General features: G+C 68.5%; 50 protein-coding genes, 3 rRNA genes and 1 pseudogene (1 of these 54 cut by a window edge). 31 read left to right on the top strand and 23 right to left on the bottom strand.

Annotated features, from left to right (window positions below):
- The 5 genes from WBK31_RS00270 to WBK31_RS00250 form a co-directional block, all read left to right on the top strand.
- Positions 1–800: the 3' portion of a hypothetical protein gene (locus WBK31_RS00270; RefSeq protein WP_364059384.1), read on the top strand. Its footprint begins 361 nt before the window's first position; only the last 800 of its 1,161 coding nucleotides appear in the window; the start codon falls outside the window, past its left edge; it ends in the stop codon at positions 798–800.
- Positions 801–1,552: 752 nt separating this feature from the next.
- The gene (locus WBK31_RS00265; RefSeq protein ID WP_364059387.1) at positions 1,553–3,085 is read left to right on the top strand and encodes a hypothetical protein; all 1,533 of its coding nucleotides are present in this window, start codon (positions 1,553–1,555) and stop codon (positions 3,083–3,085) included.
- Between the two features lie 483 nt (positions 3,086–3,568).
- A complete protein-coding gene (locus tag WBK31_RS00260; RefSeq protein ID WP_406674147.1) occupies positions 3,569–4,867 on the top strand; it encodes a trypsin-like serine peptidase in 1,299 nt (432 codons plus the stop codon).
- Positions 4,868–4,914: 47 nt separating this feature from the next.
- A complete protein-coding gene (locus tag WBK31_RS00255; RefSeq protein ID WP_406674146.1) occupies positions 4,915–5,121 on the top strand; it encodes a hypothetical protein in 207 nt (68 codons plus the stop codon).
- Between the two features lie 175 nt (positions 5,122–5,296).
- Positions 5,297–6,781 (top strand): hypothetical protein, encoded by a 1,485-nt coding sequence (locus WBK31_RS00250; protein WP_364059393.1) that lies wholly within the window; start codon positions 5,297–5,299, stop codon positions 6,779–6,781.
- A gap of 60 nt (positions 6,782–6,841) precedes the next feature.
- On the opposite strand, the gene WBK31_RS00245 is transcribed toward WBK31_RS00250, so the two are convergent.
- Positions 6,842–8,200, bottom strand: a complete 1,359-nt coding sequence (locus tag WBK31_RS00245) for a hypothetical protein (RefSeq protein WP_364059396.1) — start codon at positions 8,198–8,200, stop codon at positions 6,842–6,844.
- Between the two features lie 261 nt (positions 8,201–8,461).
- Complete coding sequence (locus tag WBK31_RS00240) at positions 8,462–9,652, bottom strand: NADP-dependent malic enzyme (protein WP_364059399.1); 1,191 nt, start codon at positions 9,650–9,652, stop codon at positions 8,462–8,464.
- Between the two features lie 363 nt (positions 9,653–10,015).
- Between WBK31_RS00240 and WBK31_RS00235 the strand changes: the two genes are divergently transcribed.
- The 4 genes from WBK31_RS00235 (at position 10,016) to WBK31_RS00220 (ending at position 12,972) form a co-directional block, all read left to right on the top strand.
- Positions 10,016–10,873, top strand: coding sequence for an ABC transporter substrate-binding protein (locus tag WBK31_RS00235; RefSeq protein WP_364059402.1), 858 nt, complete (start codon positions 10,016–10,018; stop codon positions 10,871–10,873).
- Between the two features lie 3 nt (positions 10,874–10,876).
- Positions 10,877–11,704 (top strand): amino acid ABC transporter permease, encoded by an 828-nt coding sequence (locus WBK31_RS00230; RefSeq protein WP_364059405.1) that lies wholly within the window; start codon positions 10,877–10,879, stop codon positions 11,702–11,704.
- Positions 11,701–12,444 (top strand): amino acid ABC transporter ATP-binding protein, encoded by a 744-nt coding sequence (locus tag WBK31_RS00225; protein WP_364059407.1) that lies wholly within the window; start codon positions 11,701–11,703, stop codon positions 12,442–12,444. The genes WBK31_RS00230 and WBK31_RS00225 overlap by 4 nt, the downstream gene beginning before the upstream one ends.
- A 69-nt stretch (positions 12,445–12,513) precedes the next feature.
- Positions 12,514–12,972: a CGNR zinc finger domain-containing protein gene (locus WBK31_RS00220; RefSeq protein ID WP_406674145.1), complete on the top strand. Its 459-nt coding sequence runs from the start codon at positions 12,514–12,516 to the stop codon at positions 12,970–12,972.
- Here WBK31_RS00220 and WBK31_RS00215 read toward each other — a convergent pair.
- Positions 12,909–13,307, bottom strand: coding sequence for a S24 family peptidase (locus tag WBK31_RS00215; protein ID WP_378785103.1), 399 nt, complete (start codon positions 13,305–13,307; stop codon positions 12,909–12,911). The two genes, WBK31_RS00220 and WBK31_RS00215, sit on opposite strands and share 64 nt — an antisense overlap.
- A 17-nt stretch (positions 13,308–13,324) precedes the next feature.
- Here WBK31_RS00215 and sodN point away from each other — a divergent pair, with 17 nt between their 5' ends.
- The 5 genes from sodN to WBK31_RS00190 all read left to right on the top strand — a co-directional run bounded on the left by sodN (position 13,325) and on the right by WBK31_RS00190 (position 17,128).
- On the top strand, positions 13,325–13,726 hold the full coding sequence (gene sodN / locus WBK31_RS00210) for a superoxide dismutase, Ni (protein ID WP_364059416.1): 402 nt from the start codon (positions 13,325–13,327) through the stop codon (positions 13,724–13,726).
- A 128-nt stretch (positions 13,727–13,854) separates the two neighbouring features.
- On the top strand, positions 13,855–14,292 hold the full coding sequence (locus WBK31_RS00205) for an anti-sigma factor (RefSeq protein ID WP_364059419.1): 438 nt from the start codon (positions 13,855–13,857) through the stop codon (positions 14,290–14,292).
- A gap of 17 nt (positions 14,293–14,309) precedes the next feature.
- The gene (locus tag WBK31_RS00200) at positions 14,310–15,089 is read left to right on the top strand and encodes an RNA polymerase sigma factor SigF (protein WP_364059422.1); all 780 of its coding nucleotides are present in this window, start codon (positions 14,310–14,312) and stop codon (positions 15,087–15,089) included.
- Positions 15,090–15,636: 547 nt separating this feature from the next.
- Complete coding sequence (locus tag WBK31_RS00195; RefSeq protein ID WP_364059428.1) at positions 15,637–16,599, top strand: diacylglycerol kinase family protein; 963 nt, start codon at positions 15,637–15,639, stop codon at positions 16,597–16,599.
- 274 nt (positions 16,600–16,873) lie between these two features.
- The gene (locus WBK31_RS00190; RefSeq protein WP_364059431.1) at positions 16,874–17,128 is read left to right on the top strand and encodes a WhiB family transcriptional regulator; all 255 of its coding nucleotides are present in this window, start codon (positions 16,874–16,876) and stop codon (positions 17,126–17,128) included.
- A gap of 34 nt (positions 17,129–17,162) precedes the next feature.
- Here WBK31_RS00190 and WBK31_RS00185 read toward each other — a convergent pair whose 3' ends face one another.
- Positions 17,163–18,632 carry a histidine kinase N-terminal domain-containing protein gene (locus WBK31_RS00185; RefSeq protein ID WP_364059434.1) on the bottom strand — a complete coding sequence of 490 codons (1,470 nt, stop codon included), beginning with the start codon at positions 18,630–18,632 and terminating at the stop codon, positions 17,163–17,165.
- A 536-nt stretch (positions 18,633–19,168) separates the two neighbouring features.
- Here WBK31_RS00185 and WBK31_RS00180 point away from each other — a divergent pair.
- The 6 genes from WBK31_RS00180 (at position 19,169) to WBK31_RS00155 (ending at position 25,107) form a co-directional block, all read left to right on the top strand.
- A complete protein-coding gene (locus WBK31_RS00180) occupies positions 19,169–19,888 on the top strand; it encodes a GntR family transcriptional regulator (protein WP_364059437.1) in 720 nt (239 codons plus the stop codon).
- Positions 19,889–19,954: 66 nt separating this feature from the next.
- Positions 19,955–20,614, top strand: a complete 660-nt coding sequence (gene bioD / locus WBK31_RS00175) for an ATP-dependent dethiobiotin synthetase BioD (protein WP_378785107.1) — start codon at positions 19,955–19,957, stop codon at positions 20,612–20,614.
- 155 nt (positions 20,615–20,769) lie between these two features.
- Positions 20,770–21,930, top strand: a complete 1,161-nt coding sequence (locus tag WBK31_RS00170; RefSeq protein ID WP_364059443.1) for a histidine kinase — start codon at positions 20,770–20,772, stop codon at positions 21,928–21,930.
- On the top strand, positions 21,921–22,577 hold the full coding sequence (locus WBK31_RS00165; RefSeq protein ID WP_364059446.1) for a response regulator transcription factor: 657 nt from the start codon (positions 21,921–21,923) through the stop codon (positions 22,575–22,577). The genes WBK31_RS00170 and WBK31_RS00165 overlap by 10 nt, the downstream gene beginning before the upstream one ends.
- Positions 22,574–23,377, top strand: a complete 804-nt coding sequence (locus tag WBK31_RS00160; RefSeq protein WP_364059449.1) for a DUF4097 family beta strand repeat-containing protein — start codon at positions 22,574–22,576, stop codon at positions 23,375–23,377. The genes WBK31_RS00165 and WBK31_RS00160 overlap by 4 nt, the downstream gene beginning before the upstream one ends.
- Positions 23,378–23,460: 83 nt before the next feature.
- The gene (locus WBK31_RS00155) at positions 23,461–25,107 is read left to right on the top strand and encodes an acetolactate synthase (protein ID WP_406674144.1); all 1,647 of its coding nucleotides are present in this window, start codon (positions 23,461–23,463) and stop codon (positions 25,105–25,107) included.
- Between the two features lie 4 nt (positions 25,108–25,111).
- Here the strand turns inward: WBK31_RS00155 and WBK31_RS00150 are convergent, their stop codons facing one another.
- Together WBK31_RS00150 and WBK31_RS00145 are read right to left on the bottom strand one after the other, a co-directional pair.
- Entirely contained in the window at positions 25,112–25,717 is a 606-nt protein-coding gene (locus WBK31_RS00150) for a PASTA domain-containing protein (protein WP_378785110.1), read from the bottom strand.
- Positions 25,684–26,775, bottom strand: a complete 1,092-nt coding sequence (locus tag WBK31_RS00145; RefSeq protein WP_378785111.1) for a protein kinase domain-containing protein — start codon at positions 26,773–26,775, stop codon at positions 25,684–25,686. The genes WBK31_RS00150 and WBK31_RS00145 overlap by 34 nt, the downstream gene beginning before the upstream one ends.
- Before the next feature lie 243 nt (positions 26,776–27,018).
- Between WBK31_RS00145 and WBK31_RS00140 the strand changes: the two genes are divergently transcribed.
- Positions 27,019–27,402, top strand: a complete 384-nt coding sequence (locus WBK31_RS00140) for a thioesterase, FlK family (protein WP_364059458.1) — start codon at positions 27,019–27,021, stop codon at positions 27,400–27,402.
- Here the strand turns inward: WBK31_RS00140 and WBK31_RS00135 are convergent.
- From WBK31_RS00135 to WBK31_RS00105, 7 genes are all read right to left on the bottom strand, one after another.
- Entirely contained in the window at positions 27,392–27,604 is a 213-nt protein-coding gene (locus WBK31_RS00135) for a biotin/lipoyl-binding carrier protein (protein ID WP_364059461.1), read from the bottom strand. The genes WBK31_RS00140 and WBK31_RS00135 overlap by 11 nt on opposite strands.
- Positions 27,605–27,645: 41 nt before the next feature.
- On the bottom strand, positions 27,646–29,001 hold the full coding sequence (locus WBK31_RS00130) for an acetyl/propionyl/methylcrotonyl-CoA carboxylase subunit alpha (protein WP_378785112.1): 1,356 nt from the start codon (positions 28,999–29,001) through the stop codon (positions 27,646–27,648).
- A 132-nt stretch (positions 29,002–29,133) separates the two neighbouring features.
- Entirely contained in the window at positions 29,134–30,426 is a 1,293-nt protein-coding gene (locus WBK31_RS00125) for an HD-GYP domain-containing protein (protein WP_406674143.1), read from the bottom strand.
- Positions 30,423–31,778: an HD-GYP domain-containing protein gene (locus WBK31_RS00120; protein WP_364059470.1), complete on the bottom strand. Its 1,356-nt coding sequence runs from the start codon at positions 31,776–31,778 to the stop codon at positions 30,423–30,425. Before WBK31_RS00120 ends, WBK31_RS00125 begins: the two co-directional genes overlap by 4 nt.
- A gap of 224 nt (positions 31,779–32,002) precedes the next feature.
- Entirely contained in the window at positions 32,003–32,944 is a 942-nt protein-coding gene (locus WBK31_RS00115; protein WP_364059473.1) for an NAD-dependent epimerase/dehydratase family protein, read from the bottom strand.
- Between the two features lie 10 nt (positions 32,945–32,954).
- Entirely contained in the window at positions 32,955–33,221 is a 267-nt protein-coding gene (gene rsrA, locus WBK31_RS00110) for a mycothiol system anti-sigma-R factor (protein WP_364059476.1), read from the bottom strand.
- Positions 33,218–33,823: a sigma-70 family RNA polymerase sigma factor gene (locus tag WBK31_RS00105; protein WP_364059479.1), complete on the bottom strand. Its 606-nt coding sequence runs from the start codon at positions 33,821–33,823 to the stop codon at positions 33,218–33,220. Before WBK31_RS00105 ends, rsrA begins: the two co-directional genes overlap by 4 nt.
- A gap of 233 nt (positions 33,824–34,056) precedes the next feature.
- On the opposite strand from WBK31_RS00105, the gene WBK31_RS00100 reads away from it, so the two are divergent.
- On the top strand, positions 34,057–34,797 hold the full coding sequence (locus WBK31_RS00100; protein WP_364059483.1) for a methyltransferase domain-containing protein: 741 nt from the start codon (positions 34,057–34,059) through the stop codon (positions 34,795–34,797).
- Positions 34,798–34,842: 45 nt separating this feature from the next.
- Here WBK31_RS00100 and WBK31_RS00095 read toward each other — a convergent pair whose 3' ends face one another.
- Together WBK31_RS00095 and WBK31_RS00090 are read right to left on the bottom strand one after the other, a co-directional pair.
- A complete protein-coding gene (locus tag WBK31_RS00095) occupies positions 34,843–35,175 on the bottom strand; it encodes a TraR/DksA C4-type zinc finger protein (protein ID WP_364059486.1) in 333 nt (110 codons plus the stop codon).
- Between the two features lie 155 nt (positions 35,176–35,330).
- Positions 35,331–36,074, bottom strand: coding sequence for an SOS response-associated peptidase (locus WBK31_RS00090; RefSeq protein WP_406674142.1), 744 nt, complete (start codon positions 36,072–36,074; stop codon positions 35,331–35,333).
- Between the two features lie 396 nt (positions 36,075–36,470).
- Here WBK31_RS00090 and aroA point away from each other — a divergent pair, with 396 nt between their 5' ends.
- Both aroA and rsgA read left to right on the top strand, forming a co-directional pair.
- Positions 36,471–37,745, top strand: coding sequence for a 3-phosphoshikimate 1-carboxyvinyltransferase (gene aroA, locus WBK31_RS00085; protein ID WP_364059492.1), 1,275 nt, complete (start codon positions 36,471–36,473; stop codon positions 37,743–37,745).
- Between the two features lie 1,060 nt (positions 37,746–38,805).
- Positions 38,806–39,899, top strand: a pseudogene (gene rsgA, locus WBK31_RS00080) (ribosome small subunit-dependent GTPase A).
- Positions 39,900–40,330: 431 nt separating this feature from the next.
- Here rsgA and WBK31_RS00075 read toward each other — a convergent pair.
- Complete coding sequence (locus WBK31_RS00075) at positions 40,331–40,777, bottom strand: DUF4442 domain-containing protein (protein WP_364059495.1); 447 nt, start codon at positions 40,775–40,777, stop codon at positions 40,331–40,333.
- A 98-nt stretch (positions 40,778–40,875) separates the two neighbouring features.
- On the opposite strand from WBK31_RS00075, the gene hisN reads away from it, so the two are divergent.
- Complete coding sequence (gene hisN, locus WBK31_RS00070; protein WP_364059498.1) at positions 40,876–41,673, top strand: histidinol-phosphatase; 798 nt, start codon at positions 40,876–40,878, stop codon at positions 41,671–41,673.
- Here the strand turns inward: hisN and WBK31_RS00065 are convergent.
- On the bottom strand, positions 41,670–43,370 hold the full coding sequence (locus WBK31_RS00065) for a right-handed parallel beta-helix repeat-containing protein (RefSeq protein WP_406674141.1): 1,701 nt from the start codon (positions 43,368–43,370) through the stop codon (positions 41,670–41,672). The genes hisN and WBK31_RS00065 overlap by 4 nt on opposite strands.
- 60 nt (positions 43,371–43,430) lie before the next feature.
- Between WBK31_RS00065 and WBK31_RS00060 the strand changes: the two genes are divergently transcribed.
- The gene (locus WBK31_RS00060; RefSeq protein WP_378785123.1) at positions 43,431–44,327 is read left to right on the top strand and encodes a TetR/AcrR family transcriptional regulator; all 897 of its coding nucleotides are present in this window, start codon (positions 43,431–43,433) and stop codon (positions 44,325–44,327) included.
- Between the two features lie 16 nt (positions 44,328–44,343).
- On the opposite strand, the gene WBK31_RS00055 is transcribed toward WBK31_RS00060, so the two are convergent.
- Together WBK31_RS00055 and WBK31_RS00050 are read right to left on the bottom strand one after the other, a co-directional pair.
- Positions 44,344–45,129, bottom strand: coding sequence for a fructosamine kinase family protein (locus tag WBK31_RS00055; RefSeq protein WP_364059507.1), 786 nt, complete (start codon positions 45,127–45,129; stop codon positions 44,344–44,346).
- Positions 45,116–45,589, bottom strand: coding sequence for a low molecular weight protein-tyrosine-phosphatase (locus WBK31_RS00050; protein ID WP_364059510.1), 474 nt, complete (start codon positions 45,587–45,589; stop codon positions 45,116–45,118). The genes WBK31_RS00055 and WBK31_RS00050 overlap by 14 nt, the downstream gene beginning before the upstream one ends.
- A gap of 201 nt (positions 45,590–45,790) precedes the next feature.
- Here WBK31_RS00050 and pstS point away from each other — a divergent pair, with 201 nt between their 5' ends.
- Genes pstS through WBK31_RS00025 form a run of 5 tightly spaced genes read left to right on the top strand, consistent with a single transcriptional unit; the run spans position 45,791 to position 50,274 of the window.
- On the top strand, positions 45,791–46,894 hold the full coding sequence (gene pstS, locus WBK31_RS00045) for a phosphate ABC transporter substrate-binding protein PstS (protein ID WP_378785125.1): 1,104 nt from the start codon (positions 45,791–45,793) through the stop codon (positions 46,892–46,894).
- A gap of 7 nt (positions 46,895–46,901) precedes the next feature.
- Positions 46,902–47,882, top strand: coding sequence for a phosphate ABC transporter permease subunit PstC (pstC, locus tag WBK31_RS00040; protein WP_364059516.1), 981 nt, complete (start codon positions 46,902–46,904; stop codon positions 47,880–47,882).
- Positions 47,879–48,754, top strand: a complete 876-nt coding sequence (gene pstA, locus WBK31_RS00035; protein WP_364059519.1) for a phosphate ABC transporter permease PstA — start codon at positions 47,879–47,881, stop codon at positions 48,752–48,754. The genes pstC and pstA overlap by 4 nt, the downstream gene beginning before the upstream one ends.
- Positions 48,755–48,769: 15 nt before the next feature.
- Positions 48,770–49,549 (top strand): phosphate ABC transporter ATP-binding protein PstB, encoded by a 780-nt coding sequence (pstB, locus tag WBK31_RS00030; RefSeq protein WP_364059522.1) that lies wholly within the window; start codon positions 48,770–48,772, stop codon positions 49,547–49,549.
- Entirely contained in the window at positions 49,549–50,274 is a 726-nt protein-coding gene (locus tag WBK31_RS00025; RefSeq protein ID WP_364059524.1) for a response regulator transcription factor, read from the top strand. The genes pstB and WBK31_RS00025 overlap by 1 nt, the downstream gene beginning before the upstream one ends.
- Here the strand turns inward: WBK31_RS00025 and WBK31_RS00020 are convergent.
- The 4 genes from WBK31_RS00020 to WBK31_RS00005 form a co-directional block, all read right to left on the bottom strand.
- Complete coding sequence (locus tag WBK31_RS00020; protein WP_406674140.1) at positions 50,243–51,013, bottom strand: serine hydrolase; 771 nt, start codon at positions 51,011–51,013, stop codon at positions 50,243–50,245. The two genes, WBK31_RS00025 and WBK31_RS00020, sit on opposite strands and share 32 nt — an antisense overlap.
- Before the next feature lie 1,032 nt (positions 51,014–52,045).
- A 5S ribosomal RNA gene (gene rrf / locus WBK31_RS00015) occupies positions 52,046–52,162 on the bottom strand.
- A gap of 64 nt (positions 52,163–52,226) precedes the next feature.
- A 23S ribosomal RNA gene (locus WBK31_RS00010) occupies positions 52,227–55,333 on the bottom strand.
- A gap of 315 nt (positions 55,334–55,648) precedes the next feature.
- Positions 55,649–57,172, bottom strand: a 16S ribosomal RNA gene (locus tag WBK31_RS00005).
- The 16S, 23S and 5S rRNA genes sit together here, the layout of an rRNA operon.
- Positions 57,173–57,316: the final 144 nt, after the last annotated feature.

Raw genomic sequence — 57,316 nt, 5'->3', positions numbered from 1 at the left:
AGTACCGCTGGTGCTCGGCCACCTCGATCCAGTCGAACTACCGCAACCTGGTCGCCACGGCCGGCCACTGCGTGTACGACACCGACAGCAACAGGGACACGCTGGACAAGTGGGTCTTCGTCCCGGGCTACTACCAGGGCAAGGCTCCCTGGGGCATCTACGTGGGCAAGCAGGCCTTCACCCACTACGACTTCGACGTCTACGAGGACTACGACCGCGACTTCGCGTTCGTCACCGTCTACAACGGCATCACGCTCCAGCGGGTCAAGCCGGTGAACCGGCGCGAATACCAGCGCTTCACCGGCCCCAAGCGCGCCTGGGGCGGCCGCTACCACCTCCTGCTGGTCAAGGACGCGGGCCGGCTCGGCGACAACGTCGGCGGCCAGGGCTTCGCCTGGAACCAGCCCACCGGCAAGCCGGTGCGCGCGTTCGGCTACCCGGCCGCGCCGCACCCCGACGGTGACAAGCCGTACAGCGGCGTGACGCCGAAGCACTGCTACGGCAAGCCCACCGGCAAGCGGGTCGGCGCCTCCTGGCTCAAGATCGAGGAGCACGTGGGCCTGAAGTGCGCGGTGACCCCCGGCTTCGACGGCGGCCCGTGGCTGCTGAACTACAGCAACAGCAAGCGCACCGGTTACGTCAACGGCGTCACCAGCACGTTCGCCGACCAGGACGGCAACGACCGGATCGACTACATCACCTCGCCGTACTTCGACGGCGAGACGGCGGCGGTCTACAACGCGGCCAAGAACGTCTGGTCCGGCAAGATCGTCGGCCGGAACGGCGAGCTGTACAAGTAAGCCCTACCAGGGGAAGGCGAGGGTCTCGGGTCACCGAGACCCTCGCCTTGTTTTCTGGGGCGGTTCAGCCCGGACACGTGGTCTCTGAGGCTATTAAGTACTGAAGCTCAGCCTCTGCGAGAGTTCCACCCGCAAGTCCGATTTCCCTGGTGGATCGGCCATAAAGCCGCGGTTTTGCGGCGGTTCACCCCGGAACGAACCCCGCCATACCCCTCTAGAAGCGCCTCACACGCGCCTGGGAGCCCGCGGAGGCCCGCGCACGGCTCCAAGCCTTCACAGGGGTCATGGGACGGCCAGAGCGGCCCTGAGGGCCCGTTCGCGATCTTCGCTCTCCAGCGGCGCAGAGGGCCTCGCATGCACGAAACCCCCGGTGCGAGCGGGGTTCCTGAAGAGTCAAGAGGCGGGAGCTGAAGATCACCTGGGAGGCGAGGGGGAGGTTAGACGGGCGGAGGCTCCAATCTGGTTCCTGTGATCTAAGTCACATTCATCTGGTAACCCGTCGTATCGACATACTAACCGTACTTCCACCTCAAGAGCATCATCTCCCACATACCCTGCGACAACGTGATCCACTAGTCACGCCGCGCGAAGATCTCTGACCGATAACGGAAAGGTAACGGAGGTAAGGGTGGGTGCCGGATCTTGCGAAGCGGGTTTCACCTGCGGAGATCACCACGCTATGGTCCTTGCCATCCCTTTACTGACGCATGGGACGCAAGTTGCGACCCACGACAGAGCAAGGAGCAGTTCCCTTGAAGCGCATCCTCATCCCCGCCGGTGGCGCCGTTCTGGCCACCGGTCTGCTGGCCGCCGGCCTCGCCGGTACGGCCTCCGCCGCGTCTGACGTTGCCAAGGACAACCTGGCGACCTCTGCTGCGAACGCGAACGCCATCGCTCAGTTCTGGGCCGAGAACAACGGTGCTGCCCTCAAGGCCGCCACCGAGTCCAACGTCTGGGACAAGACGGACGTCGCCAAGCTGCAGAGCAAGGGCGGCGCCACCACGGACACCAAGCCGGGCTCGACCGCGCCGATCGGCGAGGAGAAGAAGACCGCCGCTAAGGTGCAGAACGTCAACATGCCGAAGACCATCGGTAAGGTGTTCTTCGTCAACAGCAAGGGCGAGAAGAAGTGGTGCTCCGCCACTTCGATCCAGTCGAAGTACCGCAACCTGGTCGCCACGGCCGGTCACTGCGTGTACGACACTGGCGCCAACCGCGACGTGATGGACAAGTGGGTCTTCGTCCCCGGCTACTACCAGGGCAAGGCTCCTTGGGGCATCTACGTCGGTAAGACGGCCTTCACCCACTACGACTTCGACGTCTACGAGGACTACGACCGCGACTACGCGTTCGTCACCGTCTACAACGGCGTCAAGGTCGACGGCAGCGAGAAGAGCACCAACGTCTCCAAGGCCGAGTGGGACAAGTACACGGGCCTGAAGGGCGCCAAGGACGTCGAGATCAGCAAGGAAGAGTTCCTTAAGGGCAAGCTCGACCCGACCTCGACCGAGTCCTTCTGGGTCAAGCGGGGCTCCGCCCCCGAGGCGACCGGCCCCGACTACCCGGGCGCCGAGGTCGGCAAGGTCGAGGTGTCCGAGGCCCAGTACAAGCGCGCCGGCATCGGCAAGGGCAACGGTCGCAAGTTCGGTGAGCCCGTCACCGAGGTCGTGACCGCCAACGAGGCCGCCGCCTACAAGGCCAAGCAGCGCCGCAGCCCGAGCCGCTACCCGGCCAAGGTCGAGCGGGACCGCCGTGGCAACTGGACCATCACGCACTTCTACGTGCAGCAGTGGTACAAGCCCGGCACCGACACGAAGTACTTCAAGACCGTCTTCTACATCATCGACCACAAGTCGCTCGACGCCGGGCGTCTCGGTGACAACGTCGGCGGTCAGGGCTTCGCGTGGAACCAGCCGACCGGCAAGGACGTGCGCGTGTTCGGCTACCCGGCCGCTGCGCACCCCGACGGCAACAAGAACTACACCGGCATTACTCCGAAGTGGTGCTACGGCAAGACCACCAAGAAGCTGGTCGGTTCTGCTGCCAAGAAGATCGAGGAGCACGTCGCCCTCAAGTGCGCCATGACCGAGGGCGCCGACGGTGGCCCGTGGCTGTACAACTACAGCAACAACAAGCGTCTCGGCTACGTGAACGGTGTCACCAGCACCTTCAACGACCAGGACGGCAACGGCCGCGTGGACTACATCTCGTCGCCGTACTTCGACGGCGAGACCAACACGGTCTACAAGGCCGCCGCGAACAGCTGGTCCGGCAAGGTTGTCTGACGTAACGCTTAGCGACCGGTTCTGACCGATCGTTCAACGTTACAAGCGAAGGGCCCGGCATCCCGCCGGGCCCTTTTGCTGTTCCCGGACCGCGCTCTCCGCTCGACCCCCGAACGAACCCCGCCCGGTTTCGCCTGATTTTGTGGGTTCCTTGGACGTACGGGAGCCCGATACGGTGCCACCAAACCTGTGTGATCTGCATCACACTTGACATTTCGCCCCGATTCGGGGCGTCCCATCACCCTCCGGACGTCACACTGACACCTTCTTTATGTTGATCAGCCAAGACGGGCCGGCGATCACCACCGGTTAACTCCGCGCGTTTACGCCTTTTAAACATCACAGATCGATTACGCCCGGCATGTCGCGCTTTTTCATCTCAAAGCTTCTACCGGAGCTCAAGATCGAGACTGTATGTTCCTCGCATCCCTTTACTGACGCATGGGACGCAAAAGGCGTCCCACGACAGCGCAAGGAGTTACTGTGAAGCGCATCCTCCTCCCGGCTGGTGGTGCCGTACTGGCCACCGGCCTCCTCGCCGCCGGCCTGTCCACTACCGCGCAGGCCGACTCGAAGGTCGCCAACGCCGACCTGGCGAAGAACGTCGCCGCGGCCCAGGAGATCGTCGAGTTCTGGACCAAGTCGAACAACGCGGCCCTGAAGAAGGCCGTGGCCTTCAGCCCCGACTCGCTCGAGGTCAAGAAGACCGTCTCCGGTGGCGGCTATACGGCCGACACAAAGCCGGGCATGACCGCGCCGATCGGCGGCGAGAAGAAGGCGTCCGTCAAGGTTCAGAACGTCAACCTGCCGAAGACCATCGGTAAGGTCTTCTTCGAGGGCCACGACGGCAAGCTCTACTGGTGCTCCGGCACCTCGATCCAGTCGAAGTACCGCAACCTGGTCGCCACGGCCGGGCACTGCGTCTACGACGTGGTTTCGAACAAGGAAGTCGTCTCCCGCTGGGTGTTCGTCCCCGGTTACTACCAGGGCAAGACCCCGTGGGGTCTGTACGTGGGCAAGCAGGCCTTCACCCACTACGACTTCGAGGTCTACGAGGACTTCGACCGCGACTACGCCTTCGTCACGGTGTACGACGCCCTCAAGGGCTCCGTCAAGGAGCCGAAGAAGGTGTACTGGGACGAGTTCAAGAAGTACCGCGGCGAGAAGTTCGTCAAGGAAGTCCCTGTTTCCCGGGAAGAGGCTCGCAAGCGTCTGGACCCGCACAACAAGGACGTGTACTACCTCAAGGGCGCTGTGCCCGACGAGAAGGTCGGCCCCGACTACCCGGGTGCCGAGCTGACCAAGCGCGAGGTCACGGCCCAGGAGTACTTCCGTGCCAAGACCGGCCAGGGCCAGGGTCGCAAGTACGGCGAGCCGGAGGTCGAGCAGGTCACGTACAACGAGGCCATCGAGTACCTCAAGGGCCAGGGCTGGGACCCGAAGAACAACAAGCCGGCCGTTCCCAACGAGAAGTTCCCGGGCACGGTCAAGCTCGACCAGCGCGGCAACTCCACCATCACCCACTACTTCGTGCAGCACTGGGTGAAGAAGGGCACTGAGCGGGGCTGGGTCCGCAAGGACTTCTACATCGTCGTCAGTGGCCTGAAGAGCGGTGGCCGCCTCGGCGACAACGTCGGCGGTCAGGGCTTCGCGTGGAACCAGCCGGCGGCAAGAACGTCCGGACCTTCGGTTACCCGCAGGGCCTGCACCCGGACGGCAACAAGCCGTACACCGGCGTCACGCCGAAGTGGTGCTACGGCAAGACCTCGCACAAGAAGCTGATCATCGAATCCCGCAAGGTCGAGGAGCAGCTGTCCTTCAAGTGCGCCGTGACGGCGGGCTACGACGGTGGTCCGTGGCTGTACAACTACAGCAACGCCAAGCGTCTCGGCTACGTCAACGGTGTCACCAGCCTCTTCGTCGACCTCGACAAGAACGACCGCTACGACACGATCACCTCGCCTTACTTCGACGGTGAGACCAACGTGGTCTACCAGGCCGCCGCGAACTCGTGGTCCGGCAAGCTCGTTCCGTAAGACGCGGCTTCGTGATCAGCGAACGTTCCTGATCGGAGACGGCGCACCCCGAAGGGCTCGGCAGCTAGCCGGGCCTTTCGGCCTTTCGTGAGGAATTTGTGAGCAATTCGCATACCAGAGTGACCTGTGAGTCGATAGGGTCTTTACGCCCTTTTTGACAACAGTGGAGCCTCCGTTGAAGCGCCTGCTCATCCCCCTAGTTAGCGCCGGCCTCAGCGCCGCAGTTCTGGCAGCACCCGCCACCGCCCAGCCGCACTGGGCTTCCGATCCCCTGACGCCGAAACCAGCCGACGCGTACGGAGCCGCCTACTTCTGGCTCGACGCCAACGGGGCCGCCCTCCGCAAGGCGACGCAGTACACCTTGGACACCAAGGCTGCGCCCAAGCTCGTCTCCACCGGAAGCAAGTCCGCGCCGAGCGGCAAGCCCGGCATGACCGGCCCCACCACCAACACCAAGGCCACCACCAGCAAGAACGTCAACCTGCCCAAGACCATCGGCAAGGTCTTCTTCCTTGACGAGAAGGGCCGGTACCGCTGGTGCTCCGCCACCGCGATCCAGTCCAGGAACCGCAACCTGGTCGCGACCGCCGGTCACTGCGTGTTCGAGCACGGCAAGGACGACGTCTTCGACAAGTGGGTGTTCGTCCCCGGCTACTACCAGGGCAAGGCCCCCTGGGGCGTGTACGTCGGCGCGTACGCCTACACCGCCTACGACCTCGACACCTACGACGACTACGACGGCGACTTCGCGTTCGTCGCGGTCCACAACGGCTTCGCCCTCGCCCCCGAGCGCGAGGTCTCCCGCAAGGAGTTCGACGCCTGGCTGGGCGACAAGTGGGTGAAGGCCCGCGAGATCAGCCCGCAGGAGTACATCAAGTGCAAGCTCAACTTCGGCGAGTGCTGGACGCAGGGTCACGGGGCGCCGAGCCTCGTCGGTCCTGACCACCCGGACGCCGTGGTCGAGCGGGTCGAGGTCTCCAAGGCCGTCTACGACCGCGCCCGCGTCGGCAAGGGCCAGGGTTACAAGTTCGGCACGCCCGTGACCGAGCAGGTCACCGCCCGCGAGTACGCCGCCTACAAGGGCCCCGGCACCAAGGGCAAGGACAAGCTCGGCAACTACACCATCACCCACTACTACACGCAGAAGTGGGTCAAGCCCGACAGCGGCCGCAAGTACTACCGCGCGCAGTGGATCGTCGGCATCGCCAAGGACCTCGGCGCGCTCGGCGACGTGGTCGGCGGCCAGGGTGTGGCCTGGAACCAGCCGCTCGGCCAGCAGGTGACGGCCTTCGGCTACCCGAGCGCCCCGCACCCGGACGGCGACAAGCCGTTCACCGGCGTGACGCCGAAGTGGTGCGCCGGCAAGACCTACACCAAGAGCGTGCAGGTCAACACCTTCAAGGTCGAGACGCACCAGATGCTGAAGTGCACGATGACCGGCGGCGCCGACGGCGGCCCCTGGCTCCTCAAGTACAACAACAGCAAGCGCACCGGCTACGTCAACGGCGTGACCAGCGTGTTCGCCGACAACGACGGCAACGGCCGGATCGACCACATCAGCTCGGCCATCTTCGACGGCGAGGTCGCCGACGTCTACAACAAGGCCCAGTACAAGGACACCGGGGCCATCGTGACCCCCAAGGGCGAGCTGCTGCAGTAAGCACCGCCCGCTGACGGCCAGCACCCCGGCGACGCGTCAGGGTGCTGGCCGTTCGCGCGCTCAGACGGCCGTCAGCTCGCGGGTGCGCTCCCGCAGCGCCAGCACCGGCCGCTCGTTCTTGTACGGTTCGAGCCGCCGCCGCAGGTCGGCCGCGTACGACCGGGACCTCGCCGACTGCAGCTCCCCCGCCAGCGCCAGCGCCTCGGCCGCGGCCGAGCACGCCTCCTCGAGCTCACCGCACTGCAGCAGGCCCGCCGCGAGCAGGGACAGATTGAACATCCGCCCCCGCACGTAGCGGCCGTCCATGTCGAGGGAGCGCCGCGCCTGGCGTACGACGCGCTCGCCCTCACCGAGGTCACGGAAGCAGTGGGCGAACTTGGCGGACAGGTATGCCTCGTCGAAGTAGCCGAGCCAGGTGGGCTCGTCATCGGGCTTTCTGGCCTCGAAGGCGCGTTCGGCCTCGTTGAGCGAGGCGCCGCAGGCGCGGGCGTCGCCCAGGCCGGCGTGCGCGTGCGCCTCGAGGACGTGGGCGGATGCGAGGAGCGTCTGCACGCCGGCCTTGCGGGCCGCGAGCTGGGAGGCCCTGGCCAGGTCGAGCGCGTGTGCCGGCTGGCCCATGTAGATGGCCTGGTGGGCCATCCCGGCCAGGATTTCGCCGCCCAGGGTCTGGTCGTCGGCGCCCCTGGCCAGGCGCAGGGCCTGGATGAGGTAGCGCTGGGCGAGACCGTGCTGCTCCATGTCGTAGGCCATCCATCCGGCCAGCCTGGTCAGCTCCGCCGCGGCGGAGGCGAGGCGGCGGCCGGTGGCCTCGTCGTAGGCGCCGTCCTTCAGCAAAGGCGAGACGGCGGTGTCGAGATATTTGATGACGGACGAGCGGACCCTGCCGCTGCCGAATCGGTTGTCGAGCTCACTGAACGATCGAGTGACCTCGTGGATGGCGGCGATGTCGGCGCGGCCTACCCGCCGCGTCCCTGTGCCGCTCAAGCGTCCTTCTTGTGGAGACGTCAGCCAGCGTACGGCTCCGACGGAGCCGGCTCCTATCGCGAACGTCGAGTCGATCAGGAACCTCCGTCTCTCCACATCGGCCCGCCACAGTGCCGTCACGGTCGCGACCCCCTCCTGCCACGTGTGCGTGAACTGCTGTCCGAGATCGAGGGGTGTGATGGTGGCCGGCATGCCGAGATCCTCAGAGGTGATCGGCCGGCCCAGCCGCAGCGCGAAGATCTCGCTGAGCAGGGCGGGAACCGGATCGCGCGGCCGTTGTCCGCCGATCCAGCGCAGCACGGAGCTGTGGTCGTACTTGAGGCCCGGGGTGCCACGGGCGGCTCCGAGATCGTTGAGACGCCTGGCCAGTCCCTTGTGGGAGAAGCCCGCCTCTGCGATGAGCTGCTGCAGCAGTCGGTTCGGCTCGCGTTCCATCGCTCTCCTCGTCAAGGAGTCGGCGCCCACATCCTTACAGAGAGCTACTGTTATATCACCTTGAGTAAAAGATCCGTGACGGTTCGCCAAGGTCACCCCAAATTCCGTCCGCACCCGGCGCCGGCCACGCTCCTGGACGGGGAACGCAGCTACCCGTGAAACGGGCGGGCAATCGGCGCGTACGAGAAGATCGGAAAGGGCGGGCGAGAGCGGAAAGCCCTCGCCCGCCCCGTGGTCGCGGACGCATGAACGCCGCGCAGGTCAGAGGCGCGCGACGCCGTCGGCTCTGGCCTGCGCGGCCACCGCGGCGGTGACGGCGGGCGCGACCCGCTCGTCGAACGGGCTCGGGATGACGTACGTCGCCGACACCTCGTCGCCCACCACCTCGGCGAGCGCGTCGGCGGCGGCCACCTTCATGTTCTCGGTGATCGCCGTGGCGCGCACGTCGAGCGCGCCCCTGAAGACGCCGGGGAAGGCGAGCACGTTGTTGATCTGGTTGGGGAAGTCGGAGCGGCCGGTGGCGACCACGGTGGCGTGCCTCGCGGCCACATCGGGGTGCACCTCGGGCGTCGGGTTGGACAGCGCGAACACGATGGCGTTCTCCGCCATGGAGGCGATCGCCCGCTCGGGGACCGTGGAGCCGGACAGCCCCACGAACACGTCAGCCCCGGCCAGCGCCTCCTCCGTCGAGCCGGTGTGCCCGGCCTTGTTGGTGTCGCGGGCGAGCGCCTGCTTGACCGGGTTGAGCCCGTCGCGGCCCTCGTAGATCATGCCCTTGGAGTCGGCCACCGCGATGTCGCCGATGCCGGCCTCCAGCAGGATGCGGGTGACGGCGACGCCGGACGCCCCGGCTCCCGCCACGACGGCGCGCAGGTCGCCGAGCGCGCGGCCGGTCAGCCGGGCGGCGTTCTTCAGCGCGGCGAGCACGACGATGGCGGTGCCGTGCTGGTCGTCGTGGAAGACGGGGATGTCGAGCGCGTCGCGCAGCCGCCGCTCGATCTCGAAGCAGCGCGGCGCGCCGATGTCCTCGAGGTTGATGCCGCCGAACGAGGGCGCGAGGCGTACGACGGTCTCGACCAGCGCGTCGACGTCGGTGCAGTCGAGGCAGAGCGGCACCGCGTCGACGCCGCCGAACTCCTTGAACAGCAGCGCCTTGCCCTCCATGACCGGCATGGCGGCCGACGGGCCGATGTCGCCGAGCCCGAGCACGGCGGTGCCGTCGGAGATCACCGCGACCACCCGGGAGACCCAGGTGTAGTCGGCGGCGAGCGCGGGATCGTCGGCGATGCCGGAGCAGACCCTGGCGACGCCGGGCGTGTAGGCGAGCGACAGGTCGGCGGCGTCGCGGACGGGCACGGTGGAGCGGATCTCGATCTTTCCGCCGCGGTGCAGCGCGAAGGCCGGATCGTCGTCGAGCGATGAAGTGGAATCTGAAGCGGGCGTGGCAGCCACAGCGACCCCTGTAGTGATTGGTAGCGGAGAAACCTTCTGCGGACGAGCGCGAGCGGGCTGGCTTCGGTAGCTGCCAGAGTCCCCTCGCCGAACGTCTCGTTGAGGGGGTTCGGGGGTCACCCGTGTCCCCATACTGCCACATCGTGAGATGGTGATCGATGTCGTTTCCGCGGAGCCACGGCGGCCCGAGGGCCGGTCACGTGCCGTTTCCCCGTGCCCGCCGCTGTTCCGGGCCGTCCGGTGTCACCGCCGACGCCGTTCCGTTGACGCATCGTTAAACGCCCGATGACAGTTACGGACAAAACCCCATTTAAACTGCACAAAACGCACTTCATGGCACTTGACTTCCCGAGGAGGCCGTACATGGCCCTCAGCCCGAAGGGCCGCCGCGGCTACGCCGCCGGCGTGCTCGCCCTGACCGCCGCTCTCACGCTGACCGCGTGCGGCGGCGAGAGCGGCTCGAGCTCCGGCACCACCAGCGCGAGCGCCTCCGGCGCGGCAGCCGGCGTCAAGCTGGTGCAGCCAGGCAAGCTCACCGTCTGCACGAACATTCCGTACGAGCCGTTCCAGTTCAAGGACGAGAGCGGCAAGATCGTCGGGTTCGACGTGGACATCGTCGACCTGGCCGCCAAGAAGCTCGGTGTCGAGCAGAACATCGTCGACATCGACTTCGCGGTGATCAAGAGCGGCGCCGCCATGGCCGCCGGCAAGTGCGACGTCGCCGCCGCCGGCATGACCATCACGCCCGAGCGGCAGCAGAACATCGACTTCTCCGACCCCTACTTCGACGCCACGCAGGCCCTGCTGGCCAAGAAGGGCACCGGGGCCAAGTCCCTTGAGGACGTCAAGGCCAAGGGGCTCAAGCTCGGCGCGCAGGCCAGCACCACCGGCCTCGACTACGTCAAGAAGCAGGGCTTCGACCCGACCGAGTACGCCGACTCCGCCAAGGAGCTGCTCGCGCTGCAGGCCGGGCAGGCCGACGTGATCGTCCAGGACCTGCCCGTCGTGCTCACCTGGCTGAAGAAGCCCGACATCGCGGAGAAGTTCGAGATGATCGCCAGCCTCGACACCGGCGAACAGTACGGCATCGGCCTGAAGAAGAACGCCGACCCGGTGCTGCTCAAGACGATCAACGAGGAGATCGCCAAGGCCAAGCAGGACGGCACCTACGAAAAGATCTACGTGAAGTGGTTCGGCAAGAAGCCCGGCGAGCTGGGCTGATCCATGGCCGAACAGCCCAAGACGGCTGAGCCTGCCCGCGCCAGGCTCAGCCCCCGCAAAAAGCAGCAGATCAGCCGGGGCATCCAGTACGCCATCCTGGCCGTCCTGCTGGTCGGCGTGATCCTGTACGCCGACTGGGGCAGCCTCGCCCAGAACTTCGCCAAGGGCGAGGTGGCGCGCGAGGCCCTGCCGGACCTGTTCACCATCGCGCTGCGCAACACGATCATCTACGCGGTCGGCGGGTTCGTCTTCTCGTTCGTGCTCGGCCTGGTGCTGGCGCTGATGCGGCTGTCGCAGGTGCTGCCGTACCGGTGGATCGCGATCCTCTACATCGAGATCTTCCGCGGCCTGCCGGCCCTGCTGATCTTCCTGTTGATCACATTCCTGCCGCTGGCGCTGCCCGGCTTCGAGGTGCCGTTCGGCACGTACGGTCAGGGCATCCTGGGCCTCGGGCTGGTGGGCTCGGCCTATCAGGCGGAGGTGTTCCGCGCGGGCCTGCAGGCCGTGCCCAAGGGGCAGATCGAGGCCGCGCGCTCGCTCGGCATGTCCGCCTTCAGGGCGCAGCTCACGGTGGTGATCCCGCAGGCGGTCAGGATGGTCATCCCGCCCACCACGAACCAGTTCGTGGCCCTGCTGAAGGACTCGTCGCTGGTGCTGTTCCTCGGCGTCTCCGGCGAGTACGTCGAGCTCGCCAAGTTCGGCAACGACCTGGCGTCCCAGTTCGCCAACGCCACGCCCATCATGGTCGCCGGCGTGACGTACCTGATCGTCACCATCCCGCTGGGCTACCTCGCGTCCCGGCTTGAGGGACGTAAGGGAGGGACGCGATGACGCACGCCATCGAACTGCGCGACCTGCACAAGCACTTCGGCAAGAACGAGGTGCTCAAGGGGATCGACATGACCGTCGACCCCGGCCAGGTGGTCTGCGTGATCGGGCCGTCGGGCTCCGGCAAGTCCACGTTGCTGCGCTGCGTGAACCTGCTGGAGACGCCCACCAGGGGCAAGGTGTTCGTCGAGGGCGTCGAGGTGACCGACCCCGACGTGGACATCGACGCCGTACGCCGCCGCATCGGCATGGTCTTCCAGCAGTTCAACCTGTTCCCGCACATGACCGTGCTGGAGAACGTCATGATCGCCCAGCGGCGGGTGCTGAAGCGGAGCAAGAAGGAAGCCGAGGCCGTCGCCAGGGAGAACCTGGAGAAGGTGGGCGTCGGCGCCAAGTGCGACGCGCTGCCCGGCCAGCTCTCCGGCGGCCAGCAGCAGCGGGTGGCCATCGCCAGGGCCCTGGCCATGAACCCCGACCTCATGCTCTTCGACGAGCCGACGTCGGCGCTCGACCCCGAGCTGGTCGGCGATGTGCTCACCGTCATGCGCAAGCTGGCGGAGGAGGGCATGACGATGATGGTGGTCACCCACGAGATGGGCTTCGCCCGCCAGGTGGCCGACCGCGTGGTGTTCATGGACGGCGGTGTGATCGTCGAGGACGGCCCTTCGTCCCAGGTCATCGGCGATCCGCAGCACGAGCGTACGCGGACGTTCCTGCACCGCGTGCTGCACCCGGAGGACTGATCGGTTCTCCGCGATCGGGAGGGCGGGGACGCGAGCGGCGTCCCCGCCCTTCTGGTGTAATACACCGGCATGGACCTGACCTCTTACGCGGAGTGGGCGGTCCGGCTGGTCAACGACCTCGCGCCGCCGGCCGAGCTGCGGCGGCTGCGCGATGAGCTGGCCGCCGTGTTCGGCGCCGCCGGTGACGAGCGCGCGGTGGCGGCGCGGCTCAACGCCCTGCTCGAGCGCTATCCCGTACGCCCGCAGCTCACGGACCACGACGGCTCGGGCTGGCATCTGCACCTGGCCGAGGATCCCGCGGCGACGGCGGTGATGGGACTGGCCGCGGTGGTGGCGGAGCTGGGCGTGGACCGCCTGGGGCGCTGCCAGGACGCGCGCTGCGGCCGCGCGTTCCTCGACACCTCGTCCAACCGCTCGCGCCGCTACTGCTCGGCCCGCTGCGCCAGCCGCGCCAACGTGGCCGCCTACCGCGCCCGCCGCCGCGAGGGCGTCCTGCCGACGAGCGGCCCGCGCGTCAGCGGCCAGTAGCGCAGCACCACCCGGCCCACGATGTCGCGCACGGGCCCGAAGTCCCAGCTGTCGCGGCGCCCGCTGGCCCGCTGGTTGTCGCTCTCCAGCCACCAGCCCTCGTCGGAGTGCCACTGGGCGCGCTTCACGATCAGCCTGCCGTCACCGGGCATGCGCGCGACGACGAGGTCGCCGGGCCGTACGGCGGCGCCCCTGCGTACGAGCAGCCAGTCGCCCGGCAGCAGCGCCGGCCGCATCGAATCCCCTTCGACACGCACTCTCATCGGCTGTGACCCCCTACTCCGCAGGCGTCGGGACCCGAGTAAGGTCGGTTGTGGACCAAGCTGATTCAGCATCCAGGAAGGACTTTCTGATGCTCGCACGACTGCTACGACCGAGGCATGTCGCATCCGCACACTGCGACCTGCCCTGCGGTGTCTATGACCCCGCCCAGGCCCGCATCGAGGCCGAGTCGGTCAAGGCGATCATGGAGAAGTACGCGGCCAACGAGGACCCGGTCTTCCGCGCCCGCGCCATCAAGATCAAGGAGGAGCGCGCCGAGCTGGTCAAGCACCACCTCTGGGTGCTCTGGACCGACTACTTCAAGCCGCCGCACCTGGAGCAGTACCCGCAGCTGCACCAGCTCTTCTGGGACGCCACGAAGCTGGCCGGCGCGGCCGGTGCCAAGGGCACGGTCGACGTGTCGAAGGCCGAGGAGCTGCTGGGCAAGATCGACGAGATCTCCAAGATCTTCTGGGAGACCAAGGCCGCCTAAAACGGCACATAAGGCTCTGTGCGGTTACGTACCGCACAGAGCCTTTTCCGTTGATGGCGAGTCTGAATCGTCCAAGCACCGCTCAGGGGCGGTAAGTTGCAGTCAGCGTCGGATTCGCGAGGAGGAACGTGACCGAGGAAACCGAGACGCGCGCGGAGGGCGTGGCCGGCATCCGCGATGTGGTGAGCATCAGGCTTCCCGCGGCGAGTGCCTACCTGTCTGTGCTGCGTACGGCTACCGCCGGCCTGGCTGCGCGGCTTGACTTCACCCTGGACGAGATCGAGGACCTTCGCATCGCCGTCGACGAGGCCTGCGCGATGTTGCTGAGCGAGGCGGTGCCGGGCACGGACCTCACCGCCGAGTTCGAGCTGACGGGGCAGGAGATGCAGGTCAGAGTGGAGGTGACCACGGTCGGCAGCTCCGCGCCCAAACGCGACGACTTCGCCTGGATGGTCCTGACCGCTCTGGCCGACGACGTCGACGCGGTGACCGACTCCCCCGATCGCATGGCGATCGTCCTGCGTAAGCGCCGAGGCGCGGCCCAGAATGCGGCGGGGCCGGCGTGACGGAAAGGACTGGAGCCATGGCCACCAGCGAACACGCCGTGCCCGACCGGGTGCGTGCTCGCATGCTCTTCGCCGAGCTGGCCGAGCTGGGCCCCGACGAGCCGCGCCGCCAGCGCATCAGGGATGAGCTGGTCGAGCTTCACCTTCCCCTGGTCGAATATCTGGCGCGCCGTTTCCGCAACCGGGGCGAGTGGCTCGACGACCTCACCCAGGTCGCGACCATCGGTCTGATCAAGTCCATCGACCGGTTCGACCTCAACCGCGGCGTGGAGTTCTCCACCTACGCCACGCCCACCATCGTCGGCGAGATCAAGCGGCACTTCCGTGACAAGGGCTGGGCGGTTCGCGTGCCGCGCAGGCTTCAGGAGCTGAAGCTCTCGCTGACCAAGGCGATCAGCGACCTGTCGCAGCGCGAGGGGCGTGCCCCGACGGTGGCAGAGCTCGCCTCCTACCTCAAGATGACCGAGGAGGAGGTGCTCGAAGGGCTCGAGTCCGCCAACGCCTACTCCACGGTCTCGCTCGACGCGCCCGACTCCGGCGACGACGACGCGCCCGCGGTCTCCGACTCGCTGGGCATCGTGGACGAGTCGCTTGAGGGCGTCGAATATCGCGAATCGCTCAAGCCGCTGCTCGAACGGCTTCCGCCGCGCGAGAAGCGCATCCTGCTGCTGCGTTTCTTCGGCAACATGACGCAGTCGCAGATCGCCACCGAGCTGGGCATCTCACAGATGCACGTCTCTCGCCTGCTGGCCCGCACCCTGGCCCAGCTCCGCGAGGGCCTGACGGCCGAAGACTGACACCCGGGTTTTCCGCACCCGCGCCGCGAAAGGGGGCGACGTGCGGAAAACACGCCTTGCCGCCGTCCTGCGCGCCTATCCGTCGCCGTAGAGCGCGTGGGTGGTGGGGGAGCGAGCAGCGTCACGATCCCGGCGACGGCCACCACGAGCAGCGGGATACCGAGCTGCGCCTGGCCCGACTGCATCAGCGTGACGGAGACCGGCAGCATGAAGATCTGGGTCAGCACCGCCGGCGACCTCCCCCACTTCTCCATCTGGAACAGCCCGCCCAGGGCGACCCAGAGCAGCCCGGCGCCGACCAGGAACCCGAACGCCGCCTCCGCCAGGGCGGTGGTCGTGTCGTCCGGCTGGCCGGTCAGTGTCTCGACCGCGACGAAGACGCCGAGCCCGAGCGCGATCAAACCCTCGACGGCGACGATCGCGGCGGCGATGAGAAGGGTAAGCGGGCGACCGTTCACGGTCCGTACCCTACCTCCAAGGGCGGCCGCCCCGAGAAATGGGACTTTCGGCTGATAAGCCGGACAAGCTCACCGGATACGCTGGCGCTATGCGCGCCATGCTGCTGGTCAACCCCAAGGCCACCACGACGAACGCCCGCACGCGCGACGTGCTCATCCGCGCGCTCGGGGCGGCCGTGGACCTCGCCGTCGAGGAGACCCTCTACCGGGGCCACGCGGCGTCACTGGCGGCCACCGCCCGCGCCAAAGGCTACGACCTGGTGGCGGTGCTGGGCGGCGACGGCACGGTCAACGAGACCGTCAACGGCCTGCTCAACCCGGTCAACGGCGAGGCGCCGCCGCCCGGCGACCCCAGCACAGGCCGGCCCGGGCTGATCGTCATCCCCGGCGGCAGCGCCAACGTCTTCGCCCGCGCGCTCGGCCTGCCCAACGACCCGGTGGAGGCGACGGGCCAGGTGCTCGAAGCGCTCAGCCGCGGCCGGCGCAGGACCGTGGGCCTGGGGCAGGCCCTCTGGGAGGGCCAGAGCCGCTACTTCACCTTCTGCTCGGGCATGGGGTACGACGCCGAGGTTGTACGGGCCGTAGAAGGCCTGAGAGGCACCGGCCGTAAAGCGACCCCCGCCCGGTATGTGAACACGGCTCTGAGGCACTATCTGGCCACGGACAAGCGGCATCCTGCGATGACCGTGACCGGCCCCGGCATCCCGGCGGCCGGAGGGGTGTTCATGGCGATCATCTCCAACACCTCGCCGTGGACGTACGTCGGCAGCCACCCGGTGCGCCCCACCCCGTGGGCGAGCTTCGAGACCGGGCTCGACCTTCTGGGCCTGCGCAAGATGGGCCCGCTGACGCTCGCGCCGGTGATCCGGCATATCCTCACGGAGAGTGAGGCACTTCCGTCGGGCCGGAACCTCGTCCAGCTCCACGACGAGGCCGAGTTCACGATCACCGCGGACCGTCCCGTGGCCTTCCAGCTGGACGGTGACTACCTGGGCGAACGCGAGACCGTAACGTTCCGGTCTACACCGAACGCGTTACAAGTTCTGGTCTAGGCGGTTACATTCGGTCATTGTGTGACGCATCCGACACCCATAACCGCCAAAAGTTACCTGCAACCCCCTTGCGTGCACTCTGCGTGGCTGACAGGCTCAAGCATGACGTCCGAACGTAGGACCTTTAACAACCCCAGGGTCCTCCGGCGGACGGCGGACAAGCCCGATCCCCCACAGGATCCGGGTCATTGTTCGCACGAGTTAGTGAAACTCTTCACAAAGTAGTAGCCGCGCGGAGCCCGACCGAAGGCTCCATCTACTAAGGAGTGGACGCATGGACTGGCGCCACCGAGCTGCCTGCCGTGACGTGGACCCCGAGCTGTTCTTCCCGATCGGCAACACCGGCCCGGCACTCTTGCAGATCGAGGAGGCCAAGCAGGTCTGTCGTTCCTGCTCGGCCATCGACGCCTGCCTGAAGTGGGCCCTGGAGTCCGGCCAGGACGCCGGCGTCTGGGGCGGCATGAGCGAGGACGAGCGTCGCGCGCTCAAGCGCCGCACCGCTCGCGCCCGCGCCCGTGCCACCGCCTGACCCCGATCACCTTCCCCACCCTACGACGGCGCTGTCAGCCGGGCGGAAGCGGGATCGACAACACGACCTCCGTACCGCCCTCAAGGCGCGGCTCGATGGCGAGTCGCCCCGACAGCTCCCCTTCCACCAGCGTGCGCACGATCTGCAGCCCCAAGCTGGTGGAGCTGTCGAGATCGAAGCCGTCGGGCAGCCCGCGGCCGTCGTCCCAGACGGTCACGTTCAGCCGCTCGTCCGCGGACTCGACCATCACCTCCAGCCGCTTGGGCCGCCCATGCTGCATCGCGTTCTGCAACAGCTCGGTCAGCGCCATCGCCAGCGGGGTCGCGATCAGCGACGGCAGCACGCCGAACTCCCCTACACGGCGCGGCGTGACCGCCACCTCGGGAGACGAGACCTCCCCCGCCATGGCGATCACCCGGTCGGCGATCTCGTCGAAGTCGACGAACTCCTCGGGAGCGTGCGACAGCGTCTCGTGAACGATCGCGATCGACCCGACCCGGCGCACGGCCTCTTCGAGCGCCTCGCGCCCCTCGGGCACCTGCAGCCGCCTGGCCTGCAACCGCAGCAGCGCGGCCACGGTCTGCAGGTTGTTCTTGACCCGGTGGTGGATCTCGCGGATGGTGGCGTCCTTCGTCATCAGCTCGCGCTCGCGCCTGCGCAGCTCGGTGACGTCCCTGATGAGGACGAGCGCGCCGATGCGGCCGCCGCCGACGATCAGCGGGATCGCGCGGAGCTGGACGATCGTGCCGCCCGACTCGACCTCGGTCTCCTTGGCCGCCTTACCGCTGGCCACGACCATGAGGTCTTCGTTGATCGGCTCGTCGGAGTAGCACAGCTGGGCCGTGACCCGGCCGAGCTCCGCGCCCACCAGGTCGGCGTGCAGGCCGAGCCTGCGGTAGGCCGACAGCGCGTTGGGCGATGCGTACGTGACGCGCCCCGCCCTGTCGAGCCTGAGCAGGCCGTCGCCCACGCGCGGCGAGCGGACCAGGATCGGCTCGTCCTCCGAGAACGGGAAGCGCCCCTCGGCCACCATCTGCGCCAGGTCGGAGGCGCTCTGCAGGTAGGTCAGCTCCAGGCGCGACGGGGTGCGGGCCGAGGAGAGGTTCGTCGAGCGCTGGATGACCGCGAGGAAGCGGCCCTCGCCGCCCTCGACCGCCCGGCGCACGGGGATGGTCTCCTCCCTGACCGGCACGCCCGTGGACCAGTCGGGGTCGCCCTCGCGGCAGATGCGCCGCTCGTTCCACGCCGTGTCGATGAGCCGGCGCTCGCCTTTCGCCGCGACCGTGCCCACGATGTCGTCGTGATAGACCGTGGGACCCGTGGTCGGGCGCATCTGGGCGATGGCGATCCAGCCGTTCTCCCCCAGCAGCGGCGCCCACAGGATGAGGTCGGCGAACGACAGGTCGGCCAGCAGCTGCCAGTCGGAGACCAGCGAGTGCAGCCAGTCGAGATCCGCTTCGTCGAGAGCGGTGTGGCGGGCTACGAGGTCGCTGAGTGTCGGCACGAGTGCATCATGCGTGCTTTCGGCCGCAACAACCAAACCGACCCCCGGGCGGGCGGACATGTTTCACTACAGAGGTGACGGGTGGGCGCGCTGCGCCCTTTCCTCCGGCACGGCCGGCGTGCGGACCGGTGGCACGGCTGCTCACTCGTACAGTGAGACGGACACGACACCGGCCACTTCGCTGGACTCATCACGAAATCTCATATTGTGAGAAGCGTCATACCGCCGAAGCCGCGAGCCCACGAGAACGCGCCGGTACGCGACCAGCCGGAGGTGATCCCCACGAGCGCGAGGTTCTCCCGGCCCCCATGCGACACGGCGCGCGAAGCCGCCTCGGTTGCGATCGCGCACGGTGCTGTGGATATTCTTCACCATCAACCTGAGCTGCCCGGATCCGCGCGTGCCCACACCCGCACGCGCCCGGCGCCGGTCGGCCGCCGCGGCCCGCGGTTGACCACTCGGGCCGAAGTGAGTTCCGATGATCTCGCGGTGACCAGACACGCCCTCACCGCCGTGGCAGAAGTGAAGGTGAGAGCGTGAGCGACGACAGCCCCCGCGTACCGAAGTACTACGACGTGAAACGGGCCCTGCTCGAACTCACCAAGACCCTTCCCCCGGGCACCGCGCTGCCCCCTGAGCGTACGCTCGCCGTCCGGTTCGAGACCTCGCGCACCACCGTCAGGCAGGCGCTCACCGAGCTGGTCGTCGAGGGGCGGCTGCTGCGCATCCAGGGCAAGGGCACGTTCGTCGCACAGCCCAAGGTCGCCCAGGTGCTCCAGCTCACCTCGTACATCGGCGACCTGCGCACCGCCGGTCTCGAGCCCGACACCAAGATCCTCGAGATGGGCTACATCACCGCCGACGAGACGCTCGCCCGCCGGCTCGCCATCAAGCCAGGCGGCCGCGTGCTGCGCATCCACCGCCTGCGCCTGGCCAACGGCGAGCCCGTCTCCATCGACACCACCCACCTGTCCGCGCGCCGCTTCCCCCGCCTGCGCCGCGAGCTCGAGGTGCACTCCTCGCTGTACGAGACCCTGCACAACGCCTACAACGTGCGCCTGACGGACGCCGAGGAGATCATCGAGACCGTCCTCGCCACCCCGTACGACGCCAAGGCGCTCGGCGTGGACGTGGGCCTGCCCATGCTGCTGCTCACCCGCCACGCCTTCGACGCCGACGGCAACCCCGTGGAGTGGGCGCAGTCGCTCTACCGCGGCGACCGGTACAAGTTCGTCACCCGCCTGCGCCGCCCCTGACCCTCCCGGCACGACGGCCCTTGACCGGATCCTCTCCCCTGACGCCGATCTTCTACGCTTGGGCGCATGAGCGTTCTCGTCGTCGCAGGCACCGGGACCGGTGTGGGGAAGACCGTGGTGGTGGCCGCGGTGGCCGCGCTAGCGGTGGACCGCGGGGCCGACGTCGCCGTGGTGAAGCCCGCCCAGACCGGGGCGGCCCCCCTTGACGATGGCGACGTCGATCGCGTGATGCGGCTGTCCGGGGTGCGGACGACGTTCGAGCTGAGCCGCTTCCCCGACGCGCTGCCGCCCGCGGCGGCGGCCCGCGCCTGCGAGATGCCGCCCGCGTCGATGGCCTCGGCGGCCACGCTGGCGCGCGAGCTGGCGGAGAGCAACCGGCTGGTGCTGGTGGAGGGCACAGGCGGGCTGCTCGACCGCTACGACGAGGACGGCGCCACCATCGCCGACCTCGCGCGTACGCTGCGCGCGCAGGTGCTCGTCGTGGTGGGCGCAGGGCCGGCACGGTCAACCAGACCGCGCTCACCCTGGAGGCGCTGGCCCACCGGGGGCTCGACCTGGCGGGGGTCGTCATCGGGCGCTGGCCGGCCGAGCCGGGGAAGGCGGAGCGCGCCGCCGTGGCCGACCTGGAGATGCTGGCGGCGCGGCCCCTCGCGGGAGTGCTCCCCGACGGCGCCGGCGACCTGGCGGGCCCTGAGGCGTTCCTCGACGTCGCGCGGCGCGGGCTGAGCCCCATGCTGGGCGGCACGTTCGACCCGTCGGTCTTCCGCCAGACCACCTGAAGCCGGGCCGGCGAGACGGGCACGAGGGTGGGGTTTTCCCTACCTTCCACCGGCACACCAGGCCCATTTCAAATCCCTGCCGCCGATCAATACCGTTGAGCCATGAAAGTCCCCCGTCCCTGGTCGGCGCGTGCCTGGCTGGACACGGCGCATGTCATGGCCGGCGTGCCCGTCTCCTTGCTGCTCGGCATGCTCACGCTGGCCCTGGCCGTGGTGCCGCCGCTGCTGGCGCGGGTGGTCCCGAGGTTCACGGGGGTGCAGCGATCGCGGTTCGAGGCGTTCCTCGACGCCCGCATCCCGCCCGTACGCTCTCCGGCGAACCTGCGCACGCCCGCGACGTGGCGGCAGATCGGCTACCACCTGCTCTCGCCCTGGGTGACCGTGATCGCCGCAGGGCTGGTCGCGACGGCGTGGGGCGGTGCCGTGGTGGGGCTGCTGGCGTTCCTGCCCGCGAAGTTCCAGAAGCCGCCGCTTGAGTTCCTCTTCGACCTGCGCAACAACCGGGTCGTGCTCGTCTACATGCTCGTGGGGCTGACGCTGGCGCTGCTCGCGCCACTGCTGGCGCGCGGCATGGCGGCGCTCGACCTGGCGGTGGCGCGTACGCTGCTCGGCCCGAGCCGCAGCGAGCTGGACCAGCGGATCGAGACGCTGACCGAGAGCCGGGCCGGGGTGATCGACGCGGCCGACGCCGAGCGCCGCAGGATCGAGCGCGACCTGCACGACGGCGCGCAGCAGCGGCTGGTGTCGCTGGCCATGAACCTGGGGCTGGCCAGGGCGACGCTGACGGACCTGCCGGATCCCGCGCGCGAGGCGATCGCGCAGGCCCACGAGGAGGCCAAGCAGGCGCTCAAAGAGCTGCGCGACTTCGTCCGCGGCCTGCACCCCGCGGTGCTGAACGACCAGGGTCTCGACGCGGCGCTGTCGGGTGTGGCGGCCCGCGCGCCCTTCCCGGTGAAACTGCACGTCGACATCGAGCGGCGGCCGACTCCGACCATCGAGGCGGTGGCCTTCTTCGTCGTGTCCGAGGCGTTGACGAACACCGCCAAGCACGCGGCGGCCACCAAGGCCGAGGTGCGCGTGCGGCGTGAGCGCGACCGCCTGCACGTGCTCGTCTGGGACGACGGCTGCGGCGGTGCCAGGATGGACGGCGGCACCGGGCTGCGCGGCCTGGCCCAGCGGGTCGACTCCGTGGACGGGACGCTGCGACTGTCCAGCCCGCTGGGCGGACCGACGACGATCGAGGTGGAGCTGCCGTGCGAGTAGTGCTCGCAGAGGATTCCGTACTGCTGCGCGAAGGGCTGATCAGGCTACTGGACGCGGCCGGCATGAAGGTCGTGGCGGCCGTCGACGAGGCCGAGGGCCTGCTGCGCGCGACCGAGGAGCACCGGCCCGATCTGGTCATCACCGACGTGCGCATGCCGCCCACGCACACCGACGAGGGCCTGCGCGCCGCGCTGGTGCTGCGCCGCCAGCAGCCGAAGCTCGCGGTGCTGGTGCTCTCGCAGTACGTCGAGGAGCGCTACGCCGCTCAGCTGCTCGCGTCGGCCGCGACGGGCGGTGTCGGCTACCTGCTGAAGGACCGGGTGGCGGACGTGGCGGAGTTCATCGACGCGCTGCGCAGGGTGGCGGCGGGCGGCACGGCGCTCGACCCGGAGGTGGTCGCCCAGCTCCTGCTGCGCGGCAACAGCGACCCGCTGGAGCGGCTGACGCCGCGCGAGCACGAGGTGCTGAAGCTGATGGCCGAGGGCCGCTCCAACGCGGGCATCGCGCAGGCTCTGGTGCTCAGCGAGGGCGCGGTGGGCAAGCACATCGGCAACATCTTCGCCAAGCTCGGCCTGGCCCCGGACGAGGGCGACCACCGGCGGGTGCTCGCGGTGCTGCAGTTCCTCAAGATCAGGAGCCTGCCGTGAGGTCGGCGTGGCTCGTGGCGGGCGCGGTGGCCACGGTCATCGCGCTGACGCTCTCCACGGTGACCCTCTGGCGGGTGTTCGCCCAGGCGCGTACGCCGAGGGACGTCACCTTGCGCTCGATCCCGTTCGACGGCGACAGCGTCCGCGTCAAGGCCGGCAAGGGGCAGGTCGCCCTGTCCGTGCTGCCCGGCAAGGCGGGCGAGCTGCTCGTGGAGCGCTCGTTGCGCTGGGACCGGGACCGGCCGAAGGTGACGGAGGACTGGAACCCCGCCTCCGGTACGCTCCTGCTCGACGCGGTCTGCCCCGGCTCCGACCAGCCCGACGGCCCCCTCTGCCAGGCCGACTACACGCTGTTCTTGCCGCCGGAGACGGACCTTGAGGCGAGCACCCGCGGCGGTCGGATCACGGTGCACGAGCTGTTCGGCGACGTGCGCCTGACGTCGGTGTCGGGGGACGTCGACGTCAGAGAGGTCTCGGGCGACGTCTGGGCGCGTACGGGCACGGGAAGCGTGGACGCCGACGGGCTCACCGGCAAGAAGGCCGACGTGGAGGTCGGCTCGGGCGACGTGGAGCTGATGTTCGCGGTGACGCCGTCGCAGGTCAAGGCGGTCGTCCGTACCTCGGGTAACGTCGCCGTGAACGTGCCGCCGCAGGCGCGCGCGGGCACGGACGGCGCCCACGCGTACAACGTCACGGTCTCCGGCACCAACACCACGGTGGACGTCCCGCAGAGGGAGGACGCCAAGCGCACGATCGTCGCGACGACCGAAGACGGCATCGTGACGGTCTGCTGCCAATAGTCCTGGTTCGTCGCGCGCCAAAGGCCGGTCAACGCGCCGGTCGAGGTCTGTTTACTCCTGTGACTGGTTGGTAAGTTCCGGGCATGGAGTCTGCGAAGCACGCCGGTGACGCCGCCGTCGCCGTGTCCAAGGCCTATGGCGTCGAGACCATGTTCACCCTCTCGGGCGGCCACGTCTTCCCCCTCTACGATGGCGCGGTGCACGAGGGCATGCGCATCCTCGACGTACGCCACGAGCAGAGCGCGGTCTTCGCCGCCGAGGCGACCGCACGGCTGACCAGGAGCCCCGGCCTGGCGGTGCTGACGGCGGGCCCGGGCGTCACCAACGGGGTGAGCGGCGTGGCGACGGCACACTTCAACGGCTCGCCCGTCGTGGTGCTCGGCGGCCGGGCGCCCCAGTCGCGCTGGGGCAGCGGCGCGCTGCAGGAGATGGACCATCCGCCGCTGCTCGACCCGATCACCAAGCTGTCGTTCACGGCGAGCGGGGCCGACTCGATCGGGCAGGACGTCGAGGTGGCCTTCCGCACGGCGGTGGCGCCGCATCGCGGCCCCGTCTTCCTCGACTTCTACATGGACCACCTGTTCTCGCCCTCCCCTGTCCACGAGGTGCGCACGCAGACGCCGTCCCCGCTGGAGCCCGACCCCGACGACCTGGCGGGCATCGCGCGCCTGCTGGCCGAGGCCGAGCGCCCGGTCCTGGTGTACGGCTCCGACGTGTGGATGGACCGCGCGGAGGAGGCGGCCCGCGACTTCGCCGAGACGTGGCGGCTGCCGGTCATCCCCAACGGGCAGGGCCGCGGCATCCTGCCATCGGGCCACGAGCTGCTGGTGACCAGGGCGCGGGGCATGGCCTTCGGCCAGGCCGACCTGGTGATCGTGGTGGGCACGCCGCTCGACTTCCGGCTCGGCTACGGCTGGTTCGGCGGCAAGGACGGCGCGCCGCTCGCCAGGGTGGTGCACATCGCCGACGCGCCCTCGCAGCTCACCACCCACATGCAGCCGGCCGCGTCGGCCGCGGGCGACCTGTCGGTGGTGTTCTGGAGCCTCGGCACGGCCTGCGCGGAGGCGGGGGTGAAGCCCGACGCGTACGCGCCGTGGGTGGAGAAGCTGTCCGGCGCCGCCAAGGCCGCCATCGCCAGCGACGCCGAGCTGCTGGCCTCCGACGCCGACCCGATCCACCCGATGCGCATCTACGGCGAGCTGGCCAAGGTGCTCGACGACGACGCCGTGGTGATCGGCGACGGCGGCGACTTCGTCTCGTACGCGGGCAAGTACGTCGAGCCGAAGCGGCCGGGCAACTGGCTCGACCCCGGCCCGTACGGCTGTCTCGGCACCGGGCTCGGCTACTCCATCGCCGCCCGCCTGGCCAGGCCGTCCTCACAGGTGGTGCTGCTGCTCGGCGACGGCGCGGCGGGCTTTTCGCTGATGGACGTCGACACGCTGGTGCGGCACAGGCTGCCGGTCGTCATGATCTGCGGCAACAACGGCATCTGGGGCCTGGAGAAGCACCCCATGCAGCTGCTGTACGGCTACGACGTGGCGGCCGAGCTGCAGCCGCAGTGCCGCTACGACCAGGTGGTCACCGCGCTCGGCGGCGGCGGCGAGCTGGTGACCAAGCCGTCGGAGATCGGTCCCGCGCTGCGCAGGGCGTTCGACTCGGGGGTGCCGTACATGGTGAACATCGCGACGGACCCGCAGATCGCCTACCCGCGCAACACGACGGGCGTCTGACCCGTCAGGGCGCCTTGGAGGGCGTGGGGGTCGGCGTGGGCGTCTCCGGCGGGCTGTCCTCGGGGCAGACGCTGTCGATGAGCACCATCTTGATCTCCGTGCCCTTGTCCACCGCCTTGCCCGGCCCCGGCGTGGTCTGCTTGATCCGCCCGCAGCGCCGGCCGTCGGTGGTGGTCGTGCGGTCCTCGATCACCGGCTGCAGGCCGGCCGCCTCGATCATGCCCTGGGCCTCGAGCAGACGCCTGCCCACCACGTTCGGCACCAGCACCTTCTTGACCGTCGGGCTCGCGGATGGCGACTTCGACGGCGTCGGGCTGGTGGAAGGCGTGGTGGTGGGCGTCTTGGCGGGCTCCTCGGTCGCCACGGGGGTGCTCCGGGTGACCGAGGGCTTCGGGCTGTAGGGGCGGTTGACCGTCTGCTCGGCGGCTCGCGTCGGCTCGGGCTCGCGGGTGGGCGGCTCGGCCGTCCTGGTCTTGGGGGGCCTGCTCGTCTTGGGCTTGCCCTCCTTACCGTCGCCCTGGTTGGCCACAGCGGAGGTGGTCTGGGTCGGCTCCGCGGGCGTGCCGGTGATGCCTGTCAGCGCGACCGCACCGGCGCCCGCGCCGAGCACGACGGCCGCCGCGATGCCGGCGACCAGCCCGGTCCTGCGCGGCGCCTTGGCGGCACGCCGGCTCCGCGCCGCTCGGAGACGTTGGTGTCCTCCTGGGCCAGCCGGGCGCCGGTCTGGTAGGGGTCGGTCTCGCGCGGCTGGTAGGAGCCGGTCTGGTACGCCTCGGGCGGCGGCGCCATCGTCGCCCCCGTGGACGGCGCGGTGGACAGCGCGCCGGACAGCGCCTCGGGCGCGGCCGGGGTCTGCCCGCTCGCGATCGCCCTGGCGGCCTCGCTCATCGCGCGCGCGTTGGGGTAGCGCCTGGCGGGGTCCTTCGACAGGGCGATGTCCACGAGCCGGCGCACCGGCTGCGGGATGTCGGCCGGCAGCGGCGGCGGAGCCTCGCGGATGTGCTTGAGCGCGATCGTGACGGCGCTGTCGCCGTCGAAGGGCCGCTGGCCCACCAGGCACTCGTACGCGACGACGCCGAGCGCGTAGATGTCGACGGCGGGCGTCACGGGGGCGCCTTCGGCCTGCTCGGGAGCGCAGTAGGCGGCGGTGCCGAGCACCATGCCGGCGTCGGTGAGCCGGCTTGCGATGTCGGAGCGCGCGATGCCGAAGTCGGTGAGCACGAGCGTGCCGTCGCGCTGCACGAGCAGGTTGCCCGGCTTGACGTCACGGTGCACGATGCCCTGGTCGTGGACGGCCTGCAGGGCCGAGGCGGCCTGCGCGATCAGCTCCATGGCCGCCTGCGGCGGGATGCGGCCCAGCCGGGCGAGCAGCCGGTCGAGCGGCTCGCCGTCGACGAACTTCATCACCAGGTAGACGGTGTCGCCGCTGACGCCGTAGTCGTAGACGTCCACGACCCCGGGGTGGTTGATCGTGGCCATCGCCCGCGCCTCCCCCTGGAAGCGGGCGACGAAGCCGGGGTCCTGCATGCGGCCTGGGAGCAGCACTTTGACGGCGACGGTGCGGGCGAGCACGGTGTCCTCGCCTCGCCACACCTCGCCCATGCCACCGGCGCCGATGCGGGTATCCAGGCGATACCGTCCCGCCAGCGTCGTCCCTTGGGCCACCATGATTCCCCCGCTACCCCCCTACGTCCGTACCTCTCCCACCCCGCGGATCTCCAACAAAGCGAAGTTTTGTCGCGGTGAGGTTACACAGTGGTCACGGAACTCAGAGAGTGTACGACTCACCTGTCTCACATGCCACTCAAAAGCCTCAAGCCGTACAAAGCCTATCCTGAGGCCTTGTAGGAGCACTTGTCCGCGTTTCCGGGAAGTCAGCGGGCCCATTCCGCCGCCCTTAGGCTGATCCCCATGACGCTCGCACCAGGGCTGCGCGCCCAGCTTTCGACCGTCGTCGAGATGGCCGACACCGCCAAGGAGATCGGCAGCGGTGATGTGCCCGTGCTGGCCACACCCCGGCTGCTCGCCCTGGCCGAGGCCGCGACCGTACGCGCCGTCGGCCGGCATCTCGCGCCCGGCGAGACCTCCGTCGGCACCCGGGTCGCCCTCGACCACCTGGCCGCCAGCCCGCTCGGCGCGCGCGTGCAGGTCGGCGTCGAGCTGACCGAGGTCGACGGGCGGCGGCTGGTCTTCGCGTTCGAGGCCCACGACGAGCGCGGCGCCGTGGTCGGCAAGGGCACGATCGAGCGCGTCGTGGTCGACCGTGCCAGGTTCCTCGCCCGCACTACTCGATGACCGCGATCAGGTCGCCTTCCTGGATCACGTCGCCCTCGGCCACCTTGAGCTGCGCCACCACGCCGTCGTCCTCGGCGATCACCGGGATCTCCATCTTCATGGACTCGAGGATGACGAGCGTGTCGCCGTCGGAGACGGTGTCGCCCTCCTTGACGAGGACCTTCCACACGTTCGCCACCATCTCAGCGCGTACCTCAGCCACCGGGACCTCCCTCTTTCACTGATCCAACAATCTCATGCGGCCTACGCGCGCATCCGCGCGACCAGGCCGGTGTCATAGTCGCCGGCGGCGAACTCCGCGTTCTCCAGCAGCTCCGCGCAGAACGGCAGGTTGTTCTTCGGGCCCTCGACGACGAACTCCGCGATCGCCTTGCGGCCCTTCTCCAGCGCCTCCGCCCGGTCGGAGCCGTGGACGCACAGCTTGGCCATCAGCGGGTCGTAGAACGGGGTGACGGTGTTGCCCTCCGCGTAGCCCGAGTCGACGCGCACGCCGTCGCCCGCAGGCTCCTCCCACGCCGTGATCTTTCCGGGGCCGGGGAAGAACCGCTTGGGGTCCTCGGCGTACACCCGGAACTCGATGGCGTGGCCGCGCGGCTCGGGCCGCACCTCGGGGCGCTCGCCGGCCGCCACCCGCAGCTGCAGCTCGACCAGATCGAGGCCGGTCACCAGCTCGGTGACCGGGTGCTCCACCTGCAGCCTGGTGTTCATCTCCAGGAACACGAAGTCCTGCTTGTCGGCGTCGACCAGGCACTCGACCGTGCCCGCGCCGACGTAGCCGACCGCCTCGCCGGCCCGCACCGCCGCCTTGAGCATGCGCTCGCGCAGCTCGGCGCTGATGCCGGGCGACGGCGACTCCTCGACGACCTTCTGGTGGCGGCGCTGCACCGAGCAGTCGCGCTCGCCCAGCGCGACGACCTCGCCGCCGGGCAGGCCGAGGATCTGCACCTCGACGTGGCGGGCCCGCTCGATGTAGCGCTCGAGCAGCACGGCGGGCCCGTCGAGCGCGTCGCCGGAGAACCGCGCCGCCGCCCTGGCGGCCTGCTCGTACGCCTTGGCCAGCGCCTCCTCGTCGTGGGCGACGCTCATGCCGATGCCACCGCCGCCGCCCGCGGTCTTGACCATGACCGGGTAGCCGATGGACTCGGCGGCCTTGAGCGCCTGCGACAGGTCCGTCACCGGCTCGCGGGTGCCCGCCGCGACCGGCACGCCGGCGGCCTCCATGAGGTTACGAGCGTTGATCTTGTCGCCCATTTTGTCGATGGCCTCGGGCGACGGGCCGATCCACACCATCCCGGCCTCGATCACGGCCCTGGCGAACGCGGCGTTCTCGGCGAGGAAGCCGTAGCCGGGGTGGATCGCCTTGGCGCCGGTGTCGCGCGCCGCCTGCAGCACCTTGGCGACGTCGAGGTAGCTCTGCGCCGGGTTGGCCGGTCCGAGCAGCACGGCCTCGTCGGCCTCGCGGACGAAGGGCAGGTCGGCGTCGGCCTCGGAGTGGACCGCGATGGCTCGCAGGCCCATCCGCTTGACCGTGCGGATGATCCGCCGCGCGATCTCCCCTCGGTTGGCGATCAGAACGGGTCCGAGCGTCTCAGTAAGCACGCCGACAACCCTACGACCGCCACTGCCTTGACCCCTTTCCCCCTAAACCACCGATCCGGCGAGCACGATCTGTAGGAAACCCACAAAAGTGAACGGCTGGAAACACCTCCGGAGCGCGGCCGGCTGTAGATCTCAGACCCGGCCGCGGTCGATCACGCGGGCCAGCGCCTCCACCGCATGGGCATCGTACGCGCTGCCGGCCGACAACCGGATGCGCTCCAGCGCCGCCCCGCTCCTGTCGCGGTCGGTCGAGGGCCCCACCAGGTCGTCGTAGGCGTTGGCGACCTTGATGATGCGGCTCGACAGCGGCGGATCGTCGGCGATCATGTCGCACTGCCTGCGCACCACCTCGGCCACCCGGTCGAGCACGCCCGTCTGCTTGATGACCTCGGCGCCCAGCTCGGCGATGCGGCGCGCCTGGTCGGGCTCTGTCAGCACGGTCGCCCCGCCCGGGATGGGGTCGCGCAGCGAGAGCTGGCCGATGTCGTGCATGAGCGCGGCGTACTCCAGCTCCAGCAGCTCGGGCTCGGCCATGCCCAGCTCCCTGCCGATGGCCACGGCCAGGCGGCTGACCCGGCGCGAGTGCCCCGGCTCGACGTAGCCGCCGACCTCGGTGACCCGCGACAGGGCGCGCACGGTCTGCAGGTAGGTGGCGCGGATGCCGGCGTACTTGCGGAAGGCCACCTGCGTGACCAGCAGCGGCGCGGCGAACACCAGCAGCGCCACCAGGTCCATGCTGTGCGTGGCCAGCGCCAGCAGCACGCCCGACGACCCCACGGCGGCCCCCAGCGGGAACGCCATGTTGAGCTCGTCGCGCACCGCCACCCGGAACGCGGTGCGCACCTGCTCGGCCCGCAGCAGCGCGGCGATCAGCACGTCCACCAGCAGCGTGATCGTGATCAACGTCACCATCACCGCCAGCGCCGGCCACCAGGTGCTCGTGGGCGGCGTGGTCAGCTCGTACAGGGGGTCGGCCAGCGGGCGGAAGGCGAAGGCCAGCAGCGCGCCGGTGAGCAGCCGCCTGGCCATCGCGTCGAGGCGCGGCGGGCGGCCCACCGCCAGGTGCGGCAGCGCCCCCGCCAGCATGCCGACCGCGATCACCGCCACGACCTGCAACGCCGAGTGGCGCAGCGGGTTCTGGCTGAGGTCGAGCAGCAGCGTGTAGCCCAGCGCGGCGGCGGCCCCGATGGGCGCGACCTCCCTGTTGCCCGGCATGGTCAGCCTGGCCAGCTCGCCGACCGCGATCAGCGCGCCGAACCCGACCGCGATCTCCGGCCGGTCGAGCCCCTCGGCCGCCGTGTACGCCACACCGGTCAGCGCCACCAGCCCGGCCGCGCAGATGAGCAGCAGCTGCCCCGAGTCGAGCCTGCGCAGGACCGTGTGCAGCGACCGGTCCCGTCTCCTCACACGCTCAGTGGTGATCATGGCCCGGTCACGACCTGGATGGGCATCGTCGGGTCGTCGTGGTCCTTGATCTGCGTCTCGGCGACCTCGGGCGGCGGCGGATCGACACGGCGCGGCGGCTGCCACGGCTCGCGTTCGAGCGCGCGGATGAACGCCGCCACCATGACCGGGTCGAAGTGCGTGCCCGCGCTCTTGCGCAGCTCGTCGATGGCCACCGGCACCGGCCGCGCGCCCCGGTAGGAACGGTCCGACGTCATCGAGTCGAACGCGTCGGCCACCGCGATGACCTTGGCGAACTCGGGGATCTCGTCGCCCGCCAGCCCCATCGGGTATCCGGTGCCGTCGTGCCGCTCGTGGTGGTGCATGATCCCGGCGTACGCCTCGTCGAGGAAGCCGATGCCGCGCACGATCTCCAGCCCGCGCATCGGGTGAAGCTGGATCGCGGCGAACTCCTCCTCCGTCAGCGGCCCCTCCTTCTGCAGCACCTTGGTGGGCACGCCGAGCTTGCCCACGTCGTGCAGCATGCCCGCGTAGCGGATGGCGCGCACCCGCTGGGGGCCCATGCCGATCTCCTGCGCGATCATGGACGACGCGTGTGAGACGCGCGTGCAGTGACCGCGCGTGTAGTAGTCCTTCGTCTCCACGGCCTGACAGAGCGCGGCGATCGTCGCGTCGTACGAGCGCTGCTGCGCGTGATACTGCCCGAACGCCCAGCGCGCCACGAACAGCGGCACCAGCACCAGCACCGCGGAGATCGACGCCACCGTGGCCCACAGCCCCGCCACCAGCAGCCCGAACGTGCCGTAGCCCAGATACGACAGCAGGAACTGGGCCATGCCGCGCATCGGCATCTCGGTGGCCCGCACGTGCGTGGCCAGCCCGATCATGGTGAGCGTGAGCGCGATGTTGAGCGGCACGAACACGGCCGTGGCCGCGGCGTACGGGCCGATGAGGTCGTCGAACGCGTTGACGTCGGGCACGCCGACCCGGCCGTCCAACGCCTCGTAGACCCGCCCGGCGGTGTAACCGCAGATGGCGAATTGAGCGCCGTTGAACAGCCGTTTGACCAGCGGCAGTCCGGGCCTGACGCTGACCATCGCGGTCAGCCCGACCAGCGCGGCGCCCTCGGGGCCGATCAGCACCACCGCCGCGAGCGAGGCGGAGAAGCTGACGGACACCGCGGTCTGCTCCACGTTGAGCAGCGTCGGCATCGACTCGCACACCAGGAACAGCAGGGCGAGGACCAGGAGAATGTCCAGGTCCTCGGTGACCACGGGCGCGCCGGAGACGATCACGCCGCGGACGATGAGAGCGGCCGCCGCCCCGATCACGGCGACCAGATAGACCCTTGCGGGCCACGGCAGATCACGCATGGCGGCCCCCCATAGCCATCAGGTCCAGGTCACTCCGGGAGGCAGGATGCCGCCGGACATCAACGCGACCGCGGGAGCGATCAGCACGAGGGTGGTGAGCAGCCGGGCGACCGTAACCTTCGACATCCACATGCCTCCACGTCGACTTGTGGGTCTCACGCTACAGAAGACAGGGTGGCCGCAAGGGGAGAGTCGGAAATCGCAAGCAAAGCGTAATCAAGTCACTACTTGCCGCGACGCGCGGCGGCCCATTCGACCGTCTTCTTCAGCCCGGTCGCGAGGTCGGTGCGGGGCTGCCAGCCGAGGCCCTCGTGGGCGGGCACCGGGTCGACGGCCATCGCGGGCAGGTCGCCCGGCCGCGGCGGCGCGAAGCCCGGCTTGTCCTGCGCGCCGGCCGCGTCGGCGATGAGGCTGTGCAGGCGCCGGTCGGTGGTCTGGATGCCGGTGCCGAGGTTGAAGCGGCGGCCGTTGCCCTCGGGGCCGCAGGCGCGGACGAAACCGTCGACCACGTCGTCGACGTAGACGTAGTCGCGGGTCTGGCTGCCGTCGCCGTAGACGACCGTGGGCGTGCCGTTGAGCAGCGCGTCGGTGAAGATCGAGACCACGCCGGCCTCGCCGTCGGGTGCCTGGCGGGGGCCGTAGACGTTGGACAGCACCAGCGTGGTGTATTCGAGGCCGTACAGGGCCTTGAACGTGGCGAGGTAGATCTCGCCGCTCAGCTTGGACGCCGCGTACGGCGAGCGCGGGTCGGTGGCCGCGTCACCGGGCACCGGGATCGTGGCCGGCCGCCCGTAGACGGCGACCGACGAGGCGAAGACCACCTTGCGGGTGCGGCCCTCGTGGGCGGCGGCCAGCACCGCGGCCGTGCCCTCGACGTTGAGCCTGGCGTCGTAGGCCGGGTCGGCCACGCTCTTGCGCACGCTGATCTGCGCCGCGAGGTGGCAGACCACCTCCGGCTGCAGCTCGGTCATCAGGTCGACGAGCGCGCGGTCGCGGATGTCCATCTCGTGCAGCCGGAAGCGGTCGCTGGTGGCCGCCTCGGCGAGATTGTCGCGACTGCCGGACGACAGGTCGTCGACGACGTCGACTTCATGGCCGTCGGCCAACAGGCGATCGACGAGATTCGATCCGATGAACCCGGCACCACCGGTGACCAACACGCGCATGAAGTGAATCTTAGTCGGCGAGCTCCGCCCTCACTTGCGCGATGCGATCGAGCACCTTGGACCGCAGGTCGGCCGGAACCGGGTCACAACCACAGTGTTTGTGGACCAGCTCCTTGACCGCTTTGTCCAGGTCGTACTCCTTGAGGCAGGGACCGCACTCGTCGAGATGCACCTTGATCTGCGCGACGTCGCTCTCGGTCAGCTCGCCGTCGAGGTACTCGTAGACCTTGTCGAGCACTTCACGACAGTCGGTGTCGTGCGGGTTGCCACAGCTCATTTCGATCCCTCCGCCGGGACCAGGCCGCGCTCGCGGGCGTAGTCCTCAAGGAGGCCCCGCAGCTGCCTGCGTCCCCTGTGCAGCCTCGACATCACGGTGCCGATCGGCGTGCCCATGATGTCGGCGATCTCCTTGTAGGGGAAGCCTTCGACGTCGGCCAGGTAGACCGCGATCCTGAACTCCTCGGGCAAAGACGCCAACGCCTTCTTGATGTCGCCGTCGGGCAGGTGCTCGAGCGCCTCGACCTCGGCGGACTTCAGACCGCTCGAGGTGTGGGACTCGGCCCGCGCGAGCTGCCAGTCCTCGATCTCCTCGGTGCCCGACTGCTTCGGCTCGCGCTGCTTCTTGCGATAGCTGTTGATGAAGGTGTTGGTGAGGATCCGGTAAAGCCACGCCTTCAGGTTGGTGCCCTGCTGGAACTGGTGGAAGGACGCGAACGCCTTGGCGAACGTCTCCTGCAGCAGGTCCTCCGCGTCCGCGGGGTTCCGGGTCATCCGGAGCGCCGCGGAGTAGAGCTGCTCGAGATAAGGCATGACGTCGCGCTCGAAGCGCTCGCTTCGTTGCTCCAGCGTCTCCGCGCCTGTCGCGGGCACCGGACCCACCCCCCTAAGATCACCGGTGGCCGGCTGTGGCGGTACACCGTACTCAGGGGAGGATACCCGCTGGCTCGCGACCGATGGGTCAGCGGGTCGGGGTTCAGCCAATGTGAGCATGCTCGTCGCAACACACCCGAGCCCTTGTCTGTTCCCGCAAGATAGAAGGTACGAAGGACCCGGTGCGGGGAACGTCATACGTACCGGCTGGTAGCCCTTTTTCCGGAACCCAGGAGTCGCGTGTGCTGCCCATTCCGGCCGAGGAACTGAACGGCTCAGGGACGCTCGGGCCGTACTGGACCTTCTACCGCGCCGTCGCCGCCGAACAACTCAACCGATGGCTTCCCGCCGAACCCTCCGTCATCCTCGACCTTTCCGGCGGCCGCGGGCGATGGTCGGGCCAGGCCGCCAGAGCCGGGCACCGGGTGATCGAGGTGCTCGACTTCCGCCGCACCGCCGACAGTCAGTCCCGGCTGCGCGACGCCGACCGCGTACGCCACGTGCGCGCCGACGACCTGGCGTTCCTGCCCGACGAGAGCGTGGACGCGGTGCTCGCCGAAGAGCGCGTGATGTCCATCGAGCTCATGGCCGAGTCCGCCATGAACGACGTGGCCAGGGTGCTGCGGCCCGGCGGGCGCGCTCTGGTGTGCGTCGACTCCCTGGTGCTCGGCATGGCCATCCTGGCCGAGCAGGAGCAGTGGCAGCACCTCCGGCAGACCGGCGAGGTCATGCTGGTGCCGTGGCCCGACGGCAGCATCACGCGCTGCTTCAGCAGCACGCAGCTGCGCGAGCTGCTCCAGGGCGCCGGCCTCGAGATCGAGTGGATGCGGCCCCGTACGGTGCTGTCGCCGTCCACGGTCGACCACGTGCTCGGCTCGGACGCGCGGGCGCTCAACTACCTGGTGCGCACCGAGCTCGAAGCCCATCCCGATGACGACGACACGGTCGGCATCCACCTGGTGGCCAGCGCCCGCAAGAAGTGAGGCCAGGGCCGCGCCCTCCACTCCCTCCTGTACGACCGGATCGGATCAGCGGCGGCGTTCGCGTTTGCCCTGGCAGGGCACGCATCGCGCCGCCTCGGGCCGGGCTTCGAGCCTGCCTTCCGGCACCGGCTTGGCGCAGTCGACGCACCGGCCGTACGCGCCCTCGTCGATGCGTTTGAGCGCCTCGACGATGGCCTGCCGCTGGCTCGTGGCAACGGTCAGCATGGCCTGGGCCCGGTCGGCGTCGGTCAGGTCGGAGCCGGCGTCGGCCGCAGAGCGGTCGCGCACGCCGACCGGCTCGCCGCGCAGGACCCCGATCGAACGGTCGAGGTCGGCGAGCATTTCTTCCAGCCGCTCACGAGCGGTCGTGACATCCACGAATCCGCACCTCCGGGTAAAGGGGTACGCCGCGGCCAGGACCCCCCGGATGTCCCGCCCGGTGTGATCAAGGGGGCAAGGTTCAGCGGTGACACCGTGTGAACGGTTGCATCGCTTTCCTCACCGGATGCCCACTTACCGGGCTTCTTACACCTTTAAAAGAGCGCGGTCTCCTCCTCGTCGGGGAGGGGTTTGATGAGGTCCGGTCCGTTGTTGCGGACGTTGTTGACGTCCGTGGACACCGGGTACGCGGTGAGCCGTCCCGGCTCGGCGGGCACCAGCAGCCGCCCCGCCTGCTCGGTGTCGGTCAGCTTGGGATCGAGCCACTCCGCCCAGTGATCCTTGTCGATCATCATGGGCATCCTGTCGTGGATGCGGCCGAGCTGGTCCTCGGCGTTCGTGGTGATGACGGTGCAGGTCACCAGCCACTTGAGCGGGTCGTCATCGTCCCTGGACGGGTCCTTCCAGAACTCGTACAGACCGGCCATGGCCAGCACCCCGCCATCGGCCGGATGGATGAAGTACGGCTGTTTCTTCTTTTCGCCCTCGACCGGCATCCACTCGAAGTAGCCGTCGGCCGGCAGCAGGCACCTGCGCTTGGCGAACGCCTGCCGGAACGACGGCTTCTCCGCCAGAGTCTCGGCCCTGGCGTTGATCAGCCGGGAGCCGATCGACGGGTCCTTGGCCCACGCCGGCACCAGGCCCCACTTGACGACCCTCAGCTGCCGCACCGCCCGCTCGGCATCCTTGGGCACGCGGCTCAGCACTGCGTAGACGTTCTTGGTCGGCGCGACGTTGTAGTCGGGCCCGAGCTCCTTGTCGGGCTCCGGGTCCTGCTCGACCTGGAACTCCTCCAGCAACTCGTGCTTCTTGCGCGCCGAGGCGTATCTACCGCACATGACCCCACACTGCCACGTCAGGCTTTCGCGCGCATGTTCGCCTCATGGTGCCGGCCGGTTGCAGCCGCCCATGCGGTCCAACCGCTGGGCGGCGCCTACCGGCACGTACCGGGTCGGGCGGCGCACGGCCTCGCCGTCACACTCCCCACCAGCGCGTGCCCACCGTTCACCCGCCCCACTGTCACGGTGCCTCACCTTCACCTGCCGACCCGCACACGCCCACGCGCGGGGACGCCCCCGCCCTCACACGCCCCGCTCTCACACACCGACCCGCACACGATCGTCTGCGGCGACCACCGACGGAGCATGTGACGGTCGTCCACAGGGAGCGACGACAACAGCCCCGTCATCCACAGCCTGCGGCCTCCGGCCACCCACGGCCAGTACTCTTTGACCATGCCCGCTCAGCACTGGCCCGCCCCGACGGCGACAGATCCCGTCGTCGCCACCGTCCCGCTGCCCGGCTCCAAGTCGGTGACCAACCGCGCGCTCCTGCTGGCCGCGCTCGCCGACGGTCCAGGCGTCGTACGCCAGGCCCTGCGCAGCCGCGACGCCGACCTCATGGTCGCGGCGCTGCGCGCGCTCGGCACCACGTTCGAGGCCACGCGCGAGACTTCGGCGGGCGTCGACTGGGCGGTGACGCCGGGCCCGATCCGCGGCGGCGCCCACATCGACGTCGGCCTGGCCGGCACGGTGATGCGGTTCGTTCCGCCGATGGCGGCGCTGGCCGATGGGCCGGTCTCGTTCGACGGCGATCCCCATGCACGCAAGCGCCCGATGGGCCCCATGCTCGACGCGCTGCGCTCGCTCGGGGCCCGCGTCGACAACGACGCGCTGCCGTTCACGATCAGCGGGCCGACGACGGGCGGCGAGGTGACGCTCGACGCGTCCGGCTCGTCGCAGTTCGTCTCGGGTCTGCTGCTGACGGCCGCGCGTTTTGAGAAGGGCATCACCGTACGCCACGTGGGGCCGCCGGTGCCCTCGCAGCCGCACATCGAGATGACGATCGAGATGCTGCGGGCGGTGGGCGTCTCGGTCGACGCCAGCGAGCGCGACGTGTGGCGGGTGGAGCCAGGGCCGATCACGGCCAGAGACGTGACGGTCGAGCCCGACCTGTCCAACGCGGCCCCGTTCCTCGCGGCGGCCCTGGTGACGGGCGGCACGGTGACGATCCCGGCCTGGCCGGCCCGCACCACCCAGCCGGGCGACGCGCTGCGCGGGCTGCTCACGTCCATGGGCGCCACGGTCACCCGCTCCGGCGACGACCTCGTGGTCACCGGCACCGGGAAGGTCACCGGTCTCGACGCCGACCTCCACGAGGTGGGCGAGCTCACCCCGACCATCGCCGCGCTCGCCGCCCTGGCCACCACGCCGAGCCGCATCAGGGGCGTGAGCCACCTGCGCGGCCACGAGACCGACCGCCTGGCCGCGCTCGTCACCGAGATCAACCGCCTGGGCGGCGACGCCGAGGAGACCGACGACGGCCTGATCATCCGGCCCCGCCCGCTCCACGGCGGCGTCTTCCACAGCTACGACGACCACCGCATGGCCACGGCCGGCGCCGTGATCGGCCTCGCGGTGCCGGATGTCGAGGTGGAGAACATCGCGACGACCGCCAAGACCTTGCCGGAGTTCGTCCAGATGTGGACCACGATGCTGGCCTCCCAGTGACCACCGCCACGTGGACGTCGATGCCGGACCCGCGATGAGCCTGCCCATGCGGACACCGGATGTAGGGCCCGCAGTGAGCCTGGCCCTGCGGACTGCACACACTGGATCCGCGAGGATCTCCGCTCAGCCCCACGCGCACCACGCCCCGGCGGCCTCGGCCTCCGGGGCCCGGCTGCGGGCGCCGTCCGCTCACCAGAGCGGCGTCACGCGCCTCACCTGCGCGAACGGCTACTTTTCCGGCACCGCTGGTTTCACCGTGGAAGCCCCGGGCACGTCGGTGAAGGCCACCACGTGAGAGCACGTCGCCCGGATGACGACCATGAGACCCACCAGCACGACACCGCCGCCCGAGCGACCCCGGGTGAAGCCGCCCACCCCAGCCCCGAAAGCCACTCGCTCGGGCAGAAGGCGTACTTTCGCCCACCACCCGAGGCCCGACCGCATCCCACGGAGAGCCGGACACCAGCCGCCCACCCGGCTCGCCCCAGCCCGCCGGCTCGCCCCGCCACCCGGTTGGCCCCACCCACCCGACTCACATGACCCGCCGACTCGCACCACCGCACGCCGGCACGTTGGCCACGCACGGATCGGCACGCAGGCCACCCATGGGTTGGCACGCAGGCCAACACGGACCGGCATGCAGGTTTCGCACGGGTCTGCGCGCAGGTCGGCATGGACCGGCGTGCAGATTTCGCACGGGCCGGCATGCAGGCCGCCGCACAAACCGGCACGCAGACCAACGCACACCCGATGCACCGACCGACCACCTGGCCCCTCCCACCTGCAGACCGAGCACACAAGCCGGGGGGCGGGATGCGCTGCCTACGAGCGGACGACGATCGGCAGCGCCAGTCGGCAGCGCCGGTCGACAGCGCCGGTCGACAGCGGGAGACGAGCGGACAACGGCCGGCGCAGGGAGACGAGCGGGCGGCAGCCGACGGATCGACGAGCGTGCGACCGAACGGGCAGGCAGGCAGATTGACGATCGGGTGACGATCGGTCGCGGGATGTCGTAGGACGTTCCGCAACCTGCCTACCATCACCACTACAAACCAAGACAATCTTCACGAAAGGGGAGCGAGCGCATGGGAGCGGACCGCTGAGGAGGCGGGAGTACGACGAGGACGACGTCAGGGTCAGGCCGGGCAAGGGTTCCAGGCCGCGGACCCGAATTCGTCCTGCGCATGAGGACGCTGTGGAAGGGTTTGTGGTGGCCGTGGACCGCGGCCGCTACACCACGCTGGTCGAGGCCGAACGCCCCAAGGGCTCGGCGCAGAAACGCAAGCCGCCCAGCGCCGGCTCGTGGTCGCCATGAAGGCCCGCGAGCTGGGCCGCAAGGGCATCGTCGTGGGCGACAGGGTCGCGCTGGTCGGCGACGTATCCGGCAAGCCCGACACGCTGGCCCGCGTCGTACGCGTGGAGCCGCGCACGTCGATGCTGCGCCGCTCGGCCGACGACGTGGAGGACAGCGACGGCATCGAGCGCCCGGTGGTGGCCAACGCCGACCAGCTCGTGATCGTGACCGCGCTGGCCGACCCGCCGCCGAGACCGCGCATGATCGACCGCATCCTGGTGGCGGCGTTCGACGCGGAGATCGACACCCTGCTCTGCCTCACCAAGTCCGACCTCGCGCCGCCCGACGAGCTGGTGGCCCTGTACGAGCCGCTGGGCGTGCCGTACGTCGTCGTGCACAAGGGCGGCCCGCTCGACGAGCTGCGCGAGCGCCTGGTGGGGCGGATCAGCGTCCTGGTCGGGCATTCGGGAGTGGGCAAGTCCACCCTGGTCAACGCGCTGGTGCCGAACGCCAACCGCGCCGTCTCCCAGGTCAACGCCGTCACCGGCCGCGGCCGTCACACCTCGACCTCGGCCGTCGCGCTGGAGCTGCCGGAGGGCGGCTGGATCATCGACACGCCGGGCGTACGCAGCTTCGGACTGGCCCACGTCTCGACGGAGACGGTGCTGGCGGCGTTCCCTGACCTGGTGGAGGGCACCGTCGACTGCCCGAAGGGCTGCAACCACCTGAGCGAGGGCTGCGCTCTGGACGCCTGGGTAGCGGCGGGCAACGCCGACCCCGCCCGCCTGGAGTCCCTGCGCCGTCTCCTGGCGAGCCGCGAGGGCACCTTGGACGACCCCACGGCCACCCGCAGCGCCTGAACCCTCCGCCCGCTGACACCCCCGACCAGGCAACGTCTCCAGCGACCGGCCACTGCCACAACGCGTGCGAAGCAGTGCTGCACACCGCTGCCACAACGCGTACGAAGCGGTGCAGCACGCCGCTGCTCAGCACCGGCGCACGGCCCCTGGCCCCGGGCGGCTCCACGACCGGCTCCCGGCCGCGCGCCCTACCAGGCGCCGGCGAGCACCCCGGTTCGGCGATGCCACCCCAAGTGCCGAGGCGAGCGGTCGTCATGAGATTCGCCTGGCAGAGGTGGAAGCGTGGCGGCCGGCGGCGCGGTCCGGCCGCCGAGTCCACCCCGAAAGCCACCGAGTCCACCCCGAAAGCCAGCGAGTCCACCCCCGAGAGCCGGGCAGCGAAAGCGAAGCGAACGGATGCGCCCCAGGCCACCGACCCGCCACGGCGGTGGTCAGGGGCGGTTGGGGCGGAGGGTCCAGGTGACGGTGAGGGTGGAGACGACGACGCCGTCCGCGTTCGTGATCTCCACCTCCACATCGAACTCCGGCCGCTCCCCCGCGTCCAGCCGCGCCAGGACGTCATCCCGCGACGCCGACAGCCGGGCCGAGGCCCGCACCTCGCCGGTGGCGACCTTACGGAACGCGATGGTCGCCGTGGTCGGCAGCGGCACCGCCCGGTCCAGCTGATCGGCGAAAAGAGACAGCACGGCGGCCCCGGACGCGGACTCGGCGAGCGTGAAGAGCACCCCCGCGTGCGGCCCGCCGACGTGGTTGGCGAGGTCCGCCCGCGGAGGTACGCGGCAGACCGCCCGCCCGTCCTCGGCCGTGTCGAAGACGATGCCCAGGGTCCGGGCGAAAGGGACCGACCGCAGCAGAAGCTCACCGACATCTTGCGACATGCAGGACATGCTACTGATGAGTAACTGAAAAGGCGGTTACCAGAAAAGGGGCGTTGGTAACTGATGTCCGTAAGGCCGACACGGTAGCGTGGGCGACCGTGCAGAGTTATAACGATGATCTGCGCCTCGCGCATGTCATGGCGGACGCCGCCGACGACCTGACCATGCGACGGTTCAAGGCGGTCGACCTCACGGTCGAGACCAAGCCCGATCTGACGCCGGTCAGCGACGCCGACCGCGCGGTGGAGGAGGCCATCAGGGGTACGCTGCGCCGCGCCAGGCCGCGTGACGCGGTGGTCGGCGAGGAGTTCGGCAAGACCGGCTGGGGCGCCCGCTCGTGGATCATCGACCCCATCGACGGCACCAAGAACTACGTTCGCGGCGTGCCCGTCTGGGCGACGCTGATCGCGCTCATGGAGTACGGCAAGGTCGTCGTGGGCCTGGTCTCGGCCCCCGCCCTGGGCCGGCGCTGGTGGGCGGCGGCCGACGGCGGGGCGTGGACGGGCAAGAGCCTGACCAAGGCGACCCGCATGCACGTGTCATCGGTGTCGTCGCTGGAGGACGCCTCGTTCTCGTACTCGAGCTTCGGCGGCTGGGAGAAGGCCGGCAAGCTGGACAACTTCCTCGACCTGAGCCGCGCCTGCTGGCGGACCCGCGCGTACGGGGACTTCTGGTCGCACATGATGGTCGCCGAGGGCTCGGTGGACGTGTCGGCCGAGCCGGAGCTGTCGCCGTGGGACATGGCGGCGCTCACCGTGATCGTGGAGGAGGCCGGCGGCGTCTGGACGGACGTCGCCGGCGTCAAGGGCCTTGAGGGCGGCAGCCTCGTCTGCACGAACGGCCTGCTGCACGACCAGGTCATCGACCGCCTCAACGGCACGACGGTCAGGACCTAGGAACGCCGCACGCCCGCCCTGCCCCGGATCTCCCGGGTCGCGGCGGCCAGCGCGTCCTCGTCGGCGATCGTGACGTTCTCCTCGTACGTCACCCCGCTCGGCGGATCGTCGTGCCCGATCGGATCGGCGTCCCAGAAGTTGCCCCGGTAGGTGACGTTCTCCAGCGGCGGCCCGACGTGCAGCACGGCCGTGTTGTCGGCGCGCATGACCACGTTCTCCTCGACGAGCACCCAGCTCGCGCCGTAGTCGGTGTAGAGCCCGAAGTTGTACGGCGTGCGCGTGTCCTTGATGACGTTGCCCCGCACCACGGCCCCGGTCTCGGCCGAGTCGCCCTGCGGCCCGGAGAGGTAGACGCCGCCTCCGTCGGCCAGCACCTGCATGGTGCCGGCGGTCAGGTTACGCAGGATCCGAGTGCCCTCGCCAGGCCCGGCCACGATGCCGCAGTGGGGCACGTCGGTGACCTCGTTGTGGGCGACGACGCAGCCTCGGGTGCCGGTGACGGCGATGCCGGGCGACCCGCTGAACTCCAGCCCGATCCCGCGCACCCGGTTGTCCTCGATCACGCCGCCCCGGGTGCCGTTCATGGTGACGCCGCCGCCGGACAGCGTGTCGAACTCGCACCCGGATACGGTGACGCCCTCGCCCCCGCTGACGCCGAGTCCGGTGGCGCCCAGCCGGGTGAACCGGCACCCCTCGACCTCGGCCCCACCCGCGTCCACGAACTCCACACACGCCGGAATCGTGACGGAACTCAAGGGATACATCACATATGCGCCCTCCCCCAGCTCCGCCCGCTCGACCGGCCCGCCCTCGTAGAACCCGCTGCCGTGATAGTGCACGAACCCCTCGGGCCGCCCGGGACGCGTCCACGTGGCCTCGGCGAACACCAGCCCCCTGAACGCCACGTCCCGCGCCCCCGCCACCCGCACCAGCGTCTCCAGGACCGGCGCGACGACCCGCGCGGACCCCGGCTCCTCCCCCGGCAGCGGCAGGTACATCAGCACGTGCCGGCCCGGCCGCGACCGGTCGAGCACGAACGTGCCGGGCTCGCGCAGGAAGCTCGGGTCGTTCTCGACGGAGGTGGGCAGCCCGGGTCCGATCGAGGTGTGGCCCTCGTAGACGGACCGGTACAGCTCGTACGCCCACCCGAACCCCGGCTGCGCCATGGTGATCACGGTGGAGTCGCCCTCGCGCGCGATCCGGGCCACCTGGAGGCGGGCCTCGGTCCACGGGTAGACGCCCCGGTGCACGAACTCGACGTTCTGCCAGGTCAGCGGCTCAGGGCTGTCGGTGACGTAACCGGTCTCGGTCGCGGTGACCGTGCCAGGCAGCCCCGGTACGGCGGCACGGGGCGCGCGGCGGCCGTTCACGTAGAGCTGGCGGATGTCGAGGCCGCCGACGTCGGCCAGCCACACCCCGTCGCGCACGCGCCAGCCGGCGATCTCCCGCCCGCCGCTGATGACGGCCTCCTCCTGCCCGGACGTGCCGTGGCCGGCCGCCTGGTAGACCGTCCCCGAGTCGGCCTCGCGCAGCTCGAACGGCCGATTCAGTACGTGGACACCGCCCCCGAGATGCACGACCGCCTTCCCACCCGCCTCGCGGGCCGCCGCCCGGGCGCGTTCGAGCGTCGCGAACGGCCGGTCCTCGGTGCCCGGCGCGGAGTCGTCACCGGACGGCGACACATAGATCTGGATCATGACAAACCGCCTCTGCCTCGTTTATGCCGTACACAGATTTGTACACCATAAACTAGACCTATGGACGACGGCGTCGAATTGTTGTGGCGGGAGCGCGGCGAGGAGAGCGCGCCGCGCGCCGGGCTGACCCTTGACCGGATCGTGCGCGCGGGCATCGAGCTGGCCGACGCCGAGGGTCTTGAGGGCCTGTCGATGCGCAAGGTGGCCGACCGGCTCGGCTTCACCACGATGTCGCTCTACCGCCACGTACCGGGCCGCGACCAGCTCGTCGCCCTCATGCGCGACGCCGTGATGGGCGAGCACGCACCGGAGGACCCGAGCGACCGTACGGACGAGCCACGAAGCGACCACCAGGACGCCGGCCCACAGGAAGACGGAAGCGACCAGAAGGGCGCGGACTGGCGCCCCCGACTCGAAGCCCTGGCCAGGCAGGGCTGGCGCCTCCGCCGCCGCCACCCATGGCTGGCCGAGGTGCGGGGCTCACGCAACATCCCCGGCCCGAACGCGGTCGCGACCTTCGAACGCATGCTGAGCACCCTCATCGGCACCCCGCTGCGCCCCCACGAGGTGATCGCCGCCGTCAACCTGATCGGCCGCTTCGTGGACGCCGAGGCCCTGAGCCTGGTCGAGACCCTGCGCGAGGAGCGCCGCAGCGGCGTCTCCGAGGAGGAGTGGTGGGGCGCCCGCGACTCCCTGTACGAACGCCTGACCGCCTACCCCACGATCACCCGCCTGTGGGAGTCCGGCGGCTGGGACGACCCCGAGGACTCCTTCGAGTTCGGCCTGCGCCGCATCCTCGACGGCATCGAGGCCCTCATTCGGGAACGTGACGAAACCCGTGACGATTCATGTCGCGAATGCGGCAAACCGCTGGAGCCGGCCGCCACAGGCCGCCCCCGCGTCTACTGCTCGCGCGCCTGCCAGCAACGCGCGTACCGCACAAGAAAGAAGCCGTGACGGGCACAGAGGCCGCTCAGAGCGCCAGCACCCGCCGCACGGCGGCCATCAAAGCGTCCCGATATCCCCCGCCGTACAACACCACGTGCACGAGCAGCGGATGGAGCTGATGCAGCGGCACCCGCTCCCGCCACCCGTCGGCAAGCGGCCACTCCTCCTGGTACGCCCCCAGCACCCGATCGAGATACGGCAGCCCGAACAGATCGAGCATCGCAAGGTCCGTCTCCCGATGCCCGCCATGGGCCGCCGGATCGATCAGCACGCCCTGCCCGCCGGACCACAGCACGTTCCCGCTCCACAGATCCCCGTGGATCCGCGCGGGCGGCTCGGCGGGCCCCGCCACCTCGGGCAGCCGCTCCACCGCCCGCTCGACCAGCGCGACGTCTGAGGCGGGCAGCCGCGCCTGCCGCAGGAACGGCAGCACCCGTCGCTCGCCGTAGAAGGCCGGCCAGTCGGGGGCGGCCGCGTTGTCCATCGGCAGCTCGGCGATGAACCCGGGCCACGGCGCGCCGAACTTCTGCGCCCCCGCGCGGTGCATCCTCGCCAGCGTCCGCCCGAACCGCTCGGCGGCCTCGGGGGTGGGCCGCTCCTCGCGTACCCAGGCCAGCACCAGCCGGTCCGGCTCCGCCTCGATGACCTCGGGCACCGCGGCGACCTCGCCGAGCCAGCGCAGCCCGGCGGCCTCCGACAGCAGCACCTCGGAGGCGGGACCGCTCTTGACGAACACCGCCCGCCCGTCGTCCAGCACGCCCCGCCGCAGCCGCCTGCCGTGCGAGGTGCCCAGCTCCTCAGTGAATCTCATCGGCGATGTGCTTGGCGACGCCCTCGGCGGCCGACTCGACCAGGTCGAGGACCTCTTCGAACCCTTCGCGGCCCCCGTAGTACGGATCCGGCACCTCGGCCCCCTCCGGCGCGGCCGGATCGAACGACCGGAACAACCGCACCTCGACCCCTTCGGGGGCGATCCGCTGCAGGTTGGACAGGTTGTCCCGGTCCATGGCGAGCACGAGGTCGTACCGGTCGAACCAGTCCCTGGTGAACTGCCTGGCCCGGTGCGAGGAGCCATCGTAGCCGCGCAGGGAGAGGGTCTCCAGCGCCCGCTCGTCCATCGGGTCGCCCACGTGCCATCCTCCGGTGCCGGCGCTCTCGACGACGACCTGGCCGTCGAGACCCCGGTCGGCGAGCACCTTCCGCAGCACGACCTCGGCCATCGGCGACCGGCAGATGTTCCCCATGCACACCACGCATACGCGATACGTCATGCCTCCATTGTGGCCAGCCGGGCAAGTGCTCCGACCTGCGCCGTTCACGTACGGACCGCGCCGGATGAACCGGCCGCAGCGGGGCCGGTGCAGCACACCGACCCACAGCGTTCACTGTCCGTTCATCCGCTCTCGGGGGCCGAGTCACTTTCGCCGCCTAGCTTCATGCCCGACTAAGGACCAAGTGGGAGGAACCCAACCGTGAAGTATGCAGGCCGGCTCGCCGCCGTCGCCGTCGCCGGCGCGCTCTCGCTCGCTGCGTGCGGCACAGACAACAACAACCCCTCGGGCAGCACGACCTCCGCAAGCGCCGCCGCGCCCGCGGCGGACAACGGTCTGAGCGGCTCCGTCAACGCCGCGGGCTCCTCGGCCCAGGCCAACGCGATCACCGAGTGGACGAAGAACTTCACGGCAGCGAACCCGGGGGTGACCCTGAACTACCAGCCCAGCGGCTCCGGCGCGGGCGTGCAGGCGTTCATCCAGGGCACGGTCGCCTTCGCCGGCTCCGACTCGGCGCTGAAGGACGACGAGCCTGCCCAGGCCGACGCCCGGTGCAAGACCGGCAAGGCCATCAACATCCCGATGGTCACCGGCCCGATCGCGGTTGTCTACAACCTCCCCGGCGTCGACGGCCTGCAGCTGTCGCCGAAGACGCTCGTCGGCATCTTCAACAGCAAGATCACCAAGTGGGACGACCCGGCCATCAAGGCCGAGAACCCGGACGCCCAGCTCCCGTCCACGCCCATCCAGGCGGTCCACCGCTCGGACGAGTCGGGCACCAGCGACAACTTCACCAAGTTCCTCAAGGCCACCGGTGACTGGCCGTACGAGCCGGCCAAGGCGTGGCCCGCCGAGGCGGGCGGCCAGGGCGCCAAGGGCTCCGACCAGATCGCCGCCAGCGTGAAGGACTCCGAGGGCGCGATCAGCTACGTCGAGCTCTCGTACGCCGAGAACTCCTCGCTGCAGAAAGCCAAGATCGCGAACGGCTCCGGCGAGTTCGTCGAGCTGACCCCGGAGAGCGCGGCCAAGACGGTCGAGACCGCCGAGATCAAGGGCACCGGCAACGACCTCGCGCTGTCCATCGACTACGCCACCAAGACCCCGGGCGCCTACCCGATCGTCCTGGTGACGTACGAGATCACCTGCGAGAAGGGCCTGCCCGCCGACCAGCAGAAGATCGTCAAGAGCTTCCTGACCTACACCGCCAGCGACGAGGGCCAGGCGGTGCTGAAGGAGCTGGGTTACGCCCCGCTCTCGGGCGACCTGCTCACCAAGGTCAGGACCGCCGTCGAGGCCATCTCCTGAGCGGCTCATGACGACGGACGTACGTACCCGTGAAGGCGGACCGGACACCAGCCGGTCCGCCTCGCGGCGCAGCATCGGTGAAGGTCCCTTCCGGTTCGTCTCCACGGCGGCGGGCGTCATCCTGCTGGCGATCATGGCGGCCATCGCCGTGTTCCTCATCAGCGAGGCGATCCCGGCGCTGCAGGCGAACAAGGCGAACTTCCTCACGGAGCTGACCTGGGACCCCAACGGGCAGCAGGTCTTCGGCATCGCCGCGCTGGCCTTCGGCACCCTGCTCAGCTCCGCGCTCGCGCTGGTCATCGCCACCCCGATCGCGGTCGGCGTGGCGCTGTTCATCTCGCACTACGCGCCCCGCAAGCTCGCCGCCCCGCTCGGCTACCTCATCGACCTGCTCGCCGCGGTGCCCAGCGTCGTCTACGGCCTGTGGGGCCTGGCGTTCCTGGTGCCGTTCATGCGGACGCCGTCGCAGTGGCTGAACGAGCACGTCGGCTGGTTCCCGCTGTTCGCCGGCGAGGGCGTGATCGGCGGCAAGACCATGCTCGCCGGCGGCATCGTGCTGGCCATCATGATCCTGCCGATCATCGCGGCCATCTCACGCGAGGTGTTCCTCCAGGCGCCCAAGATGAACGAGGAGGCGGCGCTCGCGCTCGGCGCGACCCGCTGGGAGATGATCAGGATGGCCGTGCTGCCGTTCGGCCGTCCGGGTGTCATCAGCGCCGCCATGCTCGGCCTCGGCCGCGCCATGGGCGAGACCATCGCGGTCGCGCTGATCTTCCCGGCCACCTTCGACATCACCTTCGAGATCCTCACCCCGCACGCCAACAGCATCGCCGCCAACATCGCCAACGGCTTCGGCGAGGCCACCGACATCGGCCGGGGCGCGCTGATCGCCTCCGGTCTGGTGCTGTTCCTCATCACGCTGCTGGTCAACATGGCCGCGCGACTGATCATCAACCGCCGCAAGGAGTACGCGAGGGCCGGCGCATGACCTCGATTCAACGCATCTCCACCGGCCGCCGCATCAAGGACCGGGTCGTTCAGGCCCTGGTCTATGTGGCGTTCGTGCTGGCCGTGGTGCCGCTGGTCTCGGTGCTGTGGCTGGTGGTCTCCAACGGCCTGGCCCGCTTCGACATGGAGTTCCTCACCCACTCCATGAACGGCATCGGCGCCAGGGACGCGGGCGGCGGCGCGTACCACGCCATCGTCGGCACCCTCGAACAGGTCCTGCTGGCCTCCGTCATCTCGGTGCCGATCGGCCTGTTCACCGCCATCTACCTCGTCGAGTACGGCGCGGGCGGCCGCCTGGCCCGGGCCATCAGCTTCTTCGTCGACGTCATGACCGGCATCCCGTCGGTCGTCGCCGGGCTGTTCATCCTCGCGTTCTGGATCCTCTTCCTCGGCTTCCCCTACTCCGGCTGGGCGGGCGCGCTCGCCCTGTCCATCCTGATGATGCCGACGGTCGTCAGGTCCGCCGAGGAGATGCTGCGGCTGGTGCCGAACGACCTGCGCGAGGCATCGTACGCGCTGGGCGTGCCCAAGTGGCGCACCATCGTCAAGGTCGTGCTGCCGACCGCGTTCACCGGCATCGTCACCGGCGTCATGCTGGCCGTGGCCCGCGTCGCCGGCGAGACGGCTCCGCTGCTGATGACGGTGTTCTTCACCAACTCCATCAACCACGACCCGTTCAACGGACCGCAGATGGGCCTCCCCCTCTTCGTCTTCGACCAGGCGGCCCGTCCGAACGACACCGCCATCGACCGGGCGTGGACCGGAGCCCTCACGCTGATCCTGATCGTCATGCTGCTGAACCTGGTGGCGCGCCTGATCGCCTGGTGGCGTGCGCCCGCCAAGGGCCGATAGGGGGTAATAACCACAATGTCCAAGCAGATCCAGGTTTCGGGCCTCGACGCGTACTACGGGTCGCACAAGGCGATCGAGGACGTGTCGATGACCATCGAGCCGCGGTCGATCACCGCGTTCATCGGCCCGTCCGGCTGCGGCAAGTCGACGTTCCTGCGCACGCTCAACCGCATGCACGAGGTCATCCCCGGCGCGCGCGTGGAGGGCAAGGTGCTGCTCGACGGCGAGGACCTGTACGCCCCGGACGTCGAGCCCGTCTCCGTGCGCCGCATGATCGGCATGGTCTTCCAGCGCCCGAACCCGTTCCCCACGATGTCGATCTACGAGAACGTCGCCGCCGGGCTCCGGCTCAACGGCGGCCGCATCAGCAAGTCCGAGATGGACGACATCGTCGAGGACTCGCTCAAGGGCGCCAACCTGTGGAACGAGGTCAAGGACCGCCTCAACAAGCCCGGCGCCGGCCTGTCCGGCGGCCAGCAGCAGCGCCTGTGCATCGCCCGCGCGATCGCCGTACGGCCCGAGGTCCTGCTGATGGACGAGCCCTGCTCCGCCCTCGATCCGATCTCCACGCTGGCCATCGAGGACCTCATGGCCAAGCTGAAGGACCAGTACACGATCGTCATCGTGACCCACAACATGCAGCAGGCCGCCCGGGTCAGCGACCGCACCGCCTTTTTCAACCTCGCCGAACAGGGCAAGCCCGGCAGGGTCATCGAGATGGACGAGACGTCGCGCATGTTCACCAACCCCTCACAGAAGGCCACCGAGGACTACATCACGGGGCGCTTCGGCTGATGACCCACCAGCAGGCGGCGCCCACGATGAACGGGGACACCAGGGCCAAGCCCGTACTGCTCATCGCCGACCCCGACGGCTCCGTGGTGGACGACGTCGCCACCGCCCTCGAACGCGAGGGCGTGGCCGTCACCGGGGCGCCCGACGGCGCCCAAGGGCTGCTGCAGGCCGGAGCGCTCCAGCCGGACGTGGTGCTCGTCGCGGCCACGCTGCCGGTCATCGACCCGGTCGAGTTCGTCCGCGCGGTACGGCTCGCGCGCTCGGTGCCCGTCCTGCTCGGCGTCGGTGAGGGGCACGCCGACCAGGCCGTACGCGCGCTCGCGGCCGGCGCCGCCGCCTGCGTGGCCCGGCCCTACCGGGTGCCGGAACTGCTGCCGTTCATCCAGGCCAGCTCCCCCGAGCCGCGCAAGGTCCTCACCGTCGGCGGCGTCGAGCTGGACGTCCACGCCTACCAGGTACGCGTCGGCGGCCGCGCCGTCCACCTGCCGCTGCGCGAGTTCGAGCTGCTGCAGTACCTCATGCGCAACGCCGACCGCACGGTCACCCGCGAGCAGATCATGCGCCACGTCTGGCACGCCGCCGCCAACACCTCGACGAACACCATCGCGGTGCACGTCAAACGGCTGCGGGCGCGCCTGGGCGACGAGGACGACCAGCTCATCCAGACCGTACGCGGCGTGGGCTACCGGCTGGTCACCCCGGGCAACTCCGAAAAGCCCGCATGACGCGCTCGGCCACGCCTTCGACGGTGGCGATGCCGTACTCCACCTGAGGGCTGCCCTCGCTCAGCACGGCCACGGCGAAGTCCCGCCCGTCACCTCTGACGAGGCCCACGCTGGCCGTGGCCCAGCGCCCGTTCGACACCCGGCGCAGCCAGCCGTTCTTCAGCGCCACCCGTTCACCGCGGCAGGCGGCGGCACTGATGCCCCAGTCCTGCCCGTCCACGACCGCGCCCATGAGCCTGCGCACCTGAGCGCGGTCCTGCCGCCTGAGCGGGCTCTTCTTCGCGACGAGGGCCGCCATGAGCCGTACCAGGTCGTCGACGGACGTCTGCGTGATCCCCCAGCAGTACAGGTCCACGCACCTGCCCGCCACTCCCCGGGTATGCCGCAGCCCGAACCTCCGCCCCGCCGCGTCGAACCCTCTCACCCCACCGATCCGCTCCCACAGCCGATCGGCCGCGTGGTTGTCGCTGTAGCGGATCATCCGATCGGCATCCCGCCGCACCGCCGCCGGCAGCTTCTTCCACGGCGTGCGCAACAGTAAGGCCATGAGAATCTGCACCTTGGCCACGCTGGCCGTGATCATCCGCTCCTCGGCGTGATAGGCGTAGGTTCGCCCGGACCCCAGCTCCTTCACCATCACCGCCACCCGCCCGGTCCGCCCCGCGAGATACCGATCCAGCCGCCGCGAGATCTCCTTGCCCGGCACCTCTCCCCTCGCCACGACCCGCTGCTGCTCCACCAGCAGTCGTCCGTCTTCCGGCCTCCGTAAGACCCCCACCCGGCCGTGAGCAGCGGCACCCGCACGGTCAGCGACGCAACACGGCCCACCCGCGCACGTCCTTCAGGCGCCCGAGCCACCGCCTTGACATCCCCAGCGACGACCAGCGGCGAAATCAACGCGAGCAACCCCACGAACAGCCACGCCACCCTGCCCCAGGCCCCGACCATTCGAGCATTATCACGACATCCCCGACACCCCCGCCACCCCGCCCGAAGCCCCACTCCCGCCCCCGAAACCCAGCCCTCACCCGAAGACCGCCCCCGACAACTTCTCCCACCCAGCCACCCCAGGCTCTCAAGCACGCGACCCGCAACACCAGCCGACCCGTCCACCCCCAGCCCTCACACCCCGGCAAGCGCCCTCGCCCAAGTCCGGCACCAAAACCCACCACCCCGAACAGTCCATCCTGTAAGGCACACCCGAACACCACCGGCAGCAACGAACCCCCGACCCACCCGCGCTGACAAATGCACCCTGGAGCGCGCGAACAGGCCCAAGCAAGGCCGGCAACAGCCGAAAACCCACCCCACAGAAAACCCGACCGCACCCACACACTCTCAACGCACGAAACCCCACACACCCGCCACGAAAAGCCCCTCCAGGGAGAAAAACCCAGCCACTCAAAAAAGGGAGGGGCCACGACGCCCTAAAACGTCACATCCCCTCCCCCACACGAAGAAAGGGAGACACCCAAGGCACCAGAACCCCTCCCCACACCGAAGAAAAGCCCTGACACCACAACCGCTAGCACCCCCCACGCACCAAAAGAACCCCGACACCAAGAACACCGGCCCCGCACGCAAAAGGGGGAGGCGCCCCGACACCCCAGACGCCGGAACCCCACCCCCACACACGCACACACAAAACACACACACAAAGAGAGAGGGGCTCCGACACCACAACAGATGCCAGAACCCCACCCCAACACACACAAAAAAGAGGGGCCTTAGTATCCGAAACCAGATACCAAGACCCCTCTCATCAAAGATTGTCCGGCGGTGACCTACTCTCCCACACCCTCCCGAGTGCAGTACCATCGGCGCTGAGAAGCTTAACTTCCGGGTTCGGAATGTAACCGGGTGTTTCCTTCCCGCCATAACCGCCGTAACCCCACGAAACAGCACACCACTTGCTGTCTCAGAATTGCCTAGTGAACGCGAGCAAAAGCTTTGTGGTCAAGTCCTCGGCCTATTAGTACCGGTCAGCTCCACACGTTACCGCGCTTCCACCTCCGGCCTATCAACCCGGTCATCACCCGGGAGCCTTACCCCACAACGTGGGTGGGAGACCTCATCTCAAGGCGAGCTTCCCGCTTAGATGCCTTCAGCGGTTATCCCTTCCGAACGTAGCCAACCAGCCGTGCACCTGGCGGTACAACTGGCACACCAGAGGTTCGTCCGTCCCGGTCCTCTCGTACTAGGGACAGCCCCTTTCAAGTCTCCTACGCGCGCAGCGGATAGGGACCGAACTGTCTCGCGACGTTCTAAACCCAGCTCGCGTACCGCTTTAATGGGCGAACAGCCCAACCCTTGGGACCTACTCCAGCCCCAGGATGCGACGAGCCGACATCGAGGTGCCAAACCATCCCGTCGATATGGACTCTTGGGGAAGATCAGCCTGTTATCCCCGGGGTACCTTTTAGCCGTTGAGCGACACCGCTTCCACACGCCGATGCCGGATCACTAGTCCCAGCTTTCGCTCCTGCTCGACCCGTCAGTCTCACAGTCAAGCTCCCTTGTGCACTTACACTCAACACCTGATTGCCAACCAGGCTGAGGGAACCTTTGGGCGCCTCCGTTACCCTTTAGGAGGCAACCGCCCCAGTTAAACTACCCACCAGACACTGTCCCCGATCCGGATCACGGACCAGAGTTAGACGTTCAAAACGACCAGAGTGGTATTTCACCAACGACTCCACCCGAACTAGCGTCCGAGCTTCCCAGTCTCCCACCTATCCTACACAAGACGCTCCAAACGCCAATGTCAAGCTGTAGTGAAGGTCCCGGGGTCTTTCCGTCCTGCTGCGCGTAACGAGCATCTTTACTCGTAGTGCAATTTCGCCGGGTCTGCGGTTGAGACAGCGGGGAAGTCGTTACGCCATTCGTGCAGGTCGGAACTTACCCGACAAGGAATTTCGCTACCTTAGGATGGTTATAGTTACCACCGCCGTTTACCGGCGCTTAAGTTCTCACCTTCGCCAACTTACGTCAGCTAAGCGGTCCCCTTAACGTTCCGGCACCGGGCAGGCGTCAGTCCGTATACATCGTCTTACGACTTCGCACGGACCTGTGTTTTTAGTAAACAGTCGCTTCCCCCTGGCCACTGCGACCCCCACCAGCTCCAGCAGCAAGTGCCATCACCAGCAGAGGTCCCCCTTCTCCCGAAGTTACGGGGGCAATTTGCCGAGTTCCTTAACCACAGTTCACCCGATCGCCTTAGTATTCTCTACCTGACCACCTGAGTCGGTTTAGGGTACGGGCCGCCACAACACTCACTAGAGGCTTTTCTCGGCAGCATAGGATCATCCACTTCACCACAATCGGCTCGGCATCACATCTCAGGATCACACGCGGCGGATTTGCCTACCGCGCTCCCTACATGCTTACCCCAGGACAACCATCGCCTGGGCTGGACTACCTTCCTGCGTCACCCCATCGTTTACCTACTACCCAATCAGGCCGAGCGTTCGGTCTAACACCACCTCCGAAGAGGCAGCTGACTTAAGGACTCTTAGTATCAAGGGGTTCAGTATGGGCGCGTTGAAGCGGGTACGGGAATATCAACCCGTTGTCCATCGACTACGCCTGTCGGCCTCGCCTTAGGTCCCGACTTACCCTGGGCGGATTAACCTGGCCCAGGAACCCTTGGTCATCCGGCGCGAGGGTTTCTCACCCTCGATTCGCTACTCATGCCTGCATTCTCACTCGCACAGCCTCCACAACTAGATCACTCTGCTGCTTCACCGGCTGCACGACGCTCCCCTACCCACCAACAGGCTCAGTGTCCTGTCAGTGCCACGACTTCGGCGGTGTGCTTGAGCCCCGCTACATTGTCGGCGCAGAATCACTTGACCAGTGAGCTATTACGCACTCTTTCAAGGATGGCTGCTTCTAAGCCAACCTCCTGGTTGTCTCTGCGACTCCACATCCTTTCCCACTTAGCACACGCTTAGGGGCCTTAGTCGGTGATCTGGGCTGTTTCCCTCTCGACTACGAACCTTATCGCCCGCAGTCTCACTGCCACGCTCTCACTTACCGGCATTCGGAGTTTGGCTGACGTCAGTAACCTTGTCGGGCCCATCGGCCATCCAGTGCTCTACCTCCGGCAAGAAACACGCAACGCTGCACCTAAATGCATTTCGGGGAGAACCAGCTATCACGGAGTTTGATTGGCCTTTCACCCCTACACACAGATCATCCCCCAGGTTTTCAACCCTGGTGGGTTCGGTCCTCCACCCAGTCTTACCTGAGCTTCAACCTGCCCATGCGTAGATCACCCCGCTTCGGGTCTACAGCATGCGACTCAAACGCCCTCTTCAGACTCGCTTTCGCTACGGCTCCCCCACACGGGTTAACCTCGCCACACACCATAACTCGCAGGCTCATTCTTCAAAAGGCACGCAGTCACATCACAGCTGAGCAAGCCCAGCTAAGCTCCTACGGCTTGTAGGCACACGGTTTCAGGTACTCTTTCACAACCCCTCACCGGGGCACTTTTCACCTTTCCCTCACGGTACTCGTGCACTATCGGTCACCAGGGAGTATTTAGGCTTACCAGGTGGTCCTGGCAGATTCACACAGGATTCCTCGAGCCCCGTGCTACTTGGGATCCCCTCCAACAGTCCATCCAATTTCGCCTACCCGGCTCTCACGGTCTACGGCGCCCCTTCCCAGAGGCTTCGACTATCAGACGGATTTATCACTGCTCGTGGCTCCGGCAGAAGCCACCGGAAGGTCCCACAACCCCGAACATGCAACGCCTGCCGGCTATCACACACGCCCGGTTTAGCCTCATCCGCTTTCGCTCACCACTACTCACGGAATCACTATTGTTTTCTCTTCCTACGGGTACTGAGATGTTTCACTTCCCCGCGTTACCACCAACCGCCCTATACATTCAGGCGGAGGCAACACCACATGACTGGTGCTAGGTTTCCCCATTCGGACATCCCCGGATCAACGTCTGGTTGGCGACTCCCCGAGGCTTATCGCAGCCTCCCACGTCCTTCATCGGCTCCTGATGCCAAGGCATCCACCGTGTGCCCTAAAAAACTTGGCCACAAAGATGCTCGCGTCCACTATGCAAATCTCAAACAACAAACAGCGACTCCAGACCCCACCACACAAACCCGTGCAGTGTTCGCTGGCCCTGTCTCCAAGGAACCGGTCGCCCGTTTCCTCAGGACCCAACAGTGTGCCCAAGCTCACCAAGCCCCCGCACGCCCGTTCCCACTCCCAACCATCCCCACAAGAGAGACCGCTGGGCGGTACTAGCACGCCGGCAACCCGGCAAACCTGAATAACCAGTGCTCCACTCGTGAGCTGTCACCACCCCACCAGACACTCGCCGGTGAAGAGTGAAGATGCTCCTTAGAAAGGAGGTGATCCAGCCGCACCTTCCGGTACGGCTACCTTGTTACGACTTCGTCCCAATCGCCAGCCCCACCTTCGACCGCTCCCCCCACAAGGGTTGGGCCACGGGCTTCGGGTGTTGCCGACTTTCGTGACGTGACGGGCGGTGTGTACAAGGCCCGGGAACGTATTCACCGCAGCATTGCTGATCTGCGATTACTAGCGACTCCGACTTCATGGGGTCGAGTTGCAGACCCCAATCCGAACTGAGACCGGCTTTTAGGGATTCGCTCCACCTCACGGTATCGCAGCCCTCTGTACCGGCCATTGTAGCATGTTTGCAGCCCAAGACATAAGGGGCATGATGACTTGACGTCATCCCCACCTTCCTCCGAGTTGACCCCGGCAGTCCCCCATGAGTCCCCAACCCTCCGAAGAGGTTGCTGGCAACATGGAGCAAGGGTTGCGCTCGTTGCGGGACTTAACCCAACATCTCACGACACGAGCTGACGACAGCCATGCACCACCTGTCACCCAGCCCAAAAGGGAAGATCTATCTCTAGACCGGTCCGGGTGATGTCAAACCTTGGTAAGGTTCTTCGCGTTGCGTCGAATTAAGCAACATGCTCCGCCGCTTGTGCGGGCCCCCGTCAATTCCTTTGAGTTTTAGCCTTGCGGCCGTACTCCCCAGGCGGGGCGCTTAATGCGTTAGCTCCGGCACGGAGATCGTGGAAGACCCCCACACCTAGCGCCCAACGTTTACAGCGTGGACTACCAGGGTATCTAATCCTGTTCGCTCCCCACGCTTTCGCTCCTCAGCGTCAGGTAAGGCCCAGCAAGCCGCCTTCGCCACCGGTGTTCCTCCTGATATCTGCGCATTTCACCGCTACACCAGGAATTCCACTTGCCCCTACCTACCTCTAGCCGGCCCGTATCCACCGCAGACCCGCAGTTAAGCTGCGGGCTTTCACGGCAGACGCGACCAGCCACCTACGAGCTCTTTACGCCCAATAATTCCGGACAACGCTTGCGCCCTACGTATTACCGCGGCTGCTGGCACGTAGTTCAGCCGGCGCTTCTTCTGCAGGTACACGTCAACTTCGTCCCTGCTGAAAGAGGTTTACAACCCGAAGGCCGTCATCCCCCACGCGGCGTCGCTGCGTCAGGCTTCCGCCCATTGCGCAATATTCCCCACTGCTGCCTCCCGTAGGAGTCTGGGCCGTGTCTCAGTCCCAGTGTGGCCGGTCGCCCTCTCAGGCCGGCTACCCGTCGTCGCCTTGGTAGGCCACTACCCCACCAACAAGCTGATAGGCCGCGAGCCCATCCCCAACCGAAAAAACTTTCCACCACCAGACCATGCGGCCGGAGGTCGTATCCGGTATTAGACCCAGTTTCCCAGGCTTATCCCAGAGTCAGGGGCAGGTTGCTCACGTGTTACTCACCCGTTCGCCGCTCGAGTACCCCCGAAGGGGCCTTTCCGCTCGACTTGCATGTGTTAAGCACGCCGCCAGCGTTCGTCCTGAGCCAGGATCAAACTCTCCAAACAATGTCTGGAAAACAATCCCAGCCGACATCAACAACATTGATGCCAACTAAAAGGAATCCACGTCATGGAAACATGACGGGGTAATGCATCATGCACTGGCTTTTAACACACTGTTGAGTTCTCAAGAAACGGACGCGTACATCC

It is taken from the genome of Nonomuraea sp. N2-4H, assembly GCF_045291505.1.
In the GTDB taxonomy this organism is placed as follows: domain Bacteria; phylum Actinomycetota; class Actinomycetes; order Streptosporangiales; family Streptosporangiaceae; genus Nonomuraea; species Nonomuraea fastidiosa.
Note: the sequence above shows the minus strand (reverse complement) of the source record. Positions and strands in the feature narration are given on the sequence as shown.

What these genes read in the sequence shown, in the direction of transcription:
- WBK31_RS00055 (WP_364059507.1), bottom strand. Translation starts at nt 45,129, where the DNA reads ATGAGATTCACTGAGGAGCTGGGCACCTCGCACGGCAGGCGGCTGCGG.
- WBK31_RS00050 (WP_364059510.1), bottom strand. Translation starts at nt 45,589, where the DNA reads ATGACGTATCGCGTATGCGTGGTGTGCATGGGGAACATCTGCCGGTCG.
- WBK31_RS00090 (WP_406674142.1), bottom strand. Translation starts at nt 36,074, where the DNA reads ATGTGCGGTAGATACGCCTCGGCGCGCAAGAAGCACGAGTTGCTGGAG.
- WBK31_RS00225 (WP_364059407.1), top strand. Translation starts at nt 11,701, where the DNA reads ATGACGCACGCCATCGAACTGCGCGACCTGCACAAGCACTTCGGCAAG.
- WBK31_RS00215 (WP_378785103.1), bottom strand. Translation starts at nt 13,307, where the DNA reads ATGCTGAATCAGCTTGGTCCACAACCGACCTTACTCGGGTCCCGACGC.
- WBK31_RS00230 (WP_364059405.1), top strand. Translation starts at nt 10,877, where the DNA reads ATGGCCGAACAGCCCAAGACGGCTGAGCCTGCCCGCGCCAGGCTCAGC.
- pstA (WP_364059519.1), top strand. Translation starts at nt 47,879, where the DNA reads ATGACCTCGATTCAACGCATCTCCACCGGCCGCCGCATCAAGGACCGG.
- WBK31_RS00155 (WP_406674144.1), top strand. Translation starts at nt 23,461, where the DNA reads ATGGAGTCTGCGAAGCACGCCGGTGACGCCGCCGTCGCCGTGTCCAAG.
- WBK31_RS00245 (WP_364059396.1), bottom strand. Translation starts at nt 8,200, where the DNA reads ATGGAACGCGAGCCGAACCGACTGCTGCAGCAGCTCATCGCAGAGGCG.
- WBK31_RS00220 (WP_406674145.1), top strand. Translation starts at nt 12,514, where the DNA reads ATGGACCTGACCTCTTACGCGGAGTGGGCGGTCCGGCTGGTCAACGAC.
- WBK31_RS00075 (WP_364059495.1), bottom strand. Translation starts at nt 40,777, where the DNA reads ATGTCGCAAGATGTCGGTGAGCTTCTGCTGCGGTCGGTCCCTTTCGCC.
- WBK31_RS00195 (WP_364059428.1), top strand. Translation starts at nt 15,637, where the DNA reads ATGCGCGCCATGCTGCTGGTCAACCCCAAGGCCACCACGACGAACGCC.
- rsrA (WP_364059476.1), bottom strand. Translation starts at nt 33,221, where the DNA reads ATGAGCTGTGGCAACCCGCACGACACCGACTGTCGTGAAGTGCTCGAC.
- WBK31_RS00065 (WP_406674141.1), bottom strand. Translation starts at nt 43,370, where the DNA reads ATGATCCAGATCTATGTGTCGCCGTCCGGTGACGACTCCGCGCCGGGC.
- WBK31_RS00060 (WP_378785123.1), top strand. Translation starts at nt 43,431, where the DNA reads ATGGACGACGGCGTCGAATTGTTGTGGCGGGAGCGCGGCGAGGAGAGC.
- WBK31_RS00025 (WP_364059524.1), top strand. Translation starts at nt 49,549, where the DNA reads ATGACCCACCAGCAGGCGGCGCCCACGATGAACGGGGACACCAGGGCC.
- WBK31_RS00145 (WP_378785111.1), bottom strand. Translation starts at nt 26,775, where the DNA reads ATGGTGGCCCAAGGGACGACGCTGGCGGGACGGTATCGCCTGGATACC.
- WBK31_RS00170 (WP_364059443.1), top strand. Translation starts at nt 20,770, where the DNA reads ATGAAAGTCCCCCGTCCCTGGTCGGCGCGTGCCTGGCTGGACACGGCG.
- WBK31_RS00200 (WP_364059422.1), top strand. Translation starts at nt 14,310, where the DNA reads ATGGCCACCAGCGAACACGCCGTGCCCGACCGGGTGCGTGCTCGCATG.
- WBK31_RS00120 (WP_364059470.1), bottom strand. Translation starts at nt 31,778, where the DNA reads ATGCGTGATCTGCCGTGGCCCGCAAGGGTCTATCTGGTCGCCGTGATC.
- pstB (WP_364059522.1), top strand. Translation starts at nt 48,770, where the DNA reads ATGTCCAAGCAGATCCAGGTTTCGGGCCTCGACGCGTACTACGGGTCG.
- WBK31_RS00125 (WP_406674143.1), bottom strand. Translation starts at nt 30,426, where the DNA reads ATGATCACCACTGAGCGTGTGAGGAGACGGGACCGGTCGCTGCACACG.
- WBK31_RS00115 (WP_364059473.1), bottom strand. Translation starts at nt 32,944, where the DNA reads ATGCGCGTGTTGGTCACCGGTGGTGCCGGGTTCATCGGATCGAATCTC.
- WBK31_RS00235 (WP_364059402.1), top strand. Translation starts at nt 10,016, where the DNA reads ATGGCCCTCAGCCCGAAGGGCCGCCGCGGCTACGCCGCCGGCGTGCTC.
- bioD (WP_378785107.1), top strand. Translation starts at nt 19,955, where the DNA reads ATGAGCGTTCTCGTCGTCGCAGGCACCGGGACCGGTGTGGGGAAGACC.
- sodN (WP_364059416.1), top strand. Translation starts at nt 13,325, where the DNA reads ATGCTCGCACGACTGCTACGACCGAGGCATGTCGCATCCGCACACTGC.
- aroA (WP_364059492.1), top strand. Translation starts at nt 36,471, where the DNA reads ATGCCCGCTCAGCACTGGCCCGCCCCGACGGCGACAGATCCCGTCGTC.
- pstC (WP_364059516.1), top strand. Translation starts at nt 46,902, where the DNA reads ATGACGACGGACGTACGTACCCGTGAAGGCGGACCGGACACCAGCCGG.
- WBK31_RS00140 (WP_364059458.1), top strand. Translation starts at nt 27,019, where the DNA reads ATGACGCTCGCACCAGGGCTGCGCGCCCAGCTTTCGACCGTCGTCGAG.
- WBK31_RS00190 (WP_364059431.1), top strand. Translation starts at nt 16,874, where the DNA reads ATGGACTGGCGCCACCGAGCTGCCTGCCGTGACGTGGACCCCGAGCTG.